The sequence below is a fragment of the Streptomyces sp. NPDC088354 genome, assembly GCF_044753585.1.
GTDB lineage: Bacteria > Actinomycetota > Actinomycetes > Streptomycetales > Streptomycetaceae > Actinacidiphila.
This window is the reverse complement of record NZ_JBIVNJ010000035.1, coordinates 1-57,067: the sequence shown is the minus strand read 5'-3', so window position 1 is coordinate 57,067 and position 57,067 is coordinate 1. Positions and strand designations below refer to the sequence as shown.

The 57,067-nt window shown below is 71.3% G+C and carries 46 protein-coding genes and 3 pseudogenes; 27 read left to right on the top strand and 22 right to left on the bottom strand.

The features are described from left to right. Positions 1 to 47 precede the first annotated feature (47 nt). Entirely contained in the window at positions 48 to 2,315 is a 2,268-nt protein-coding gene (locus ACIP98_RS33665; RefSeq protein WP_401979616.1) for a SpoIIE family protein phosphatase, read from the top strand. A gap of 31 nt (positions 2,316 to 2,346) precedes the next feature. Here the strand turns inward: ACIP98_RS33665 and ACIP98_RS33660 are convergent, their stop codons facing one another. The 3 genes from ACIP98_RS33660 to ACIP98_RS33650 are packed head-to-tail and all read right to left on the bottom strand — an operon-like array spanning position 2,347 to position 3,432. Continuing rightward, positions 2,347 to 2,517: a hypothetical protein gene (locus tag ACIP98_RS33660; protein ID WP_401979614.1), complete on the bottom strand. Its 171-nt coding sequence runs from the start codon at positions 2,515 to 2,517 to the stop codon at positions 2,347 to 2,349. Beyond that, positions 2,511 to 2,828: a hypothetical protein gene (locus ACIP98_RS33655; protein WP_401979613.1), complete on the bottom strand. Its 318-nt coding sequence runs from the start codon at positions 2,826 to 2,828 to the stop codon at positions 2,511 to 2,513. The genes ACIP98_RS33660 and ACIP98_RS33655 overlap by 7 nt, the downstream gene beginning before the upstream one ends. 46 nt (positions 2,829 to 2,874) lie before the next feature. Continuing rightward, positions 2,875 to 3,432: a hypothetical protein gene (locus tag ACIP98_RS33650; RefSeq protein ID WP_401979611.1), complete on the bottom strand. Its 558-nt coding sequence runs from the start codon at positions 3,430 to 3,432 to the stop codon at positions 2,875 to 2,877. Positions 3,433 to 3,700: 268 nt separating this feature from the next. On the opposite strand from ACIP98_RS33650, the gene frc (ACIP98_RS33645) reads away from it, so the two are divergent. The 4 genes from frc (ACIP98_RS33645) to ACIP98_RS33630 all read left to right on the top strand — a co-directional run bounded on the left by frc (ACIP98_RS33645) (position 3,701) and on the right by ACIP98_RS33630 (position 8,874). Further along, a complete protein-coding gene (gene frc / locus ACIP98_RS33645; RefSeq protein WP_401979609.1) occupies positions 3,701 to 4,951 on the top strand; it encodes a formyl-CoA transferase in 1,251 nt (416 codons plus the stop codon). 55 nt (positions 4,952 to 5,006) lie between these two features. Continuing rightward, positions 5,007 to 7,334, top strand: a complete 2,328-nt coding sequence (locus ACIP98_RS33640) for an FdhF/YdeP family oxidoreductase (RefSeq protein WP_401979607.1) — start codon at positions 5,007 to 5,009, stop codon at positions 7,332 to 7,334. 4 nt (positions 7,335 to 7,338) lie between these two features. Then, positions 7,339 to 7,887, top strand: a complete 549-nt coding sequence (locus ACIP98_RS33635; protein ID WP_401979606.1) for a beta-class carbonic anhydrase — start codon at positions 7,339 to 7,341, stop codon at positions 7,885 to 7,887. Positions 7,888 to 8,094: 207 nt separating this feature from the next. Next, a complete protein-coding gene (locus tag ACIP98_RS33630) occupies positions 8,095 to 8,874 on the top strand; it encodes an acyl-CoA dehydrogenase family protein (protein ID WP_401979603.1) in 780 nt (259 codons plus the stop codon). 31 nt (positions 8,875 to 8,905) lie between these two features. Here the strand turns inward: ACIP98_RS33630 and ACIP98_RS33625 are convergent, their stop codons facing one another. Continuing rightward, positions 8,906 to 9,595 carry a GntR family transcriptional regulator gene (locus ACIP98_RS33625; protein WP_319665586.1) on the bottom strand — a complete coding sequence of 230 codons (690 nt, stop codon included), beginning with the start codon at positions 9,593 to 9,595 and terminating at the stop codon, positions 8,906 to 8,908. Positions 9,596 to 10,003: 408 nt separating this feature from the next. Between ACIP98_RS33625 and ACIP98_RS33620 the strand changes: the two genes are divergently transcribed. From ACIP98_RS33620 to ACIP98_RS33595, 6 genes are all read left to right on the top strand, one after another. Further along, on the top strand, positions 10,004 to 10,489 hold the full coding sequence (locus tag ACIP98_RS33620; RefSeq protein ID WP_401979600.1) for a formate dehydrogenase subunit gamma: 486 nt from the start codon (positions 10,004 to 10,006) through the stop codon (positions 10,487 to 10,489). Next, entirely contained in the window at positions 10,486 to 12,102 is a 1,617-nt protein-coding gene (locus tag ACIP98_RS33615; RefSeq protein ID WP_401979597.1) for a formate dehydrogenase beta subunit, read from the top strand. Before ACIP98_RS33620 ends, ACIP98_RS33615 begins: the two co-directional genes overlap by 4 nt. Beyond that, positions 12,099 to 14,933 (top strand): formate dehydrogenase subunit alpha, encoded by a 2,835-nt coding sequence (fdhF, locus tag ACIP98_RS33610; protein ID WP_401979594.1) that lies wholly within the window; start codon positions 12,099 to 12,101, stop codon positions 14,931 to 14,933. The genes ACIP98_RS33615 and fdhF overlap by 4 nt, the downstream gene beginning before the upstream one ends. Positions 14,934 to 14,964: 31 nt before the next feature. Next, complete coding sequence (locus ACIP98_RS33605; protein WP_319665582.1) at positions 14,965 to 15,147, top strand: formate dehydrogenase subunit delta; 183 nt, start codon at positions 14,965 to 14,967, stop codon at positions 15,145 to 15,147. Positions 15,148 to 15,387: 240 nt separating this feature from the next. Continuing rightward, the gene (locus ACIP98_RS33600) at positions 15,388 to 15,591 is read left to right on the top strand and encodes a cold-shock protein (protein WP_030069301.1); all 204 of its coding nucleotides are present in this window, start codon (positions 15,388 to 15,390) and stop codon (positions 15,589 to 15,591) included. 86 nt (positions 15,592 to 15,677) lie between these two features. Further along, positions 15,678 to 17,321: a DEAD/DEAH box helicase gene (locus ACIP98_RS33595; RefSeq protein ID WP_401979592.1), complete on the top strand. Its 1,644-nt coding sequence runs from the start codon at positions 15,678 to 15,680 to the stop codon at positions 17,319 to 17,321. Positions 17,322 to 17,358: 37 nt separating this feature from the next. On the opposite strand, the gene ACIP98_RS33590 is transcribed toward ACIP98_RS33595, so the two are convergent. Beyond that, positions 17,359 to 17,910, bottom strand: coding sequence for a YciI family protein (locus tag ACIP98_RS33590; RefSeq protein WP_401979589.1), 552 nt, complete (start codon positions 17,908 to 17,910; stop codon positions 17,359 to 17,361). A gap of 554 nt (positions 17,911 to 18,464) precedes the next feature. On the opposite strand from ACIP98_RS33590, the gene ACIP98_RS33585 reads away from it, so the two are divergent. Beyond that, positions 18,465 to 19,895, top strand: a complete 1,431-nt coding sequence (locus ACIP98_RS33585) for an OFA family MFS transporter (protein ID WP_319665527.1) — start codon at positions 18,465 to 18,467, stop codon at positions 19,893 to 19,895. Positions 19,896 to 20,109: 214 nt separating this feature from the next. Here ACIP98_RS33585 and ACIP98_RS33580 read toward each other — a convergent pair whose 3' ends face one another. The 3 genes from ACIP98_RS33580 to ACIP98_RS33570 form a co-directional block, all read right to left on the bottom strand. After that, positions 20,110 to 20,805 carry a GntR family transcriptional regulator gene (locus ACIP98_RS33580; RefSeq protein WP_319665526.1) on the bottom strand — a complete coding sequence of 232 codons (696 nt, stop codon included), beginning with the start codon at positions 20,803 to 20,805 and terminating at the stop codon, positions 20,110 to 20,112. A gap of 256 nt (positions 20,806 to 21,061) precedes the next feature. Then, entirely contained in the window at positions 21,062 to 22,537 is a 1,476-nt protein-coding gene (gene pntB, locus ACIP98_RS33575; protein ID WP_401979587.1) for a Re/Si-specific NAD(P)(+) transhydrogenase subunit beta, read from the bottom strand. A 6-nt stretch (positions 22,538 to 22,543) separates the two neighbouring features. Beyond that, on the bottom strand, positions 22,544 to 24,100 hold the full coding sequence (locus ACIP98_RS33570) for a Re/Si-specific NAD(P)(+) transhydrogenase subunit alpha (RefSeq protein WP_401979585.1): 1,557 nt from the start codon (positions 24,098 to 24,100) through the stop codon (positions 22,544 to 22,546). Positions 24,101 to 24,504: 404 nt separating this feature from the next. Between ACIP98_RS33570 and ACIP98_RS33565 the strand changes: the two genes are divergently transcribed. Beyond that, on the top strand, positions 24,505 to 25,518 hold the full coding sequence (locus ACIP98_RS33565; RefSeq protein WP_319665523.1) for a 2-dehydropantoate 2-reductase: 1,014 nt from the start codon (positions 24,505 to 24,507) through the stop codon (positions 25,516 to 25,518). Positions 25,519 to 25,736: 218 nt separating this feature from the next. Then, positions 25,737 to 26,669 carry a LysR family transcriptional regulator gene (locus ACIP98_RS33560; RefSeq protein ID WP_319665522.1) on the top strand — a complete coding sequence of 311 codons (933 nt, stop codon included), beginning with the start codon at positions 25,737 to 25,739 and terminating at the stop codon, positions 26,667 to 26,669. Here ACIP98_RS33560 and ACIP98_RS33555 read toward each other — a convergent pair. Then, positions 26,662 to 28,320, bottom strand: coding sequence for a FadD7 family fatty acid--CoA ligase (locus tag ACIP98_RS33555; protein WP_401979584.1), 1,659 nt, complete (start codon positions 28,318 to 28,320; stop codon positions 26,662 to 26,664). The genes ACIP98_RS33560 and ACIP98_RS33555 overlap by 8 nt on opposite strands. Positions 28,321 to 28,607: 287 nt before the next feature. Here ACIP98_RS33555 and oxc point away from each other — a divergent pair, with 287 nt between their 5' ends. Together oxc and frc (ACIP98_RS33545) are read left to right on the top strand one after the other, a co-directional pair. Then, a complete protein-coding gene (gene oxc, locus ACIP98_RS33550; protein ID WP_319665520.1) occupies positions 28,608 to 30,359 on the top strand; it encodes an oxalyl-CoA decarboxylase in 1,752 nt (583 codons plus the stop codon). Between the two features lie 93 nt (positions 30,360 to 30,452). Continuing rightward, complete coding sequence (frc, locus tag ACIP98_RS33545) at positions 30,453 to 31,709, top strand: formyl-CoA transferase (RefSeq protein ID WP_401979581.1); 1,257 nt, start codon at positions 30,453 to 30,455, stop codon at positions 31,707 to 31,709. A gap of 76 nt (positions 31,710 to 31,785) precedes the next feature. On the opposite strand, the gene ACIP98_RS33540 is transcribed toward frc (ACIP98_RS33545), so the two are convergent. Further along, positions 31,786 to 34,074, bottom strand: a complete 2,289-nt coding sequence (locus ACIP98_RS33540) for a DNRLRE domain-containing protein (protein WP_401979578.1) — start codon at positions 34,072 to 34,074, stop codon at positions 31,786 to 31,788. 70 nt (positions 34,075 to 34,144) lie between these two features. Here ACIP98_RS33540 and ACIP98_RS33535 point away from each other — a divergent pair, with 70 nt between their 5' ends. Then, a complete protein-coding gene (locus tag ACIP98_RS33535; protein WP_401979577.1) occupies positions 34,145 to 34,540 on the top strand; it encodes a hypothetical protein in 396 nt (131 codons plus the stop codon). A gap of 76 nt (positions 34,541 to 34,616) precedes the next feature. Beyond that, positions 34,617 to 34,955, top strand: a pseudogene (locus ACIP98_RS33530) (transposase); the annotation flags it as partial. A 775-nt stretch (positions 34,956 to 35,730) separates the two neighbouring features. On the opposite strand, the gene ACIP98_RS33525 reads toward ACIP98_RS33530, so the two are convergent. Then, the gene (locus ACIP98_RS33525; RefSeq protein WP_401979575.1) at positions 35,731 to 36,177 is read right to left on the bottom strand and encodes a PAS domain S-box protein; all 447 of its coding nucleotides are present in this window, start codon (positions 36,175 to 36,177) and stop codon (positions 35,731 to 35,733) included. Between the two features lie 122 nt (positions 36,178 to 36,299). On the opposite strand from ACIP98_RS33525, the gene ACIP98_RS33520 reads away from it, so the two are divergent. Further along, positions 36,300 to 37,205 (top strand): DMT family transporter, encoded by a 906-nt coding sequence (locus ACIP98_RS33520; RefSeq protein ID WP_319665529.1) that lies wholly within the window; start codon positions 36,300 to 36,302, stop codon positions 37,203 to 37,205. Positions 37,206 to 37,329: 124 nt separating this feature from the next. On the opposite strand, the gene ACIP98_RS33515 is transcribed toward ACIP98_RS33520, so the two are convergent. Beyond that, complete coding sequence (locus ACIP98_RS33515) at positions 37,330 to 38,343, bottom strand: MBL fold metallo-hydrolase (protein WP_401979573.1); 1,014 nt, start codon at positions 38,341 to 38,343, stop codon at positions 37,330 to 37,332. 113 nt (positions 38,344 to 38,456) lie between these two features. Then, positions 38,457 to 39,842, bottom strand: coding sequence for an FAD-dependent oxidoreductase (locus ACIP98_RS33510; protein WP_401979571.1), 1,386 nt, complete (start codon positions 39,840 to 39,842; stop codon positions 38,457 to 38,459). A 73-nt stretch (positions 39,843 to 39,915) separates the two neighbouring features. Here ACIP98_RS33510 and ACIP98_RS33505 point away from each other — a divergent pair, with 73 nt between their 5' ends. Further along, positions 39,916 to 40,839, top strand: coding sequence for a cupin domain-containing protein (locus ACIP98_RS33505; RefSeq protein ID WP_401979569.1), 924 nt, complete (start codon positions 39,916 to 39,918; stop codon positions 40,837 to 40,839). A 52-nt stretch (positions 40,840 to 40,891) separates the two neighbouring features. Here ACIP98_RS33505 and ACIP98_RS33500 read toward each other — a convergent pair whose 3' ends face one another. After that, the gene (locus ACIP98_RS33500; protein WP_401979567.1) at positions 40,892 to 41,398 is read right to left on the bottom strand and encodes a hypothetical protein; all 507 of its coding nucleotides are present in this window, start codon (positions 41,396 to 41,398) and stop codon (positions 40,892 to 40,894) included. A 358-nt stretch (positions 41,399 to 41,756) separates the two neighbouring features. Between ACIP98_RS33500 and ACIP98_RS33495 the strand changes: the two genes are divergently transcribed. Beyond that, on the top strand, positions 41,757 to 42,917 hold the full coding sequence (locus ACIP98_RS33495) for a DNA gyrase subunit B (RefSeq protein WP_401979565.1): 1,161 nt from the start codon (positions 41,757 to 41,759) through the stop codon (positions 42,915 to 42,917). Between the two features lie 202 nt (positions 42,918 to 43,119). Here the strand turns inward: ACIP98_RS33495 and ACIP98_RS33490 are convergent, their stop codons facing one another. The 4 genes from ACIP98_RS33490 to ACIP98_RS33475 all read right to left on the bottom strand — a co-directional run bounded on the left by ACIP98_RS33490 (position 43,120) and on the right by ACIP98_RS33475 (position 49,647). After that, complete coding sequence (locus ACIP98_RS33490) at positions 43,120 to 43,737, bottom strand: hypothetical protein (RefSeq protein WP_401979562.1); 618 nt, start codon at positions 43,735 to 43,737, stop codon at positions 43,120 to 43,122. A 153-nt stretch (positions 43,738 to 43,890) separates the two neighbouring features. After that, positions 43,891 to 44,127: a hypothetical protein gene (locus ACIP98_RS33485; RefSeq protein ID WP_401979560.1), complete on the bottom strand. Its 237-nt coding sequence runs from the start codon at positions 44,125 to 44,127 to the stop codon at positions 43,891 to 43,893. 547 nt (positions 44,128 to 44,674) lie between these two features. Next, a complete protein-coding gene (locus ACIP98_RS33480; protein ID WP_401979558.1) occupies positions 44,675 to 45,328 on the bottom strand; it encodes a hypothetical protein in 654 nt (217 codons plus the stop codon). Between the two features lie 215 nt (positions 45,329 to 45,543). After that, complete coding sequence (locus tag ACIP98_RS33475) at positions 45,544 to 49,647, bottom strand: S8 family serine peptidase (RefSeq protein WP_401979555.1); 4,104 nt, start codon at positions 49,645 to 49,647, stop codon at positions 45,544 to 45,546. A 186-nt stretch (positions 49,648 to 49,833) separates the two neighbouring features. Here ACIP98_RS33475 and ACIP98_RS33470 point away from each other — a divergent pair, with 186 nt between their 5' ends. From ACIP98_RS33470 to ACIP98_RS33460, 3 genes are all read left to right on the top strand, one after another. Further along, positions 49,834 to 50,820 (top strand): helix-turn-helix domain-containing protein, encoded by a 987-nt coding sequence (locus ACIP98_RS33470; protein WP_401979554.1) that lies wholly within the window; start codon positions 49,834 to 49,836, stop codon positions 50,818 to 50,820. Positions 50,821 to 50,893: 73 nt separating this feature from the next. Then, positions 50,894 to 51,529, top strand: coding sequence for a nicotinamide riboside transporter PnuC (gene pnuC, locus ACIP98_RS33465; RefSeq protein ID WP_401979551.1), 636 nt, complete (start codon positions 50,894 to 50,896; stop codon positions 51,527 to 51,529). After that, the gene (locus ACIP98_RS33460) at positions 51,526 to 52,626 is read left to right on the top strand and encodes an AAA family ATPase (protein WP_401979548.1); all 1,101 of its coding nucleotides are present in this window, start codon (positions 51,526 to 51,528) and stop codon (positions 52,624 to 52,626) included. The genes pnuC and ACIP98_RS33460 overlap by 4 nt, the downstream gene beginning before the upstream one ends. Before the next feature lie 47 nt (positions 52,627 to 52,673). Here ACIP98_RS33460 and ACIP98_RS33455 read toward each other — a convergent pair whose 3' ends face one another. The 3 genes and pseudogenes from ACIP98_RS33455 to ACIP98_RS33445 form a co-directional block, all read right to left on the bottom strand. Then, complete coding sequence (locus ACIP98_RS33455; RefSeq protein ID WP_401979546.1) at positions 52,674 to 52,979, bottom strand: hypothetical protein; 306 nt, start codon at positions 52,977 to 52,979, stop codon at positions 52,674 to 52,676. 961 nt (positions 52,980 to 53,940) lie between these two features. Further along, entirely contained in the window at positions 53,941 to 54,183 is a 243-nt protein-coding gene (locus ACIP98_RS33450; protein WP_401979544.1) for a DUF5302 domain-containing protein, read from the bottom strand. 179 nt (positions 54,184 to 54,362) lie between these two features. Further along, positions 54,363 to 54,782 (bottom strand): annotated as a pseudogene (locus ACIP98_RS33445) (transposase); the annotation flags it as partial. Positions 54,783 to 54,824: 42 nt separating this feature from the next. Between ACIP98_RS33445 and ACIP98_RS33440 the strand changes: the two are divergent. From ACIP98_RS33440 to ACIP98_RS33430, 3 genes are read left to right on the top strand one after another with little or no spacing between them, the layout of a single operon-like run. Then, complete coding sequence (locus ACIP98_RS33440) at positions 54,825 to 55,250, top strand: transposase (protein WP_401979543.1); 426 nt, start codon at positions 54,825 to 54,827, stop codon at positions 55,248 to 55,250. Further along, positions 55,214 to 55,852 (top strand): hypothetical protein, encoded by a 639-nt coding sequence (locus ACIP98_RS33435; RefSeq protein ID WP_401979540.1) that lies wholly within the window; start codon positions 55,214 to 55,216, stop codon positions 55,850 to 55,852. The genes ACIP98_RS33440 and ACIP98_RS33435 overlap by 37 nt, the downstream gene beginning before the upstream one ends. A 48-nt stretch (positions 55,853 to 55,900) precedes the next feature. Continuing rightward, positions 55,901 to 56,293, top strand: a complete 393-nt coding sequence (locus ACIP98_RS33430; RefSeq protein ID WP_401979657.1) for a GNAT family N-acetyltransferase — start codon at positions 55,901 to 55,903, stop codon at positions 56,291 to 56,293. 148 nt (positions 56,294 to 56,441) lie between these two features. Here ACIP98_RS33430 and ACIP98_RS33425 read toward each other — a convergent pair. Then, positions 56,442 to 56,972 (bottom strand): annotated as a pseudogene (locus tag ACIP98_RS33425) (NAD(P)-dependent oxidoreductase); the annotation flags it as partial. Between the last annotated feature and the right edge of the window lie 95 nt (positions 56,973 to 57,067).

Here is a 57,067-nt window from a genome sequence, read left to right as displayed (position 1 = left end):
TGGGTAGAAACCTCACGTACACTGCCAACGGACAGGAAACATCCGTGATGAGCAGCCGGACAGTCGCAGGCCACGACCGCGAAATCGTCCCCGCTCGTGTCCTGGGCGGCGATCTGGCGGCGGTGCTCTACCGCGCGCTCCGCGAAGCCGTGGACCGGTTGGAGGCCATCGCGGCCGCCGTGTACTTCCTGGACGAGGACAGCGGCGAACTCAAGGCGGCCATGATCGGCGGCTGCTCACCCCCGGTGTTCACCCTCCCGGGACGCATGGCGCCGGACGCCCCCTACGCCTCCGCACGGGCCCTGGCGGCCGGCGCGGTCGTGGTCCTGACCGACCCGGACCCCCGGACCGACGATCTGCTGGACCTGCCGAACTACCCCTACGCCGTCGCCGCGGCCCCGCTCGTCGCCGACGGCCTGCGCCTCGGCGCGCTGGCCGTCCTCCGTCCGGAGACCCAGGGCGGTTACGACGACACCGACCGCGCGCGGCTGGCCGGGCTCGGCGACCGGCTCGCGCAGACCCTCCGCGCGCTCGCCGGGCACGGCACGGCGATCGTGCCGGGGCACATGCCCGTACTGGTCCCCATCGACCGCGTCGGTCGTGCCGAGACGGTGGACGAGGCAGCCGGCGACGTCCTGTGGGGGGTGCGCGGCGTCGCCGGATCTGCGGGCATGAGCATGATGTACCCCTTGCGGCGGCTGTCCGACATGCTCAACCAGGCCACGACCATGGAGCAGGTCGTCGGGGCGGCGCGGTTCTGCGTCATGGTCCCGTTCCAGGCCAGGGCCCTGGTGCTGGCGGCCGCCGGCCGGGGCCGGCTCTGGGTCGTCGGGCACAGCGGCGTCTCCTCGGACCTGGCCCGCACTCTCCACGGCAGCGGTCTGCACACCAGGGAGCCCGCGGCGGAGGCGGTCCAGCGGCGCGCGCTGGTCGTCTCCGGCCGCTGCACCCCTCTCGCGGCCGGACCCCTTCCCCCCGACGACGGGGCCCCCTCCGCGGCCTACCTGCCCCTCGTCGGCAACCGGCACGTCATCGACCTCCCCTACATCGGGAAGGACAACGTGGTCGGTGTGTGCTGTCTGGAGTTCGGCGGCCCCCGCCGCTTCTCGCCCGAGGAGCGGGCCGTTCTGTCGATGATGGCGGGCTCCATGGGGCCGGCCGTCGAACGGGTGGAACTGGGCCGCGAGCGGCACGCGGTCGCCGAAAGCCTGCAGAAGAGGCTGCTTCCGCCCGTGCTCTCGGAATCGCCCCAGCTGACGACCACCGCCCGCTACGAGCCCGCCACGTCCACGTCCGAGGTCGGCGGTGACTGGTACGACGTGATCGAACTGCCGGGCCGTCGTGTCGTACTGGTGGTGGGCGACGTGGAGGGCCACGGAATCGAGAGCGCGGCCCTCATGGGTCAGCTGCGCGGTGCGGTGGTGGCCTACGCGACCGAGGGACACCGGCCCGCGGCGATCATCGACCGGACCGGCGCACTGCTCGCCCGCCTGGGGACCGATCTGCTCGCCACCTGCTGCGTGGTCGCCCTCGACACCACCGACGGGGTGGCCGAGGTGGCCCTCGCGGGTCATCCGCCACCCCTCGTCATGGGGCCGGACGCGGGCGTCACCGTCCTGGAGGCGCCCCCCAACGTGCCCCTCGGTGTCCCCGTCCCCGCCTGCCGGCGCGGGCGGGAGCACACCGTCGCCCCGGGGTCGGTGCTCATGCTGTACTCGGACGGACTGGTGGACGCGCGTGCGCCGGACCCCACCGCCGCCGCGGCCACCCTGTTCCGCACCGGCGACCGCGCGGCGGGAGACAACCTCGAAGAGCTCGCAGACCGCGTCGTCGCAGGGATGCCGGGATTCCATCACCGTCGCGACGACGCGGTACTGCTCCTGGCCCGTTTCGAGGGCGCCGACGTCCGGGACGTGTCGCGGACGGGACACCTGCACCTCCAGGAGCACGACCTGCTGGGCGTCAAGGCCGCCCGGGGCTTCGTGGAGGACTCGCTGCGCGCCTGGGGCCTGGAGGAGATGTCGGAGGACCTCCAGCTCGTCGCCTCCGAGGTCGTGACCAACGCGCTCATCCACGCCGGCAGCGACGTCGACGTGCGGCTGCGCGCCTTCGGCGACAACATCCGCATGGAGGTCCGGGACTCCGACAGCGACCCGCCCGTGCCCTCGGCGTTCTCCCTGACCGAGGAGGGCAGTTCCCAGGCGGAGTCCGGACGGGGCCTCTACCTGGTGGACGCCCTCACCAGCGCGTGGAACAGCTCCCCGAACGGGCGCGGCAAGACGGTCTGGCTGGAGATGGCCATCCCGGGAAACTGAGGCGGCCGCCGCGCCGCGGCCGATCCGGCGGTCAGCGGCGGGCGGCGCACGGCGGGTCGTAGGGCCGGTCCGGGGAGACGTACTGCCGCCACAGCCAGGGGGTCGGCGCGCTGCCGGTGGCCGCGCACAGCACGGCGCGGGCGCGGCCCCTGTCGGTCTGCCACAGCCGTACGGAGCCGTCGGCGCCGCCGGTGGTCAGCACACCTTGCGACGGGCGGAACGCCAGGATCGGACCGAGCCCGCGTGGCCGGTCACCGGCAGGCCGTAGGCGGCCGGGCGGCCGGGGCCGGTGGTGTCCCGCAGCCGGATCCGCCCGACGGCGTCGCCGCTCGCGAGCAGCCCGTCCCGCGGCGCGAAGCCGACACCGGTGACCATGCCGCCCCAGACCATCGGGCGGCCGACGGCGAGCGCGAAGACCACCCGCAGGGTGGGGGAGCCGCCGCGCAGGAGGGGAGGAGTGCCGTCGCGCACGTCCCACGTGCGGACGAAGCCGAAGGCGCTGCCGCTGTACACCCGGGTTCCCGACGGCGCCGCGGCCAGCGCCTTGACCGGCAGGGTCTCACCCGGCAGTTCGCCGCCCAGGGCGACGGGACGGCCCGGGTCGGAGATGTCCCCCGCACGCGGCCCGCCCGTGAAGCCGCCCTGCAGCACCCAGCCCGGCCGCGATCAGGGTGTGCCCCCGGGCGTCGAAGGCCGGCGCCGCGACCGGCTCGGTCTGCCCGGCGGGGGCCCGGCCGCGGACCTCCACCGGCTGGGCGGCCGACGACACGTCCCGCAGCCGTACTCCGCCGCCGCTGTCCACGGTGGCCGGCAGCGGCAAGCCGGGCCGGAAGGCCAGTGCGAGCGGGAGGTCTCCGGCGGTAGTGCCGCCGGAGACCGCCGGGGTCGTGCCGTCCGGGCTCAAGGCGACGGAGGCGACGCCCTGCTGGGTCACGGACGTCACGGTGGTCAGCCGCCGCGGACGCCGGGGGTCGGCGACGTCCCGCAACTGCACGTCGCCGCCGGCGGTGCCGCCCGGTTGCGGGACGGTGCCGAGCGCCAGGGTCCGGCCGTCGGGGCTGAAACTCGAGCTCGCCCACGTCCCCTTCGAGACGCCGACCGGAGCGGACAGCGCCACGGGGTGCGCCGCGTCGGTGACGTCCAGGATCCGGAACCTGCCGTCCGGGCTTCCCCAGGAGAGCAGATCCCCACGGGAAACCCGGCGGGGCGGGTGAAAAGGGCGATACGGGAGAAACCGGGTGACGGCCGACTCCGCGGACGGGAAATCTTTCCCGGCGCCCCCTGGACATCCATCGCGGCTGCCGCGACCATGAAGACAACTCCATACGGTATGCAATCTACAGTGTGGAGCCGCTCAGTCAGTCGGTCGATCGGTGGACGCGTGAATGGGGGCAGCTGTGAGCAGGGCTCTTGAGGGTGTTCGTGTGCTGGACATGACGCATGTGCAGTCGGGGCCGTCGGCGACGCAGTTGCTGGCGTGGCTGGGTGCGGACGTGGTCAAGCTGGAGGCGCCGGGGGGTGACATCACCCGCGGTCAGCTGCGGGACCTGCCGGGTGTGGACAGCCTGTACTTCACGATGCTCAACGCGAACAAGCGGAGCATCACCTTGAACACCAAGACACCACGCGGCAAGGAACTGCTGACCGAGCTGATCGCCCGCAGCGACGTGATGGTGGAGAACTTCGCCCCGGGCGCGATCGACCGGATGGGCTTCACCTGGGAACACATCCGGTCCATCAACCCACGGATCGTCTACGCCTCCATCAAGGGCTTCGGCGACGGCCCCTACACCGACTTCAAGGCCTACGAGGTCGTCGCCCAGGCCATGGGCGGCTCCATGGCCACCACCGGCTTCGACGGCGGACCACCCCTTGCCACCGGCGCCCAGATCGGCGACTCCGGCACCGGCATCCACGCCGTCGCCGGCATCCTGGCCGCCCTGTTCCAACGCACCCACACCGGCCGCGGCCAACGCGTGCAGGTCGCCATGCAGCACGCCGTCCTCAACCTGTGCCGCGTCAAACTCCGCGACCAGCAACGCCTCACCCACGGCCCCCTGGCCGAATACCCCAACGCCCAGGACACCGCCTCGGCCGACGAAGTCCCCCGCTCCGGCAACGCCTCCGGCGGCGGACAACCCGGCTGGGCCGTCAAATGCGCACCCGGCGGACCCAACGACTACGTCTACGTCATCGTCCAACCCGCCGGCTGGGCCCCCATCGCCGAACTCATCGGCCGCCCCGAACTCGCCCACGACCCCGAATGGGCCACCCCCGAAGCCCGCCTCCCCAAACTCACCAAAATGTTCCAACTCATCGAGGAATGGACCACCACCCTCCCCAAATGGCAGGTCCTGCACCACCTCAACGCCCACAACATCCCCTGCGGACCCATCCTGTCCACCAAAGAGATCATCGAGGACCCCAGCCTCCGCGCCAACGACATCGTCGTGGACGTCCCCCACCCCGAACGCGGCACCTACACCACCGTCGGCAACCCGCTCAAACTCTCCGACTCACCCACCACCATCCACCGCTCCCCCCTCCTCGGCGAACACAACCACGACATCTACCACCACGAACTCGGCATCCACGAAGACGAACTACCGCAGCTCAGGGCGCAGGGCGTGATCTGACGGCCACCGCGATCCGCCGGTACCGGGGCAGCAGCAGAAAGGCACAGGCCAGACGATGAGCACGATCGAGGACCCCACCGACGACCATCTGGAGGTGACCCCGCCCAAGACCTGGGCGACCGGACTGCCCGCCGTCACGCACGCGCTCCAGTACTCCCTGGGCCAGACCACCGTCCGGCGGACGGCGCTGACCCTGCTGAACATCAACCAGGCCAAGGGCTTCGACTGCCCGGGCTGCGCCTGGCCGGAGCCGGACCCGAAGCACCGGCACCTGCAGGAGTACTGCGAGAACGGCGCCAAGCACATCAGCGACGAGGCCACCTCGCGCCGGGTCACCGCGGACTTCTTCCGCGAGCACTCGATATCCGAGCTGGACGGCAAGTCCGACTACTGGCTCAACCAGCAGGGCCGGCTCACCGAGCCCATGGTCAAGCGGCCCGGCTCGGACCACTACGAGCCGATCGGCTGGGACGGCGCCCTCGACCTGCTCGCCGGCGAACTGCGCGCGCTGGACTCCCCGGACGAGGCCCTCTTCTACACCTCGGGCCGGGTCGGCAACGAGGCCGCGTTCCTCCTCCAGCTCTTCGCCCGGGCCTACGGCACCAACAACCTGCCCGACTGCAGCAACATGTGCCACGAGTCCAGCGGCTCCGCGCTCAACGAGACCCTGGGCATCAGCAAGGGCAGCGTGTCCCTCGACGACATCCACCGCAGCGACCTGGTCCTCGTCGTGGGCCAGAACCCGGGCACCAACCACCCCCGGATGCTCTCCGCGCTGGAGGAGACCAAGCGCGCCGGCGGCCAGGTCGTCGCCGTCAACCCGCTGCCCGAGGCCGGGCTGATGCGGTTCAAGCACCCCCAGAAGGCGCGCGGCATCGTCGGGCGCGGGACGACCGTCGCCGACCAGTTCCTGCAGATCCGGCCCGGCGGCGACCTCGCCCTGTTCCAGGCGCTGAACCTGCTGCTGCTGGAGGCCGAGGACGCCGCGCCGGGGACCGTGCTGGACCACGAGTTCATCGACACCCACTCCACCGGTTTCGCCGAGTTCGCCCGGCACGCCCGCAAGACCGACTGGGACGACGTCCGCAAGGCCACCGGGCTGACCCGCGAGGAGATCGAGCAGCTGCACGAGCGGGTGCTGCGCAGCTGCAGCGTCATCGTCTGCTGGGCGATGGGCCTGACCCAGCACAAGCACGGCGTGCCCACCATCCGCGAGGTCGTCAACTTCCTGATGCTGCGCGGGAACATCGGCAGGCCGGGAGCGGGCGTGTGCCCCGTGCGCGGCCACAGCAATGTGCAGGGCGACCGCACCATGGGGATCTGGGAGCGGATGCCGCAGGCGTTCCTGGACGCGCTGGAGCGGGAGTTCGGCTTCACCCCGCCCACCCGCCACGGCTGGGACACCGTGGACTCCATCAGGGCCATGCGCGACGGCCGGGCCAGGGTCTTCGTGGGCGTCGCGGGCAACTTCGTCCGGGCCGCCCCCGACAGCGACCTGACCGAGGCTGCACTGCGGACGTGCCGGCTCACCGCGCACATCTCGACCAAACTCAACCGCTCCCACACGGTCTGCGGCGACACGGCGCTGATCCTGCCGACGCTCGGCCGCAGCGACCGGGACGTCCAGGGCGGCGTCGAGCAGTTCGTCACCGTCGAGGACTCGATGAGCCAGGTGCACGCCTCGCGCGGCCGGCTGGAGCCCGCCTCCGGCACGCTGCTCAGCGAGGTGGCGATCATCTCCCGGCTGGCCGCCCGGACCCTCGGCGACTCCCCGTCCCTGCCCTGGGCGGCGTTCGAGGCGGACTACGGCGCCGTCCGGGACCGGATCTCCCGGGTCGTGCCCGGCTTCCACGACTACAACGCACGGGCGGCCGAGCCGGGCGGCTTCCTGCTGCCGAACCCGGTCAACCACGGGACGTTCCCCACCCCGAGCGGCAAGGCGGTCTTCACGTGCAACGACTTCACCATGGTCCAGGCCCCCGAGCGGCACCTCGTCCTGCAGACGCTGCGCTCGCACGACCAATGGAACACCGTCCCGTACGCGATGAACGACCGCTACCGAGGCATCCACGCAGGCCGCCGCGTCGTCCTGGTGAACCCCGTCGACCTGGAGGCCCTCGGCCTCGCCGACCGTGACCGCGTCGACCTGGTGAGCGTGTGGCACGACGGGGTGGAACGCCGCGCCCGGGACTTCCGGGTGGTCCCCTACCCCACGACCCCGGGATCCGCCGCGGCGTACTACCCGGAGACCAACGTCCTGGTGCCGCTGGACAGCGTGGCCGACATCAGCAACACCCCGACATCGAAGGGAGTCGTGGTCCGGCTCGAACCGTCGGGTACCGCGGCACGGGTCCCTTCGCCTCCGCCCACCGGAATGAGGTAGCCCCATGCCGACGTCGACGCACGGCCCCGCGCGGACCGGTACGCAGACGGTCACCGACCGCCTCGTGGAGTCCAACCGGAAGTACGCCGAGGGATTCACCGATCCGGGCATGGGGGCCCGCCCCGTCCTGGGGGTGGCCGTCGTGGCCTGCATGGACGCGCGCATCGATCTGCACGCCGCCCTCGGCCTCGAACTGGGCGACTGCCACACCATCCGCAACGCGGGCGGTGTCGTCACCGACGACGCGATCCGCTCACTGACGATCAGTCAGCGGGCGCTCGGCACCCGCAGCGTGGTACTCGTCCACCACACCGGCTGCGGCCTGGAGAGCCTGACCGAGGACTTCCGCCACGAACTGGAGCGGGAGGTCGGGCAGCGTCCCGCCTGGGCCGTGGAGGCGTTCCAGGACGTCGACCAGGACGTCCGGCAGTCGATGCGGCGGGTGCGCACGTCGCCGTTCCTGCCGCACACCGGCGACGTGCGCGGCTTTGTGTTCGACGTGACGACGGGGCTGCTGCGGGAGATCGACCCCGGGGCCGACGCGCAGCCCTGACCGGACGTGCGCGCGGGCCTGCGGACGGCAACCGGCCGGGGCCTGCGGGACGGCAGCCCCGGCAGACGGCCGGCGCGCACGGCGGCGGGGCCGGCCGGCGCGGGTGATCGCCCGCGCGGACCGGCCCCGTACGCCCAGGAACCACGACTCTCCCGCACTCCCACCGGCCGACAGCGGACCGGTCACCACTCCCGAGGGGAGCACCCCGTGTCGTACCACGCCGCTTTCTCCCACGTCCTGAGCAGCGTCATCGAACCCTCCGCCGAGCGGACCGGCGGCGAAGGGAGGTTCCCGCGCGCCTCGGTGACGGCCCTCGGCCGGGCCGGGCTGCTCGGACTCACCGTCGCCGCGGACCTCGGCGGCGGCGGGCTGGGCCTGCCGGACGCCGCCGAGGTGGTGGCCAGGACCGCCGGTGCCTGCCCGGCCACCGCGGCCGTGCTCCAGTCGCACTACGCGGCGGTCGCCGTCATCGAGGCGTACGGCAGCCCCTGGCTCCGGGGCGAGATCGCCGCCGGCCGCCACCTGGGCAGCCTCGCCCTGACCGAAGGCGTCCCCGGGGAGTGGGCTCCGCTCTCCACGGCCTCCCGCACCGGCGACGTGGTCGCCCTGCGGGCCCGCAAGCGTGAGGTGGTCTCCGCGGGGGAGGCCGACAGCTACGTCTGGTCGTCCCGGCCGCTCGCCGCGGAGGACGGCCTGACGCTGTGGACGGTCCCCGCGCACGCGCCCGACCTGTTCGTCCCCGCCCGGACGGACGGGACGGGGCCGTACGGCAGTGCCACCTCGACCGTGGCCGCCGACCCGGTCCTGGTCCCCGCCGATGCGATGCTGGGGGAGGACGGGGAAGGGCTCGGCATCGTGCTGCGCACCGTCGTGCCGTGGCTGCTGGAACTGCGGGCCGCCATCGGCACGGACGCCGTCCACCCCTCGGTGGCCGTCGCCTCCCGGGACTGCGCCGACCGTCCCGTCGGCTCCCTCGCGTCGTCCTGAACCGGGGGCCGCGGTGTGCGGGTGACCGCGGTCAGCCCTCCCGGCCGGCCTTCGCGGCGACCGCCGTGCGGTACTCGCCGGTGCGCATGGTGTGCTTGCGCATGATCTCGCTCGCGCGGCCGGCGTCGCCCTTGGCGATGGCCCTGATGAGCTGCGCGTGCTCGTTCCAGGCCTCCTTGCCGCGGGGCTTGGCGATGGGCGTGTAGTACCAGCGCACCTTCCGGCTCACCTGCGAGATGAGTTCGGCCAGTACGGCATTGCCCGCCACGGAGGTGATGAAGGCGTGCAGCGCGATGTTGGCCGTGACCAGACGCTCGACGTCGCCGCCGGCGAGGGCGTCGACGCCGTCCTGGTGCAGCTCCCAGAGACGTTCGACGTCGGCGGGTGTGGCGTTCCGGGCGGCGAGTTCGGCCGAGTAGGTCTCCAGGACGGCGCGGACGCTGAGGAGTTGGGCGGCTTCTTCCTGGGTGGGGGCGTGGACGAAGGCGCCTTGGGCGGGGCGGAGGTCGACCCAGCCGTCGGTCTGGAGGCGTTGGAGGGCTTCGCGTACGGGTTGGCGGCTGACGCCGAGGTGTTCGGCGAGTTCGGCCTCGACCAGGTGCTGGCCGGGGGTGAGCGTGCCGTTGATGATGAGCTCGATCAGCGCGTCGTGGACGGCCTGGCGCAGCGGTGCAGGGCGGGCGACGCGGTGGGTGGCCGCCGCCGTCAGGGCCTCGCGCATCGTTTCCCCGTTCTGCCGGCGAGCCTGATGGGCCGACGGCTCTGCCAGCGGATTCCGCCGAGAAGCGATGACGGCGGCAACGCCTCAGTATACAGGTTTTGGTATGCAACATGGCATCTGCCGCCGGTGTGCGGCGGCGTGCCGGTGGCGGGTGCGGCCGCGTCGGCGGTCGCTCCATCGGGCCGACAAAAGTGCGACGGCATTCTGTATGCAGAAGCTTGTATGCGTTATTGTCCTAGGAGTACCGCCAGCACCGCCTGAAAACCGAAGCGGCTCTGTACGTCGGTCACGGACCCCGCGCATCCGCAGGAGAGGTCAAGGGGCCCGAATGTGTGTGTACCGAAGGTGTCGGACGGCAGTTGAGCATCCCGCGTCCGGATTCCCGCGCGCCACGAAGGCGGAGCGGTCATGACGCCGGGGAGCGCGGGAGGTACGGCCGCGTCCGTCGAGCAGGTGGTCCGGACGGTCGCGGCCGACCACCGGGAGCACAGGGGGCCGCTGCTGCCCATACTGCACGCCGTCCAGGCCGAGTTGGGCTGCGTGCCGCAGGAGGCCGTGGCGGTGCTCGCGGACGAGCTCAACCTCTCCCGGGCGGACGTCCACGGAGTGGTGACCTTCTACCACGACTTCCGCCGTGAGCCCGCGGGGCGGACCACCGTGCGGATCTGCCGCGCCGAGGCGTGCCAGGCCCTGGGCGCCGAGGACCTGATGGACTACGCCCGTGAAGCCGGGCTGCAGCCGGGCGGCACGACCGCCGACGGCTCGGTGACCGTCGAGCAGGTCTTCTGCCTCGGCAACTGCGCCCTGGGACCCTCCGCCGAGATGAACGGCCGGCTGTACGGACGAGTGGACACCGCCCGGCTGGGCGCGATCCTCAAGGGGACGGTCTCATGACACAGCACTCATCGGACTCCGCCGTGACGGTGTACGTCCCGCGCGACTCGGCGGCCAGGTCCGTCGGCGCGGACGAGGTCGCGGACGCGCTGCGCCAGGCCGCCGCCGACCGCGAACTGCCCGTGGAGGTGGTGCGCAACGGCTCGCGCGGCATGCTCTGGCTGGAGCCGCTGGTCGAGGTGGTCACACCCGCCGGCCGCGTCGGCTACGGGCCGATCGCCCCCTCCGACGTCGAGAGCCTGCTGAGCGCGGGCATGCTGGAGGGCGCCGACCATCCGCTGCGTCTCGGCATCGTCGACGAACTGCCCTGGCTGGCCCGGCAGACGCGGGTCACCTTCGCCAGGATCGGCGTGACCGACCCCCTGTCCGCCGAGGACTACCTCGCGCACGGCGGACTGGAAGGGCTGCGCGCGGCGCTGGCACTGGCCCCCGAGGACGTGGTCACCGAGGTCACCGACTCCGGGCTGCGCGGCCGCGGCGGCGCGGGATTCCCCGCCGGTATCAAGTGGAAGACCGTCCTCGGCTGCGACGACGAGCTGAAGTTCGTCTGCTGCAACGCCGACGAGGGCGACAGCGGCACCTTCGCCGACCGCATGGTCATGGAGGGTGACCCGTTCATGCTCATCGAGGGCATGACGATCGCCGCGCACGCCGTCGGCGCGCGCGAGGGCTACCTCTACATCCGCTCGGAGTACCCCGACGCGGTGGCCACGGTGCGCGCGGCCATCGAGATCGCGCGCGAGCGGGGATGGCTCGGCAAGGGCATCCTCGGCTCCTCGCTCGACTTCGACCTGCACGTGCGGGTCGGTGCGGGCGCGTACATCTGCGGCGAGGAGACCTCGATGCTGGAGAGCCTGGAGGGCAAGCGCGGCACCGTCCGCGCCAAGCCGCCGATCCCGGCGATCGAGGGCCTGTTCGGCAAGCCGACCGTCGTCAACAACGTCCTCACCCTCGCCACCGTCCCCGTCGTCCTGTCGCACGGCGCGAAGGCGTACCAGGAACTCGGCGTCGACCGGTCGCGCGGCACCCAGGTGTTCCAGCTCGGCGGCAACATCGCGCGCGGCGGCATCGTGGAGACCGCCTTCGGCATCACCCTGCGCGAGCTCGTCGAGGACTACGGCGGCGGGACGTTCTCCGGGCGCCCGGTGCGCACCGTGCAGGTCGGCGGGCCGCTCGGCGCCTACCTGCCGGCGACGATGTTCGACCTGCCGATGGACTACGAGGCCTTCGCGGCGGCCGGCGCCATGCTGGGCCACGGCGGCATCGTGGTCTTCGACGACAGTGTCGACATGGCCGCGCAGGCCCGCTTCGCGATGGAGTTCTGCGCCGAGGAGTCCTGCGGCAAGTGCACCCCATGCCGGGTGGGCTCGGTCCGCGGCGTCGAAGTGATCGACAAGATCGTGGCCGGTCAGCAGCGGGACGAGAACCTCGCCCTGCTGGAGGACCTGTGCGAGCTGATGACCGACGGCTCGCTGTGCGCGATGGGCGGCCTGACGCCCATGCCGGTGCGCAGCGCCATCGCCCATTTCCCCGACGACTTCCTCGCGCGTGACGCCGGCCCGGGGAGCCGGCACCGGCAGTCCAGTGGGGCCAGGACGGAGGGCACGGCATGACACTTCTCAAGGAACCCGACTTCGGCACACCCGAGCGGCCCGGCGCGGCGACGGTGTCGGTGGAGGTCGACGGGCTGCCGGTGGCGGTGCCGGAGGGCACCTCGGTGATGCGCGCCGCCGCGCTCGCCGGCATCGACATCCCCAAACTCTGCGCCACCGACAGCCTGGAGCCGTTCGGCTCCTGCCGGCTGTGCGTGGTGGAGATCGACGGCCGCCGGGGCACGCCCGCGTCCTGCACCACGCCGGTGGCGGACGGGATGAAGGTGAGCACCCAGACCCCGAAGGTGGAGAAGCTCCGCCAGGGCGTCATGGAGCTCTACATCTCCGACCACCCGCTGGACTGCCTCACCTGCCCGGCCAACGGCGACTGCGAACTGCAGGACATGGCCGGCGTGGTCGGACTGCGGCAGGTCCGCTACGGCTACGAGGGCGAGAACCACCTCGACGCCGAGAAGGACACCTCCAACCCGTACTTCGACTTCGACGCGTCCAAGTGCATCGCCTGCTCCCGCTGCGTCCGCGCCTGCGGCGAGGTGCAGGGCACCTTCGCGCTGACCATCGAGGGGCGCGGCTTCGACTCCAAGGTCTCCGCGGGCGCGGGCGAGACCTTCATGGAGTCCGAGTGCGTCTCCTGCGGGGCCTGCGTGCAGGCCTGCCCGACCTCCACCCTCCAGGAGAAGTCGGTGGTCGAACTCGGCATGCCGACCCGGTCGGTGGTCACCACCTGCGCGTACTGCGGCGTCGGCTGCTCGTTCAAGGCGGAGCTGCGCGGCGACGAACTGGTGCGGATGGTCCCGTACAAGGACGGCGGGGCGAACGAGGGCCACTCCTGCGTGAAGGGCCGCTTCGCCTTCGGATACGCCTCGCACCCGGACCGGGTGCTCAAGCCCATGGTGCGCGAGAGGATCACCGACCCGTGGCGGGAGGTCGAGTGGGACGAGGCGATCGGCACCGTCGCCCGCCGGATGCGCGAGCTCCAGCAGCGGTACGGACCGGGCTCGATCGGCGCCATCACCTCCTCGCGCTGCACCAACGAGGAGGTCTACGTCGTCCAGAAGATGGTGCGCGCCGCCTTCGGCAACAACAACGTCGACACCTGCGCCCGGGTCTGCCACTCCCCGACGGGGTACGGGCTCAAGCAGACCTTCGGCGAGTCGGCGGGCACCCAGGACTTCCGCTCGGTGGCCGAAGCCGACGTGATCATGGTGATCGGCGCCAACCCCACCGACGGCCACCCGGTGTTCGCCTCGCGGATGAAGCGCCGGCTGCGCGAGGGCGCGAAGCTCATCGTGGTCGACCCGCGCCGCATCGACCTGGTGCGCTCCCCGCACATCGAGGCCGAGCACCACCTCCAGCTCAGGCCGAGCACGAACGTGGCCGTCGTCAACGCCATGGCGCACGTGGTGGTGACCGAGGGCCTGATCGACCGGGCCTTCGTGGACGAGCGCTGCGAGGACTTCGACGCGTGGGCGGAGTTCATCGCCCGCCCGGAGAACAGCCCGGAGGCGGCCGAGGAGATCTGCGGCGTGCCGGCGGAGGAACTGCGCGCCGCGGCGCGGCTGTACGCGCAGGCGCCCAACGGGGCCATCTACTACGGCCTCGGTGTCACCGAGCACAGCCAGGGCTCGACCATGGTCATGGGGATGGCCAACCTCGCGATGGCGTGCGGCAACCTCGGCCGCGACGGCGTCGGCGTGAACCCGTTGCGCGGCCAGAACAACGTGCAGGGCTCCTGCGACATGGGCTCGTTCCCGCACGAACTGCCCGGCTACCGGCACGTCTCCGACGACGCGGTGCGCAAGGTGTTCGAGAACCTGTGGGGCGGCACCCTGCTCGCCGAGCCCGGGCTGCGGATTCCCAACATGTTCGACGCGGCGATCGACGGCACCTTCCGCGGCCTGTTCGTCCACGGCGAGGACATCGCCCAGTCCGACCCCAACCTGAAGCACGTCACGGCCGCGCTGGAGGCCATGGAACTGGTCGTCGTCCAGGACCTGTTCCTCAACGAGACGGCCAAGTTCGCACACGTCTTCCTGCCCGGCGCCTCCTTCCTGGAGAAGGACGGCACCTTCACCAACGCCGAACGCCGGATCAACCGGGTGCGCGCGGTGATGAAGCCGAAGACGGGCAAGCACGAGTGGCAGATCGTGAGCGAGATCGCCACGGCCATGGGCTACCCCATGGCGTACGACCACCCGAGCCGGATCATGGACGAGATCGCCGCGGTGACGCCCACCTTCGCCGGTGTCTCCTTCGAGGTGCTGGACAAGCTCGGCAGCGTCCAGTGGCCGTGCAACGAGGCGGCCCCGGAAGGCACGCCGATCATGCACGTGGACGAGTTCGTCCGGGGCAAGGGCAGGTTCGTGGTCACCACCTTCGTGCCGACGAGCGAGCGCAGCACCCGGCGCTTCCCGCTGGTCCTGACCACGGGCCGGATCCTGAGCCAGTACAACGTCGGGGCGCAGACCCGCCGCACCGGCAACGTCGCCTGGCACCCCGAGGACGTCCTGGAACTGCACCCGCACGACGCCGAGGTCCGCGGCATCACCGACGGCGACATGGTGACGCTGGCCAGCCGTGTGGGGCAGACGACACTGCGTGCGGAGATCTCCGACCGCATGCCGACCGGGGTCGTCTACACCACGTTCCACCACCCGGTGACCGGCGCCAACGTGGTGACCACCGAGAACTCGGACTGGGCGACCAACTGCCCGGAGTACAAGGTGACCGCCGTGCAGGTGGGGCTGGCGCGACCGCCGCGGCCCGAGCCCGCCGGGAACGCCGGGCATACCGAGCCCGCCGGGCCCGGCCTGCTCACGGTGGGGGACTGAGATGGCGGCGGGAGTGCCGTCGGAGCGACGGATGGCCAACGACATCGCCGCGAACCTCGTGCACCTGCCGGGTGCGCAGGCCGCCGAGGCCGTCGCGGGCCACATCGGCAGGTTCTGGGACCCGCGCATGCGCGCCCGGCTCTTCCGTTGCGTCGACACCGGCGCGGAGGGCCTGGACCCCCTGGTGGTGGCCGCGGTACGGCTGCTGCGCTGACCGTGCGGGGCCGGTCCGGACCCGGACCGGCCCCGCACCGGCGGCCGCTGTGGGCGGGCTCACAGGCGGCGGGCACCGGGGGAGCGGCGGGCCGGTGACCGCGCTGTGCTAGGGTTCTCGAAGTTGCAGTTGTGGTACCCATGGATCTATGTGCGCCTGACGGGAAACTTCTCCTTCAGGCGCATTATTTGTTCTACCGGCATCTCCGGATGGGGCCTCTGCCTACAGAAGGAGAGCGTCATGGCACAGGGAACCGTGAAGTGGTTCAACGCCGAAAAGGGTTTCGGCTTCATTGAGCAGGACGGCGGCGGCCCCGACGTCTTCGCCCACTACTCGAACATCGCGACCCAGGGCTTCCGTGAGCTCCAGGAGGGCCAGCGGGTCTCGTTCGACGTCACGCAGGGCCAGAAGGGCCCGCAGGCGGAGAACATCGTCCCCGCCTGATCGCCGGACGCGTATCTGTTCACCGGGGTCCGCACCGTTTCGGTGCGGACCCCGGTTTGCGCTGGTTCCAGGAAGGCAGTAACCGCATGTCCCGCAGGCCCCAGAAGCCGACCCGGCGCACGTCGTCGCCCGCACCGTCCGCGGCGCCGCCGCGCGAGTTCCGGCTGCCGGAGAGCACGACGCCCGCGCTTCCCCCCGTCGAGGACTTCGCGGCCCTCGACATGCCCGCGGGGCTGCTGAAGACCCTCACCGCGCAGGGCGTGACCGACCCCTTCCCCATCCAGGCCGCCACGCTGCCCAACTCGCTCGCCGGCCGCGACCTGCTCGGACGCGGACGCACCGGCTCCGGCAAGACCCTCGCCTTCGGGCTCGCGCTGCTGGCCCGTACGGCCGGACTGCGCGCGGAGCCCAAGGCACCGCTCGCCCTGGTCCTGGTGCCCACCCGTGAGCTCGCCCAGCAGGTGACGGACGCGCTGACCCCGTACGCGACGGCCGTGAACCTCCGGCTGACCACGGTGGTCGGCGGGCTGTCCATGACCAAGCAGGCCGCCACGCTCAAGCGCGGCGTCGAGGTCCTCGTGGCCACCCCCGGCCGGCTCAACGACCTGGTGGAGCAGGGCGCCTGCCTGCTCGGGGACGTCCGCATCACGGTGCTGGACGAGGCCGACCAGATGACCGACATGGGCTTCATGCCGCAGATCACCAAGCTGATCGAGCGCGTGCGGCCCGACGGGCAGCGGATGCTGTTCTCGGCCACCCTGGACGGCAACATCGACCGGCTGGTGCAGCGGTTCCTGACCGACCCCGTGGTGCACTCCGTGGACCCGTCCGCGGGCGCGGTGACCACCATGGAGCACCACGTGCTCCACGTCCTGGACGAGACCGACAAGAAGGCCGTCACCACGCGCATCGCGGCACGCGACGGCCGGGTCATCCTCTTCATCGACACCAAGAGGGCCGCCGACCGGCTCGCCAAGCGGCTCCTGTCCGTCGGCGTCCGCGCGGCGGCACTGCACGGCGGGCGCTCCCAGCCGCAGCGCAACCGCACCCTGGAGCAGTTCAAGACCGGTCTGGTCACCGCGCTGGTCGCCACGAACGTCGCGGCCCGCGGCATACACGTCGACGACCTCGACCTGGTCGTGAACGTCGATCCCCCGACCGACCACAAGGACTACCTACACCGGGGCGGCCGCACGGCCCGCGCCGGCGGCTCCGGCAGCGTGGTCACGCTGGTCCTGCCCGAGCAGAAGCGGGACGTCACCCGGCTGATGTCGGACGCGGGCATCCGCCCCCGTACGGCACGGGTGACCTCCGGCGACGCGGCACTGGCCACCATCACCGGTGCCCGTGAGCCGTCCGGCGTGGCCATCACCATCGAGGTGCCGCAGCCGGCCGCTCCGGCCCCGCGCACCTCCGAGCCCGGCAAGCGGCCCAGCCGCCGGCGCCGCAGCGGTGGCGGCACGACCGCCGCCGGGACCGGCACGGGCACCGGCGGCGGTCAGGGTACGGACCGCCGCGCCGCGGCCGGCTCCGGCCGCCGCACGGCGTCCCGCGGCGCCGCTACCACGGCGTCCCGCGGCACCGGCGGCCGTACCGCCTCCGGTACGTCGGCCGGCTCCGGCTCCGGCAACCCCGCCCGCGGCACCGGCCGCCGCACGGCCTCCGGCGGCGCCACGGGCGGCGGCGAGGGCCGCGGCGGCCGGGGAGGCCGCCGCTCCTCCGGGGCCTGAGCGGAGGGGCGGTGACGTCGACCCGGACGGTGTCCCGTCACGACGGCCGCCCGCCGAACTGCCAGTGGTGCACCTCGATGTCGGCGTACCGGTCCGGAGTGAGCACGGCACGTGCGCTCTCCGGGTCCGGTGCCCGGAGCAGTGCCGCCGTGCCGAGCCAGGCGCTGCCGTCGTCGGAGAGCAGCGGCCCGTAGGCGATCAGGTCGTCGGAGCCGGGCGGCGGGACGAGGTCGGCGGCCGGCCCCGCGCCGAGGCCGAGCACCATGTACCGGTCGCCCCCGGTCCGGCCGCCCGGGAAGTCCCACATCGTGCGCCCCAGCACGTTGCGCCACCGGCGCAGCACTACGTCCCGGTAGACGCCGGCCTGGTAGTAGGGCTCGTCGAAGGCGAACGCGCGGGCCGCGGCGGGATCGGGCAGGTCGACGATGTGCACGCTCCCGGTGGGGGTGTCGAGGTCGTCCGCGAGGGTCGGACCCCGGGCGATCATCTCCTTCGCGAACCGGTCCATGTAGCCCCAGTGCTCTTCGAGCAGTTCGTCGCGCAGGGCCATGGAACCGGGCCGGTCGCGGTGGTAGCAGAGAAACTCCATGCCCGCAGGATCCCTTCGGGCGGCCGCCCGGGTCGAGCGGGTTTCCGCGCGGCGGCGGCCCGTTACATCTGAGCGGCCGTCAAGCGGACGTGTGAATCCGGCCGTCGGCCCGCCGCGTCCGGCCGGAATGCGTGCAGTCCCAGGTCGGGGCGAGTGAATCCCGGTGCCCTCGCAGGGGGTTACCGGCTCCGCGGCGGGCCCAATGGTAATGCGGTAGTCAATCTTCCCGACATCCTCTGGACACACGCTTCCGCCGATCCATACCGTATGCAATCTCCAGTATGTAATGCATCGCACACCGACCGGCTGACCAGCCACAACTCCGCCCCTGGGCGCGGCTTTCCCGCGTGCCTGGGGGATGCACCGATGTGCCACCGACCGTGCGCTGCACGGTCCGGGATGCCGCCCCGGACCCCAGCCGAACGGACGGCGTACCACCGGCACGGCCGCATGCCGGCCGTGCCGCAGGGATGGGATTCCGTACCACCCCGCCGCATGAAGAGAAAAGCCCAGGGAGCGCACGCCAGGTTCTTTTCACGCAAGGGAAGGCACACATGTCAGCAATACCTGAGGTGGCTCCTGCTCCCTATCGGGAAGTCACCGACGTGAACGGCCGCGTGTACCGGGTCGGCGAGTCCGACCGGTCCATCCTGGGCAGGCCCCGGGCCTGGATGGTCTGGCTGCCGTGGTTCGCGATGATGGGTGTCAGCGTCTTCGAGTACGGCTACAGCTCCGCGGAGTCGACGCTGGAGAGCGCCCACGGGTGGACCCTCACGGAGGCGTTCTGGATCGCCAGCGTATGGGCGGTCTTCCAGGCGGGAGTGGCGTTCCCCGCCGGACGGCTGAGGGAGACCGGCGTCCTGCCGGCCAGGACGGCCATGCTCGCCGGCGCGCTGCTGTCCGGCCTCGGCCTCTCGGCCGTCGCGCACTTCGGCAACCCCGTCGTGGTGATCCTCGGCTACTCGGTGCTGGGCGGCACCGGAGCGGGTCTGGTGTACGCGACCTGCATCAACATGGTCGGCAAGTGGTACCCGGACAACAAGGGCGCCCGCACCGGGTTCGTCAACGGCGGCTTCGCCTACGGCACTCTGCCCTTCATCTTCGTCTTCAGCTACTGGTTCCACCCCGGGAACTTCAAGCTGGTCCTCGACCTGATCGCGGTCTTCATGGTGGTCGTGGTGGGCGTGTGCGGCATGTTCTTCAAGGACCCGCCCAAGAGCTGGTGGCCGCAGGACGTGGACCCGCTGAACCGGGTCACGACCGAGGACTCCGCGCGTGTCGCGAAGCGGCTGGCCAAGAACCCCCCGGCGAAGGCCCAGTTCACCCCGATGCAGGCGATCAGGACCGGGCAGCTGCCGTTGATGTGGTTCGCGCTGGTGTGCATCGGCGGCGTGTCGCTCTTCGGCATCAACTTCCAGGTGCCGTTCGCCAAGAGCCTCGGCTTCGGGCCGCTGGTGGCCGCGTCGTCAGCGGGTGTGCTCGCCGTGGTCAACGGCGTCGGCCGGGCGGCGGTGGGCTGGCTGTCCGACACCCTGGGCCGCAAGCGGACGCTCACGCTGGTCCTGGTCGTCGCCGGAGTGGCGCAGTTCGGCGTCCTGTGGTCGGGCCAGGCCCACAACGAACCCCTCTTCCTGTTCTTCGCGTTCGTCAACGGCTTCGGCGGCGGTGCCTTCTACCCGCTGTTCGCCGCGCTCGTGCCGGACTACTTCGGCGAGAACAACAACGCGCAGAACTACGGTCTGGTCTACAGCGCCAAGCTGTTCGGCGGTGTCTTCGGCGGCGGCCTGGCCGCCTCGGTGATCAGTGCCTGGGGTTACACCGGTGGCTACAGCCTGGCCGGGGGCATCGCCTTCCTGTCGGCCGCGATCACCTTGTTCCTGCGCCAGCCGAAGCCCTCGCACGTGGCGGAGGCCGTCGTCCAGGCGCAGCAGGCCGCCGGCGGCCCGGCGGCCGAGCCGTCCCCCGCGGAGGCGAGCAGCGGCTGAGCGGCACCGGACCGGAGGGGGCGCCCGCCCCGGCGCCCCCTCCCGCAAGACGTGCGCGGGCGAACGGAGCCCGGCCCGGTCCAGCGGCAGTTCCGCGCCGGGTCGTCCGCGTCACGGGAGCGGGGCCGGCCGGTGGGGTGCGCTCCCTGCTTCGTCCGGTCCCGCCCCATTTCCCCTGACGTTACGGGGAGACGGGGCGGCGCCCGTCACCCAGTCACCCGTTCCGGGCGCCGGCGGCGGCGATCTGCCGGCCGTAGAAGTCCGTGGTGCGCTGGGTGTGACAGCGCATCAGTTCCTCCGCGCGCTCCGCGTCGCCCTCGGCGATCGCGTCGATGAGGGAGGCGTGCTCGGTCCAGGCCTCCTTGCCGCGGGGCTTGGCGATGGGCATGTAGTACCAGCGCACCCGCCGGTCGACCTGGGGGATCAGTTCCGCCAGCACCTTGTTGCGGGACAGCTCGGTGATGAAGCCGTGCAGGGCCGCGTTGGCCTCCACGATGCCCCGCGCGTCGTCGGCCGCCAAGGCGGCGATGCCGGCCTCCTGCAGCTCCCACAGGCGGGCCACGTCCTCCTCGGTCGCGTGCAGCGCGGCGCCGTGGGCGGAGTGCGTCTCCAGGACGGCGCGGACGCTGAGGAGTTGGGCGGCTTCTTCCTGGGTGGGGGCGTGGACGAAGGCGCCTTGGGCGGGGCGGAGGTCGACCCAGCCGTCGGTCTGGAGGCGTTGGAGGGCTTCGCGTACGGGTTGGCGGCTGACGCCGAGGTGTTCGGCGAGTTCGGCCTCGACCAGGTGCTGGCCGGGGGTGAGCGTGCCGTTGATGATCAGGTCGATCAGCGCGTCGTAGACGGCCTGGCGCAGCGGCGCCGGTCGTTTGATCCGGACGGTGGCGGCTGCGGCGGTGCGTGTGTCGCGCATGGGCCCCCTCATCGGACTGCGGTTCGGTGACGGAGCCAGGATACAGGTTTTAGTATGCAATCTACCTGGGGTCTTGTACAAAACTTGGTAACCGTACGGCAGTTGACGCTGGTGGGGGCGGGTGACCCGCACCGGGCGGGGGGGGGGGGGCGGGGGCCCCCCCCCCCCCCCCGGGGGGGGGGGCCCCCCGGGGGGGGGGGGGGGGCCCCCCCCCCCCCCCCCCCCCCCCCCGCCCGGTGCCGGGCCCGGCACACGGTCAGGCGTGCGAGGGCTGCTCGGACGTCCGCGGGCCCGGCCGCGAGGCCGCGGAGCCGGTGTCCGTCGCGCTCAGCGCCCGCAGGATGCCCTCCACGCTCTGCTTCGCGTCGCCGAAGAGCATGCGGCTGTTCTCGCGGAAGAACAGCGGGTTCTGCACGCCCGCGTACCCCGAGGACATGGACCGCTTGAAGACGATGACGTTCTCGGCCTCCCACACCCGCAGCACCGGCATGCCGGCGATCGGGCTGGCCGGGTCCTCCTGCGCGGCCGGGTTGACGGTGTCGTTGGCGCCGATGACCAGCACCACGGTGGTGCCGGCGAAGTCGTCGTTGATCTCGTCCATTTCCAGCACGACGTCGTAGGGCACCCTGGCCTCGGCCAGCAGCACGTTCATGTGCCCGGGCAGCCGCCCGGCCACCGGGTGCACGCCGAACCGCACCGTCACCCCGCGCTCGCGCAGGGCGGCGGTCAGCTCGGCCACCGGGTGCTGGGCCTGGGCGACCGCCATGCCGTAACCGGGGGTGATGATCACGGAGGTGGCGTTCTCCAGCAGTTCTGCGGTCTCCTCGGCGCTGGTCTCGCGGTGCTCGCCCTGCTCGGCGTCGCCGCTCGGCGCCGCCTCGATGCCGAAGCCGCCGGCGATCACCGAGATGAAGGACCGGTTCATCGCCTTGCACATCACGTACGACAGGTAGGCGCCGGAGGAGCCCACCAGCGCGCCGGTGACGATGAGCAGGTTGTTGTCGAGCAGGAAGCCCGCCGCGGCGGCCGCCCAGCCCGAGTAGCTGTTGAGCATCGAGACGACGACCGGCATGTCGCCGCCGCCGATGGAGGCGACCAGGTGCCAGCCCAGCGCGAGCGCCAGGACGGTCACGGCGATCATCAGACCGAGGCTCGGGCTGACGGCGAACCAGACCGTCAGTGTCACGAAGGCGGCCAGCGCGCCGAGGTTGAGGGCGTTCTTCCCCGGCAGCGTCAGCGGCCGGGACTTGATCCGGGCCGACAGCTTCAGGAATGCGATGATCGATCCGGTGAAGGTCACCGCGCCGATGAAGATGCCGATGAACACCTCGGCGTGGTGGATCCGCAGCAGCTCGGAGGCGATCCGGGTCTGCTCCGCGCCGTGCGCCTCGACCTCCAGGTAGCTGTTCCAGCCGACCAGCACCGCGGCCAGGCCGACGAGGCTGTGCAGGACGGCGATGAGCTCCGGCATCTGGGTCATCTCGACCTTGCGGGCCCGCCACAGGCCCACGGAGCCGCCGACGGCCGTGGCGAGGACGATCAGCAGGACGGCGCCCGTCGAGACGTCCCGTGCGGCGACGACGACGGTGGCGACGAGCGCCAGCGCCATGCCTCCGATGCCGTACGCGACCCCGGCGCGGGAGGTGCGGTGCTGGGAGAGCCCGGCCAGGCTGAAGATGAACAGCAGCGCGGCGACGATGTCGGCGGCCTGTGCGGCCGTTGTTGCGGTCATCGATCCTCAGCCTTTCGAGAACATGCCGAGCATGCGGCGGGTGACGGCGAATCCTCCGAAGATGTTCACGGTCGTCAGCGTGATCGCCACGAGCGACAGCACGGCGACGAGCACCCCGTCGTGGCCGATCTGCAGCAGCGCGCCGACCACCACGATCCCGGAGATCGCGTTGGTGACCGACATCAGCGGGGTGTGCAGGGCGTGATGGACCTTGCCGATCACGTAGTAGCCGATGACCACGGCCAGCGCGAACACCGTGAAGTTGCCGATGAGCTGGGCGGGGGAGAAGGCGACCAGGAGGAACATCGCGATCATGCCCAGGCCGACGAGGCCGTAGCGGAGGCCCGGCGTCAGGCGGGCCTCCTTGGCCTGCGGGGCCGCGGCCGCGGCAGGGGCGGCGGCGGTCGCCGGCTGCGCGGGCGCCGCGGCGGACACCTGGACGGGCGGCGGCGGCCAGGTCTTCTCGCCGTCCCGCACCACGGTCACCGACCGCTGCACGACGTCGTCGAAGTCCAGCGTCAGCCGCCCGTCCTTGCCGGGCGTCAGCAGCTTGAGCAGGTTGACGAGGTTGGTCCCGTACAACTGCGAGGCCTGGGCGGGCAGTCGGCCCGCGAGGTCGGTGTAGCCGATGATCGTCACGTCGTTGCCGGTGACGATCGCCTTCCCGCTGACCGTGCCCTCGACGTTGCCACCCTGCGCCGCGGCCATGTCGACGATGACGCTGCCGGGCTTCATGGACGCCACGTCGGCGGCCGTGATCAGCCGGGGCGCCGGGCGACCGGGGATCAGCGCGGTGGTGATGATGATGTCGACGTCCGCGGCCTGCTCGCTGTAGATCTCGGCCGCGCGCCGGTCGTACGCCTCGGTGGTCGCCTTGGCGTACCCGTCGCCGCTCGCCTCCTGCTCGACCTCCACGGCGAGGAACTCAGCCCCCAGTGACCGCACTTGGTCGGCGACCTCGGCCCGGGGGTCGGTGGCCCGCACCACCGCGCCCAGGCTGCCCGCCGCGCCGATCGCCGCGAGACCGGCCACGCCCGCGCCGGCCACCAGGACCTTCGCGGGCGGCACCTTGCCCGCCGCGGTGACCTGGCCGGTGAAGAAGCGCCCGAAGACGTGGGCGGCCTCGATCACCGCCCGGTAGCCCGCGATGTTGGCCATCGAGCTGAGCACGTCCATCGACTGGGCCCGGGATATGCGGGGCACGGCGTCCATCGACAGGACGGTGATCGGCCGCCGTGCGAGTTCGTCGACGAGGCCCGGATTGATCGCGGGGCCGATCAGCCCGACGAGGGTCGCCCCGTCGCGCAGCTTGGCCATCTCCTCCTGCGAGGGCGCGTTGACCTTGAGTACGACGTCCGCCTGCCAGGCGTCGCCGATCCGTGCGCCGGCCTCGGTGTAGGCCTCGTCGGAGAAGCCCGAGGCCGTTCCGGCCTCCGACTCCACGACGACCTCGTAACCGATGGCCCGGAGCTTGCGGACGCTGTCCGGTGTGGCCGCCACGCGGGTCTCCCCGGCGGTGGACTCGGTGACGACACCGATCTGCTGTGGTGGTGAATCCGACATCGCTCTCCTGTTCCGTCCCTTCCGACTGACAAACCGGTGCCGTTGCCAGGCGAGCCGTCGGCCGTCCTGCGCCTGCCCCGGCCGGCTGTCCTGACGTGGGCCTTCACCACGAGCCGCCGGCGGACGTGCCCAGCGGTGCGTTCCTTGCGACGGTGGGCCGGCCTCGGTGCGCGGTGGCGCGCCGGCACAGCGTGTGCGGCGAAGGTTTCCCCCGATGGGTGCCCGGCCAACCAGTCAGGGGTGTGAGTTGTGCCGCCTTGTGAGGCGTTGACGCCGGGCCCGGCCCGTCGCGGGGCCGCGGTGGGGGCCCGGGTACGGGCGTGCGCCTTTCCGTGTAGGGACTGTACATCGCCGGACAGCACTGCATACAGTATTCATTCCCGCTCGAATCGAGAGGAGCCGCCGTGAGAATTGCAGTCCTCGGAGCCGGTGCGATCGGCGCCTACTGGGGCGCGGCACTGCACCGTGGTGGCGCCGACGTCCACCTGATCGCCCGAGGTGAGCATCTGCGGGCCATACGCGCGGACGGGGTCCGGGTACTCAGTCCGCGAGGTGACTTCGTGGCACGGCCCCACGCCACGGACGACCCGGGCGAGATCGGTCCGGTGGACTACGTCTTCCTGGGTCTGAAGGCACACGCGTACCCGACCTCCGGATCACTGGTCGCCCCGCTGATCGGCGACAGCACCGCGGTGGTGGCCGCTCAGAACGGCATCCCGTGGTGGTACTTCCACCGACTCCCCGGTCCCTACGAAGGGCGGCGGATCGAGTCGGTCGACCCGGGCGGCGCCACCAGCAAGGTGCTGCCACCGGAGCGGGCGATCGGCTGCGTGGTCTACCCCGCCACCGTCATCGAGGCCCCGGGGGTCATCCGGCACCTGGAGGGCACCCGCTTCTCCATCGGCGAGCCGGCGGGCGGGGTCTCGGACCGGTGCACGGCCCTGAGCGAGGCCATGATCGCGGGCGGTCTCAAGAGCCCGGTGGAGCCCGACCTGCGCGACGACATCTGGATCAAGCTGATGGGCAACGTCGCGTTCAACCCGATCAGCGCCCTGACCCGGGCGACCATGGTCGAGATCTGCAGGCACCCGCACACCCGGCGCCTCGTCACCCAGCTCATGGAGGAGACCCTCGACATCGCGGCCAGGGTCGGCAGCACCCCGGACATCTCGATTGAGAAGCGGCTGCGCGGCGCGGAAGGCGTCGGGCACCACAAGACCTCGATGCTCCAGGACCTGGAGGCCGGCAAGCAACTCGAACTCGACGCCATCGTCACGGCGGTGGTGGAGATGGCAGACATCTCCGGAGCCGAGGCGCCCGCCTTGCGCACGGTCCACGCCGCCACCGACCTGCTGGCGCAACGCGCCGCGGCGGGCTGGGAGATCGACGACAGCGCCCACAAGGCGGAGCCCGCGTAAGGCGGGCGGTGCCCGCACGAGGATCGGAGCAGTGGCGCGGCCCCGGGTCCCGGCGCAGACCGTGCCGGGACCCGGGGCCGGGCCGGGCGCGCGGGCCGCGGGATCGCGCTCGATAGGCTGACCGGGCCGGACCGCGACCAGCGGCACCACTGACGGCCTTGCGACTCCAGCAGGAAGCGCCCGGCGCGGCCACGGCCCCAGGCAGAGAGGAGTCGTTCATGCTGTTCCGTCAGCTGGAGTACTTCGTGGCGGTGGCCAGGGAGAGGCACTTCGCGCGGGCGGCCGAGTCCTGCTACGTGTCCCAGCCCGCGCTGTCGGCGGCGATCGCCAAGCTCGAACGCGAGCTGAACGTCACCCTGATCAACCGCGGCCACAACTACCAGGGCCTCACCCCCGAGGGCGAACGCCTCGTGGTGTGGGCCAAGCGGATCCTGGCCGAGCAGGAGGCCTTCAAGGCCGAGGTCGCCGCCGTCCAGTCCGGCATCACCGGCACCCTGCGGCTGGGCACGGAACCCACGGCGTCCACGACCCTCGTGCTGCCTGTCGCCGCGTTCTGCGCGGCGCACCCGCTGGCCAAGGTGCAGGTCCGCTCCCGGCTGTCGACCACGGAGCTGCACCGCCAGCTGCTCGCGTTCGAACTCGATGCCGCCATCGCTCACTTCGCACCGCACGACCGGGAGAACCTCCAGGTGATGTCGCTGTACGAGGAGCGCTACATGCTGCTCGCGCCCAGCGACCAGCTGCTGTCCCCGGCCGACACGATGCGCTGGTCGGACGCGGCCCAGCTGCCGCTCGCCCTGCTGACCACCGACATGAGGATCCGTCAGGTCATCGACAGCGCCTTCGCGGAGAGCGGCGTCGTGGTGACGCCCCAGGTGGAGACCGACTCCGTCGCGGCCCTGTACGCGAGCGTGGGCGCCGGCGCGTGCGCGAGCATCGTGCCGCACACCTGGCTGCGGGCGATGCCGCCGCTGGGCAGGATGCGGGCGGTCCGCCTGGTCGAGCCGGACGCCCGGGCGCAGGTGTCGGTCGCGATCCACTCCGCGACCCCCGGCTCGGTCGCGGCACGGGCGTTCATGAACGCGGCGGCGGGCCTGGCGCTGGACGAGTTCTTCGACGAGCCGCTGCCGGCCGAGCACCGCGTCAGGTGAGACCGGGCCCGCGGTGCCGGTCCGCGGCGTCCGTGCCGTCCGCAGCGTCCGCGTACAGCGCGCCCACCGCCGCCCGGTCGAGTCCTCCCTTGGCGGTGTGCGGGAGCGCGGCGACGACGGAGAGCCGGTCGGGCACCTCGAAGGCGGCCAGCCGGGCGCGGCAGTACCGCAGGATCTCCTCCGGCCCGACGCTCTCGCCCCGCGACAGGACCACGGCCGCGCCGACGCGCTGACCGTACGTCGCGTCGGGCACGGCGAACACGGCGGCCTCCGCGACACCGGGACAGCCCGCCAGCACGTCCTCGACGTGCTCCGGCGAGATCTTCTCGCCCCCGCGGTTGATCAGGTTCTTGATGCGCCCGGTCAGGAAGAGGTACCCGTCCTCGTCCAGGGTGCCGAGGTCGCCCGTACGGAGCCATCCGTCGCCGAAACTGCGCTCCGTCTCGGCCGGGTCGGCGAGGTAGCCGCGGGCGACGGTGGCCCCGCGCACCCACACCTCGCCCTCGGCGCCGGCCGGGCAGGGCCGCCCGCCGGGGCCCACGACCCGCAGTTCCACCCCGGTCGAGCGGCCGACCGAGCCGTGCTTCAACGACCCGTGGCGCGGCAGCGGTTCGCTGGTCGCCTGGTGGGTGGACTCCGTCATCCCGTACGCCGACAGCAGCGGCGCACCCAGCGCGCGCTCTAGCGCCCGCTGGGTGGCCGCGTTCAGGGGGGCGCTGCAACTGCGCACGAACTTCAGCGGCGGGCTGTGCGCGGGCGCCCGTGGGCCCGGGTGGTCGATCGCCGAGCGGTCCAGCAGGATCTCGTGGATGGTCGGCACCGCGGTGAACCAGGTGGCGCCCGCCGCTCGCATGTCGTCCCAGAACGTGTGCGCCGAGAACCGGCCGCGCGCGGGCAGCAGCACGCAGCCGCCGCTCGCCAGGGAGGCCAGCAGCGCGGCGAAGAGTCCGTGGCCGTGGAAGAACGGCATCACCGCCACGGTCGCGTCACCGGGCCCCAGCTCGTAGGTGGCGCAGATGCCCCGCACGGACGCGGCCACGTTGGCGTGCGTGAGGGGGACCATCTTGGCCTGGTCGGTGGTCCCCGCGGTGAACAGCACCAGGGCGTCGCCGACGGTGAGTTCGCGGGCCGCGCCCCGTGCTGCGGTGGCCGGCGCGGGCGCGCCGGCGTCCAGGGCCGCGGAAGCCGTACCGGCGCGGGACACCGCCACGCGCAGCGGCCAGGCGGGGACGCCGGAGGGCGTGACCGGGGCCGCCTCGCCGGCGGACGGCCCGGTCAGCAGCGCCCGAACCCCCAGCGCCTCCAGCCGGGCGGACACCTGGGACGCGGGCAGCGCCGGGTCCACGGGGGCGACCACCAGCCCCGCGCGCGCCCCGCCCAGGAGCGCGACGACGAACTCGGCGGTGTTGGCGCACGCCAGGCCCACCACGTCCCCGCGGCGCAGCCCCGTGCCGCCGAGCCGGGCGGCCACGTCGTCGGCCAGGGCGGAGAGCGCGCCGTAGGAGAGCTCCACCCGGTCCCCGGTGACCACGAGCGCGCGGGCGCGGGGACGCTCGCGGACGTGCCGGTCCAGCAGATCGGCGAGGCCGCCGATGGCCGGCGGCCGGTACCGGTTCGGGTCGCGCACGGATGCTGCGGCCGGAACGGTCATGACCGCACCTCCTTGGCGCCGGGGCCGTCGGGCCAGGCCTTGCCGGCCCGCCCTGCTGAGCCGTCTCCCCAGCGAGACTGGGCGGGGCGCCCGGCACACGTCCAATACGCGCTGGTGAACGGTCGATAGCGGACGTCTATCAAGGGTGCTCCGGGCGGCTGCGGCATGCGTTGATAGACGCTGCTTATGGGCTGGTCGCCGATAGGTCTTGGACGCGGGCGTGCGCGCTGCGGATGGTGAGACGAGTAGCCGCACTCGCATGACCTGCCCAAGGAGGACCTCGGACCATGACCGCCCCCTCACCACTGGAGACCGTGGCGACCGCCGATGTTCCGGCCGAGCTCACCGACGGGTACCACCTGGTCGTCGACGCGCTCAAGTCGAACGATGTCGACACCATCTACGGGGTGGTCGGCATCCCGATCACCGACCTGGCCCGCCTCGCCCAGGCGCAGGGCATCCGCTACATCGGCTTCCGCCACGAGAGCAACGCGGGACACGCGGCGGCGGCGGCCGGCTACCTGACGAAGAAGCCGGGCGTGTGCCTGACGGTGTCCGCGCCGGGCTTCCTCAACGGGCTGGTCGCGCTGGCGAACGCCACCACCAACTGCTTCCCGATGGTGCAGATCTCCGGCTCCAGCGAGCGCCATCTGGTCGACCTCAAGCAGGGCGACTACGAGGAGATGGACCAGCTCGCCGCCGCCCAGCAGTTCTGCAAGGCCGCCTACCGCGTGAGCCGGGTCGAGGACATCGGCCGCGGCATCGCCCGCGCGCTGCGCACCGCGATCTCCGGGCGCCCCGGCGGTGTCTATCTCGACATCCCCGCCGCGGTGCTCGGCTCCATCATGAACGCCGAGGAGGGCGCGAGGACGGTGAGCCGTCTGGTCGACCCCGCGCCGCGCCAGATCCCCGCGCCCGAGGCGGTGGACCGCGCGATCGAGCTGCTGGCCGGCGCTCAGCGGCCGCTGGTGGTCCTCGGCAAGGGCGCCGCGTACGCCCAGGCGGACGACCAGGTACGCGAGTTCATCGAGTCCACCGGCATCCCGTACGTGCCGATGTCGATGGCCAAGGGCCTGCTGCCCGACGACCACCCGCAGTCGGCCGCCACCGCCCGCTCGCTGGCGCTGAAGAAGGCCGACGTCGTGATGCTGGTGGGCGCCCGCCTCAACTGGCTGCTGAACCACGGCGAGGCGCCGCAGTGGAACCCCGACGCGAAGTTCATCCAGGTCGACATCGAGCCCAAGGAGATGGACAGCAACCAGCCCATCGCCGCCCCGCTCGTCGGTGACATCGAGTCGGTGCTCGACGCGCTCGCCGAGCGCACCAAGCCCGGCCAGATCTCCGCCCCCGCCGCCTGGCGCGAGGAGCTGGCGGCGCGCTCCGCGCAGAACGTCGCCAAGATGGCCGAGCGACTGAAGGCCGACCCGCACCCGATGCAGTTCATGGGCGCCCTGAAGGCGGTACGCGACGTCGTGCGCGAGCGCCCCGAGACGTACATCGTCAACGAGGGCGCCAACGCCCTGGACATCGCGCGCAACGTGATCGACATGCACGTGCCGCGGCACCGCCTGGACAGCGGCACGTGGGGCGTCATGGGCATCGGCATGGGCTACGCGATCGCCGCCGCCGTGGAGAGCGGGGCGCCGGTGGTGGCCGTCGAGGGCGACAGCGCCTTCGGGTTCAGCGGCATGGAGCTGGAGACGATCTGCCGCTACAAGCTCCCCGTGGTGACCGTGATCATGAACAACGGCGGCGTCTACCGCGGCGACGACGTCAACCCGCTGGACGACGCCCCGTCCCCGACGACGCTGATGTCCTCGGCCCGCCACGAGCTGATGATCGAGGCGTTCGGCGGCAAGGGCTACCGCGCGACCACGCCCGCCGAGGTCACCGCCGCCCTCACCGAGGCGCTGGCCTCGGGCGGCCCGGCTCTCATCGACTGCGTGATCGACCCCTCGGCCGGCACCGAGAGCGGCCACATCTCGCACCTCAACCCGAAGGGCATCACCGTCGGCAACATCGTGCCGGCGAAGAAGTGACCGCCCGTCACCACTCGCCCGCCCGCACCCCGCGTCATCCCGCCAGCACAGCCCACCACCCGCACCGCGAACATTCACCAGAAGGAAGCCACCATGAGTGACAAGCCGCTCGCCGGAATCAAGGTGATCGACTTCACCGGGGTCCAGGCCGGTCCCGCGTGCACCCAGATGCTCGCCTGGTTCGGCGCCGACGTCATCAAGGTCGAGCGCCCGCAGGGCGGCGACGTGACCCGCAACCAGCTCCGGGACATCCCCGAGCTCGACGCGCTCTACTTCACGATGCTCAACAGCAACAAGCGCTCGCTGGCCATCAACACCAAGACCCCCGAGGGCAAGGAGGTCATGGAGAAGCTGATCCGCGAGGCGGACATCCTGGTCGAGAACTTCGCGCCCGGCGCGATGGACCGCATGGGCCTGGGCTGGGACCACATCCACCAGCTCAACCCCCGCCTGATCTTCGGCTCGGTCAAGGGCTTCAACGACGACTCGTCCTGGAACGACCTCAAGGTCTACGAGAACGTCGCCCAGGCCGCCGGCGGCGCCGCCTCCACCACCGGCTTCTGGGACGGCCCGCCGACCATCAGCGGCTCGGCCCTCGGCGACAGCAACACCGGCATGCACCTGCTGATCGGCCTGCTGACCGCCATCATCCAGCGCAACGCGACCGGCCTGGGCCAGAAGGTGTCGGTGTCCATGCAGGACGCCGTCCTCAACCTCACCCGGGTCAAGCTCCGCGACCAGCAGCGCCTGGAGAAGGTCGGCTACCTGGAGGAGTACCCGCAGTACCCGAACGGCGAGTTCGGCGACACGGTGCCGCGCGGCGGCAACGCGGGCGGCGGCGGCCAGCCCGGCTGGATCCTGAAGTGCAAGGGCTGGGAGACCGACCCCAACGCCTACATCTACTTCACCATCCAGGAGCAGAACTGGAAGCGGACCGCCGAGGCCATCGGCCGGCCCGAGTGGGTCGAGGACCCGGAGTACACCACCGCCAAGGCGCGCCAGTCGCACATCTTCGAGATCTTCGCGGAGATCGAGAAGTGGCTGGCCGACAAGACCAAGTACGAGGCGGTCGACATCCTCCGCGAGTGGGAGGTGCCCTGCGCGCCCGTGCTCAGCATGAAGGAGCTGGCCGCCGACCCCGACATGCGCAAGAGCGGCACGATCGTCGAGGTCGAGCAGAAGGAGCGCGGCACCTACCTGACCGTGGGCAGCCCGATCAAGTTCTCCGGCTTCAAGCCCGAGATCATCGGCGCCCCGCTGCTCGGCGAGCACACCGACGAGGTCCTCGCGGACCTCGGCTACGACGCGGACGCCATCCGCGCGCTCCACGAGGGCAACGTCGTCGTCTGACGGCCGTACACCGCCCGCACAGCCGCGGTGCCCCGCACGCGAATCGCGTGCGGGGCACCGTGGTGTGCTGGCCGGGTCAGACGGGCGGGATCACCCGAAGACCAGCTTGTCGTTCCAGCCGGACCCGATGACGGTCTTCACCGGTGCGTTCGTGTTGGTGGTGGACGGGTTGTAGATGGCCATGTGGCCGTCCGAGGCGAACCGGGCCCAGATGTCCGGGATGCCGTCGTTTGATGTCCGGGATGCCGATCGCCGCGTTGACGTTGGCCTCGGTCCAGCTGGTGCCGAACGGTACGTCACCGTTGAGCGAGTTGCCCGCCAGCATCAGGGAGTTGAGGTCGACGCTGCCGGCGACGGAGCCGGGCTTGCCGTGCCGGGCGTACATGGTGCCGTTGTCCAGGTTGCGCCAGAGCAGGTCGGGCGTGCCGTCCTTGTTCATTTCGGCCAGGTTGACGATGTCGCGGCGGGCCCAGGCGTCGGCGTTCATCAGGGTCGCGGTCCGGAAGGTGGCGCCGCTGTAGCCGGACAGCACCCAGAACCCGATGTCGGTGCGCAGGACCAGGTCGGGCAGCTTGTCGCCGGTGATGTCACCGATGGCCTTGAGCTGGGTCCAGGTTGACGGCGCGGGCGCGTTCGACGGGAGGCGGATCCTCAGCCGCTCGTTGACGTCGAACGAGCCGTAACCGTCGCCCGGGTCCAGCCAGAACGTGCCGTCCGGGTTGACGGCGAAGAGGTCCGTGGTGCCGTCGCCCGGGTAGGCGTCCTGGTAGTGCGCGATGAGCGCGGCCTTGCCGGTCGTCGCGTTGTACCAGTGACCGGCCGGGTTCAGCGTCGGTTTGCCGCCTGCGCCCATGGCGTACGACGACGTCAGGCTGCCGTACAGCTCACCGCCCTGCTGGCCCGCGTACGTCCGCAGGACGCCGGTGACATCGATGGTGAGCAGGTCGTCGATCTTGTCGCCGCCCGTGTCACCTGGGGCGTCGGCGATGTCACTCGGCGGGACGTACGTCGTGTAGTCCGTCCGGGCGCTCACGTTGCCGAGGCTGTCGTAGGCGTGGACCTGGAGCGTGTTGGGGCCGGCGTTCGCCGGCTTCAGGTTGGTGACGGTGACGATGCCGCTGCTGTTGGCGTTGACCGAGATCGGGCCGACCCCGCCCCACGAGTAGGTGAACCTCGCGGCCCCCGACGATTCGAAGGTGATGGGTCCGGTGTCGCCGAACTTCACGGTCGCCCATGTGGCGCCGTCCGAGGTGGCCTTGAGGAACACGTCGCTGGTGACGATGGGCTGCGACGGTCCGCTCGGGTCGACCGTGATGCGGCAGGGCTCGGTGCCCGGCGGGTAGACGGTGGACATCGCGCCCGCCGAGTCCTTGCCCATGGCGTCGCAGGAGAAGGTGGTGTTGGCGGTGATGTCCTTCAGCAGCGGATCGCTGGACGGGATGGTGTACGTGGCGGTGCCGCCCGAGGCGCCGATCGTGATCTCGACATCGGTCGGGACCGTGCTGCCGTTCTTCCAGAACCGGAAGCGGACCTTGCTCATGTTGTTGTCGGGGTCCTTGGCGGTCACCGACAGGGTGATGTTGGTCTTGCCGACCGTCACGCCCGCGCCGGGGCCGGGCGTGCAGGCGCCGCCGGGCTTGGAGGAACCGGCGGTGGGCTCGGACGGGTTGCGGTTGTAGACGGCCTCGATGGTCGCGGAGGTCGCCTTGAACTTGCGCCAGGTCTGCGTGTCCGACTCGCTCGTGGCCCGCATGCCCAAGGTGACGCTCGAATCGCCCCGGTCGGTGGCGTACTGGGCGGCGTCCTTGTTGTTGAAGGCCTCGTACTCGTCCGGGCAGGCGCTCGACGACCAGCCGTGCGCGAAGGACTTGCGCTGGATCTCGTCGGACCAGCTCGGCTGCGCGTTCCACGTCGTGCCGGACGAGATCGCGCCGGTGCGCCACAGCTGGAACTCGCGGGTCGTGCAGGACCAGGAGTGGTTGTTGAGCACCTTGAAGGTCGCGCTGGTGATCGCCGCGCCCTTGATGGCCTTGTTCCAGTCCATGCGCCAGAAGGAGCGGGCGGTGCCGCCGGTGTCGGACTCGTGGCCCACGCGGGCGTCGGAGGTGCCGGAGGAGAAGTTGGTGCCGTTGAAGAAGCTCGTGCTCGGGTACGGCTTGTAGGCCACCGTCCACGCGTCCCAGCCGGGGTTCAGCGCCGGGTCGACGAACAGCGGGTACGTGACGCCCTCGTGCGCCGCGAGACCGGAGGCGGCGAAGCCGAGGCCGAGCCGGGCGGCACGGGTGTTCTCGCCGTCCGGGGTGATCGGCAGCGGTGCGGACCGCGCGCCGGGCTCGATGCCGGTCAGGCCCGACAGCTTCAGCATCATTTGGAGACTCAGACCGCGTCTGAGATCTCTGTCGAGCGTGCACGAGCAGGTGTCCTACCCTCTGTGGGTGGACGACAGATTTCCCGTGGTTGGGAACTTCAGAGAGCTTGGGCGGGGTTGGCCTGACGGGCCGTCGCTCTGGGCCGCCGTCAGGGACAAGGCGCCGGAACATGTCGGCGAGCTGGTCGAGTACCTGCGCAACGGCACGGTCTTGGTCTCCGCGACCACACTCGTGCACGACATCCTCAGCCCCTCCAATACCGTGATCGGCGGGTGGCATCTGCTGACGGATGGGCGCTGGCTCTGGCACTCCGACCTGGCCTACTACGTCGAGCGTTATCACGTGGCGCTCGACCCGCGGTTCCTCGTTCATGCGCAGGGCAACGACTGGACTGTTTCGCAGCTCACTGATGCGGAGCTGCTCGCGCTGGAGGCGGTGCTCCTTCGTGATGTCACCGACTGAATCAATTCGCTGACAGCAGACCTTTGTGTCACCCGGCAGGGTTCCGCGTGAGCAGGCGGGCCCCTGGCCGTGAGGCTCCTGGCTGGTCATTGCCGCACACACCCAGCTCCGCCTTGCCTGTCCGCTCGCCGTCGATCTGCGACGCCCCTGGGAGAAGCCGGCAGACCCGAACAGGCTGACCCCGGCCCGCGTCCGACGCGCGTTCCGGAACCTCCATGCACGGCTGCCTTCGCCAGCGGCTGTTCCCAAACTCTCCCGCCCAGGCCCCGGGCGGCCGCCCGGCTCGAAGAACCGCCACCCGGCAACACGCCACAACGTCGGCCTCGAACTCGTCACCGGCCAGTCCTATCGCCGACCCATCCACCACAGGACAGGCACCAAACCCCGACGCACTGCTGAACAAAGAAATCCGTAGGCTTGGGCGCCACCACCAGGCAAGATAGATCCGGTGAAGGATCTACCACCCGGCCTGCCGCCGGCAGACTCGCGCAAATGGCACAGCCGCCGATGGTGGGACCAACTGGGGTATCTGCGCGTGCGTTCCCTGGCGAACCCCAATTGGGCCAGGGACATACCGTGGCTGATCGCGTGGCTGCGACGCGAGCGCTCGACCGCCCTCCCAACAGATCAGGCCCTCTACGACATCGCGATCACCGCAGCTCAGAGCTATGCACGGACTCGCAGTCACTCCCCAGGCGTGGACCGCGCGTGGGATCGGGTTCTCGAACCGATCGACGAGTTGCTGACGCGGCGACAAGTAAGACACCTTGATGAAGCCCACAAGGCTCAAGCCGAGCAACACAACCCAGGTGCCTGACGTCGTCACGAGCGCTTCAGGCGGCGGTGCTGATGAACGGCACCGGAAATATCGCGCTGTTCTCTACATTACGGGTACGTACGTCTGTGGGCCCTGTAAGCGCTCTGTGTCGAGGATGCTACCGACGCCGGACGGAGGGGGCTCTCCGAACTTGTGGTCATCTTTAGGAGGGAGAATGGAACTCCCGGCAACCACGTGTTCAGGCGTCGCTAGTAGCGACTCGTAGTGGGGGCCCGCCGGATCTTGCCGGCGGGCCCTTTCTTTCGATTCGGCCGTCCTTTTGGGTCCTCCAGCAGGACATCAGCCACATTCCGGAAATGACCAGGATCATTCGATCCTCTGTACTGGGGCTCCGCGTTCGTAGGGGTGCGGGTCAGGTAGCCGTCCCGGCGGCGGCCTTGGCGGTCGCCAGTTGCTGGTAGAGCTCCTTCTCCTTGGCGCGCCGTTCGGTGACGTCCCGGATGACGGCCCCGACCCAACCCGGCTGACCCTCCGCATCGTTCAGCAACGCCACGCTGAACTCGATCGACAGCTTCCGGCCGCCAGCACCCACCGCGGGGACGGTCAGGAGGTCGTCGTCACCGTACTTGGTGGTGCCGCTGACCATGGACTTCTGGAAGCCGTCCCAGTGCCGCTGCTGGTGCCGCTCAGGGATGATCACGTCCAGGCTGTGACCGGTGACCTCGGCAGCCGGGAACCCGAAGATTCGTTCGGCGCCGTGGTTCCAGTAACGGATGAGCCCTTCGCGGTCGGTGATCACTATGCCGTCAGGCGCCTGGGCTGCCATTCCCAGCACGACCTCGGGATCCAGGTCTTCCATGTCCCCTCCAGGCTCGGGCCGTTGAACGTGTCGTATACAGCATACTGTCGTCCCCGGTCTTCCGGGCCTGGAAATCACGTGACGTGCGGCGCCCGGCCGCCGAGAATCCCTGTGTGGCCACCATGAACGCCGACGCGGGCAGCCGTGACCCGTCCTCCCCCCGGACCGCCCCGACCACCCTGAGCGGACGGGCCTTCGGCGCGATCCCGCCCACGGCACTGGTGCTGCTCGGCATCGTCAGCGTGCAACTGGGCTCCGCACTGGCCAAGAACCTGTTCGACGCGGTGGGCAGCTTCGGGACCGTCGCCCTGCGTCTGTGCTTCGCGGCGGCGGTGCTGATCGCGGTCTGGCGGCCCTCCCCGCGCATGAACCGCCGCACCTGGACGGTGGTCCTCGGCTACGGCGTGACCCTCGGCACCATGAACCTCTGCTTCTACCTCTCTCTGGCCCGCATTCCGCTGGGCATCGCGGTGACCGTCGAGTTCCTCGGCCCGCTGACGGTGGCCCTGGCGGGGTCGCGGCGATGGCTGGACGCCCTCTGGGTCGCGCTCGCGGCGGGCGGTGTGCTCCTGCTGACGGAGGGACGCGGCGATCTCGACACCGTCGGCCTGCTGTTCGCCCTCGCCGCGGGCACGTGCTGGGGCCTGTACATCCTGGTCGGCGCCGCGCTGGGCCGGCACACCACGGAAGGCAACGGCCTGGCCCTGGGCATGGCCGTCGCGGCACTGATCGCCGTGCCGTTCGGCGTGGCCGACAGCGGTACGGCGCTCGTCCAGCCGTGGGTCCTACTCGCGGGGCTCGGCGTGGCCCTGCTGTCCTCGGTGATCCCGTACTCGCTGGACCTGGAGGCCCTGCGCAGGATCCCGCCGCGCGTCTTCGGCATCCTGATGAGCCTCGAACCGGCGATGGCGGCCCTCGTCGGGCTGGTCGTCCTCCAGGAGTCACTGCGCTGGACGCAGTGGATCGCGGTGCTGTGCGTGGTGGCCGCGTCGGCGGGCGCCACCCGCGGGACGCGCACCGATGCCTGACCGGACGTCGATTGGAGCGGCGGTGCGGCGGGTCTCCGGCAGGTGCGTGCCGATGTACCGGCGCAGTTCAGGCCCCCGTCCCGCGCCGGATGGGCCGGCTCCGGTGCCGTCGTGCGCACGCTGCTCATTGCGCGTTCAGCACCGCGGGGATGTTGACCTGGACGTGGATGAAGTCGTACATGCTGTAGTCCCTGTATTCCTTCATCTCGAGTGCTCGGCGGGCCAGGTCGTCCGGCAGTCCCTTGTCCCGGGCGTCCCGTGCCAGACCGGTCAGCTTCTCGAGGTAGGCGATCGAGTGCAGGATGTCCGCACGGCGCATGGTCCGGCCGTGGCCCGGCACGATCAGGGTGCCGTCGTCGAGGATGTCGTAAAGGCGCCGGTAGGTGGCGAGTGCCTCGTCGGCCCGCCCCTCCAGCAGCCACGGGAATGCCGGCGGCGGCGCCTGCAGCATGTTCCCGACGAAGACGATGTCGTCCTCACGCATGCGGACGACCAGGTCGCCGTCGGTCTGGGCGAAGCCGATGTGGTCGATGTCCACATGCTTGCCTCCCAGGTCCAGGGAGCACGACCCGGACACCGCAAGGTCCGCCGAGCGGGGCACCACCTCCTCGATGCCGACGTTCGCGCCGAGCAAGTCGATCATGAAGGCGCGGTCCTGCTCGAAGCGCTCGTCGATCACACGCTTGGTCGCCTCATGGTGAATGATCACCGTCTGTGCCGGGAAGGCGAAATTCCCGAAGCAATGATCACCGTGGAAACTGGTGTTGACCAGAAATCTGATGGGCAGCGAGGTCACCGTGCGCACCGCGCCGATGACCTGGGACGCCAAGCGGCCGTTACTGAGTGATTCGACGACCAGCACCCCCGAATCGCCGACGACGAAACCGGCGTTGGTCGCGGTGTGGTCGGTTTCCTCGACGTCCGCCGCCATGACCGCGTACACGCCGCCGGCGAGTTCGCGCGCGTGCATCCGGACATGGGCGATGTCGAAGGGCCTGTTCTTCTGCTGCATGGTCCGTTTCTCTTCCGGAGGGCGGGTCGGCTGGTCGGTCTCGTTCGGCGTGCGCGGCGTGCGGCATGCCTGTGCTCTGCCGTGCGGCCCTGTCCCATTTGTCTCATGGCTGGACGGCGCGTGCATCCTGCCCCGACACGGGTTCCGTCGGGCTCACGTGAAGCGTGTCGAGACATGCGGCGTCGGCCTGACGGCACGCCGGGCCCGGCCGGGCGCCTGTCGAGGGCGGGCCGCGCCGGTCAGCGGATGAGCTTGTCGAAGACCTCGTTGAGGGCCTCGGTCGAGCTGGGGTGGGTGTAGATCGAGTCGCGGAGCTGCGTGGCCGTGATGCCGTGCCGCATGGCCAGCGCGACGGTGTTGACGATCTCCTGCGCGTCGATGCTGAGCAGAGCGGCCCCGAGGACGAGGTCGGTGTCCGAGTCCACGACGAACTTCATGACGCCGCGGGTCTCCTCGACCGTGTAGGCGCGGGGCATGGCCACGATGTCCGCGACCTTCTCCCGCGAGACCTTGATGTTCAGCCCCTGCGCGCGAGCCTGGCTCTCGGTCAGCCCCACTGTCGCCAGCGGGGGCGTGATGAACAGGGTGTGGGGCACCGCCCTGCGGTCGCCCGTGGAGCGCTTGCCCTCACCCAGGAGCTGGTCCAGGACGATGCGGGCGTCGTCCAGGGAGATGTAGGTGAACTGCTCGCCGCCGTTGACGTCGCCGAGCGCGTAGATGTGCGGCTTGCTGCTGCGCAGGAATTCGTCCACCACGATCGCACCGTTCTCTGCGGTGCGGACACCGGCGGCGTCGAGCCGGAGGCCGTCCGTGACCGGCCGGCGCCCCGTGGCGGGCAGCAGCGCGGACGCCTCGACGGTGTGGGTCCGCCCGTCCTTCTCGTAGACCACGGTCGAGACGGCGCCGTCGTCGCGCACCTCGGTGACCTTCGCGCCCGTGACGACGCGGATGCCGTCACCGCTGAGGATCTCCCCGACGGACCCGGCGATGTCCTCGTCCTCCCTGGGCAAGAGCCGGCCGGCCGCTTCGAGGACCGTCACGTCGGTGCCGAAGTGCCGGTAGATCCCCGCGAACTCCAGGCCGAGGTACCCGCCTCCGAGGACGACGAGACGCTCGGGCAGGTTCCGCGTGCGGGTGAGCTCCGCGCTGGAGACCAGGTGGGGGCTGCTCGCGAGGCCGGGGATCGGGGGGATCACCGGCTCCGAGCCGGTGTTGACCAGGATTGTGGGGGCGGTGACGGTGACGAGGTCCGGTCCCTCCCCGATGGCGAGGGTGTACGGATCGACGAAGCGGGCCGTGCCGGTGATGACCACCGCGTTGTCCCTGCCGTTCAGCGCCTCGAAGTTCCCGGCGCGGAAGGCACTGGTCAGCGCGCGGACGCCCGCGATCGAGTGGGCGAAGAACTCCTGCGCGTCGTCCTTGAGGCGTTTGGTGCCGGAGTAGTGGACGAGCATCTTGGTCGGTACACAGCCCACGTTGGGGCAGGTGCCGCCGTACATGTTCTCGGACCGCTCGATCAGGACCACGCGGCGGCCGGCCTCGGCGAGCGCGTGAGCGGCGGTCTTGCCGCCCTTGCCGAAGCCGATGACCAGGACGTCCGCGGTGAGTGCTGTGGTGATCTCCATGCGTCGAGTCTGCGACCCGGCCACCGGCGCACATAGACTCGAACGTCTCACTGTCCTGCCCGAAAGTCGCACCGTGGACTCTGTCAGCCGACTGCTGCGCCTGGCCCGGCTCAGGGCCGATCTCGACAAGCGCTGCCTGCTCGGGGCCGGCACCCGGATGGAGGTGCCGGCGTACGGCGAACTGGAGGCGCCGTTCCACGTGCTGCTGGAGGGCACGTGCCGGCTCCAGGTGGGCTCCGCCCTGCTCGACCTGCGCCCCGGCGACGTGGTGATGATCCCGAGCGGTGCCCCGCACCGGGTGCTCACCGACGGCGAAGGCGACCAGGTGGGGACGGCGGACACGGCCGGCGACGTGTTCGCGACCACGCGCAGTGAGCACGGCGCGGAGCCGGTCATCGACCTGTTCTGCGGGCACTACACCTTCGACGCCGGCGCCGGTTCACTGCTGTTCGCGAGCCTGCCCGACCCGGTGCACGTCTCCTTCGGGCAGTCGGCCGAGAGCGACGAGGTGCTGCGCATGCTCAGCGCCCTGATGCGCGGTGAGGCGCGCCGTGAGGGCGAGGGCACCGCGGCGATCCTTTCCGCCCTGTGCACCGTGCTGCTCGCGATGGTACTGCGCACCGCGCGGGGCGATGCCACACGCACCACCCTGTGGACCGCGGCGGCCGACGGCCGTATCGCGTCGGCCGTCGAGGGCATGCTCGACGACCCCGGAGCCGACTGGACGATCGAACGGCTCGCCCGCACGGCCGCCATGTCCCGCGCCACCTTCCTGCGCCACTTCACGCGGGACACCGGGACGACTGTGGGCGACTTCCTCACCCGGGCACGGCTGATGGCGGCGGCGGAACTGCTCACCACCACCGACGCCACCGTCGCGACCGTCGCCGGACAGGTCGGCTACTACTCCGAGTCCGCGTTCTCACGGGCCTTCCGGGCCCACCTCGGCACGACACCCGCCCGTTTCCGGCGTGAGAACTCGCTGCGCGGGGGATGACGGGGGCGCGGCCCGGTCGTGTCCGCCGGGCGCTTCCCGCCCGTGCGGACGGTCATCGCGCGCCCACCCTCACTCCGCACGGGTTCACCAGCCGGACGGCCAGACGCGCCGGCGTGCGGACGATCAGCAACCGCTCCACGATCCCGTGCGCGGCAGGCAGGCGCTCGGCCACGATGCGGGCGGCACGCCCGCCGTCGGCGAGGAAGAGACCGACGGCTTCGATCGCCGGGCGGCGGACCAACGGATCCGGGTCCGCCGCGTAACGGACGAAGGCATCCGTCCGCTCGGCCATCTCGGCGGTGATGTCGACGTGAGCGGTCGACTCGACTCCGTTCACCGTGAAGTAGATGCCTTCGGGGTCACGCTCCTGAGCCTCGCTCCCCATGCTGAGGAGCAGCATGACGATCGTCGCCCGGTCGGGGTTGGCCGGGTCGTCGGCCATGGCGAACAGGAACGGCAGGCTCGCCGCGGTGCACGGGTCGACGGCTCCTTGGTCATGGGCCTCCGCACGGAACCCCTCGAACCCCTTGGCCCGTACCGCGGGGTCCGGGGAGGGCATGTTCCCGAGACGGTCCGGGACCCCGCATACCTGACCGGGCAAGTGGCCGGTCGTCCAGTCGACATCATGTGTGTGGATCAGGGCCGGCAGTCTCCAAGGGGTCACTGACATCCACGGCACCGTAAGGGACGAGGCGGCGAAATCGGAGGCCTCGGCGGAGCCCGCGAAGGGGCCGTGTGCGGCCTCGGCCGGGGTCCGGTCCCCATCTCACCGCCTCCCGTGACTCCTTGGGTCAACGGGACGCGGGAAGGCGCTCACCCGCCCGTCCGCGCTTTCCTCGAACCGGCCCTGAGCTGGCCCTTTCCCGTGATTCGCCTAGGCTGGGCGGCACTTCTGGACACGGTCGCAGGGGGGCATTGTGAGCGAGGAAATCACGAGCTACGACGAAAGCCACATCACGGTGCTGCACGCGTGGGAGGGCATTCGGAAGCGGCCCGGGATGTACGTCGGCTCGACCGGTGAACGGGGCCTGCACCGTGCCGTGTACGAGGTGGTGGGCCGGCCGGTGAACGAGGTCCTGGCCGGCCGTGCCACCTCCGTCGACGTCACGCTCGCCCCGGACGGCGGCGTGAGCGTCGCCGACGACGGGCCGGGGGTCCCTGTCGAGGCCGACGAAGACGGCTTCGGCCTCGAAGCACTGCTGACCAGCGCGCACTCCGGGGGGCAGGCCCGCGGCCGCGACCTCGCGTACCTGGACATGGTCGGATTGGGGCCCTACGTCACCAACGCCCTGTCGAGCCGTCTGACGGCCGAGGTCCGGCGCGATGGGACCCGCTGGGTCCAGGAGTACACGCGCGGAGTCGCGGCCGCCCCGCCCACCGCCGTGGGGGCGGCGGACGGCAGCGGGACCACCCTCACCTTCCGGCCCGATCCCGACATCTTCGAGACCGTGGAGTGCTCGTTCGCGGTGCTGGAGGAGCGCTTCAGGGAACTGGCCTTCCTGAACCGGCGCCTGGCCATCTCCATGACCGACACGCGCCTTCCGGGCGAGCCCCGGTCGGTACGGTTCCGGTTCCCGGGCGGGGCGCGGGACTTCGTCGCCTTCCTCGACGCGCCGGCGCGCACGCCCGTACACCCCGACGTCATCGCCTTCGAGTGGGAGGACGAGCGGATGCAGGGGCGCGCGGAGGTCGCCCTGCGGTGGTGCGCCTCGCGCGAAGAACGGCTGCGCAGCTTCGCCAACAGTTGCCCCACCCATGGTGGCGGCGCACATGTGTCCGGATTCCGCGACGGCGCGGCGGCCGCGCTCAACGCCTACGCACGAAAGCAGCGACTGTTGTCCGCGGCGGAAACCGACCTCGGCGTCGAGCGGATCTGCGAGGGCCTGACGGCGGTCGTGTCGGTGAAGCTGGACCGTCTCGAGTTCGAGGGAGCCACCCGCAGCGTGCTGGGCAACACGGCAGTGTCCGCCTGCGTCGGGGAGGCCGTCCGGGAGCACCTCGGCAGGTGGCTGGAAGAGCACCCGGAGCAGGCCGCGGCCGTCGTCGCACGGTTCCTTCAGGACGGCTCCAGGAGTTGAGCCGCGGGCCTTCTCGGCCGGCGGCGCGCGTTCTCGTCCAGCTTCCGCCGGGCGCCCGGACGCGCGAGGCCGCCGCGCGCCGCATACCGGCGGCCACGGTCCGCTGGGCGCCCCTCAACAGGGGTCCGGCAGGCGAGCGGGACGACGATCCCCTGGGACGGTCCAGGGGGCGCCCGGTGATGCGCGGTCCCGGACGTCCTGGTCAGTCGTCGAACCACACGACGAGGCGAACATTGTCGTCACCGTGCTGTGCCGCGAGTGTCTCCATGGCATCCCAGACGGATTGCCACTCGCCGGTTTCGGTGACGGCGTCCCTGCGGCGGAGGGTGACGGATCTGTAGACCGTCTCCCCGATGAGCCACTCGCTTCCTTCGGGCCACTCCCGGTCTTCGCCTCTTTGCAGACCGACAGCCTCGGCGAATGCAGGGCTCCAAGAGGCCTTGCCCGTCATCCTGAGCCCGTTCGACGTCTGGCGGTACTCATGAATCCGGCTGTCGGGCTTCTCCGCTCGCTCGTCCCAGTCGACCGCCTTCACCTCGGCCCAGGTGATCCATGTGGTGCCGTGAAAGCCGTCCTCGCCGTACCACTCGGTCAGCTGAGCGAACCGCGCACTCACGGTGGCCGAGGTGTCGGCGGGCAGACCCCGGCACGCGGCCAAGGGACGGAAGTTCGCGTAGTTGCGGACCCCGAAGAGACAACCGAACGCATCGTAGTCACGGCCCCCGTAAAGGGAGCCGAGGTCGTGTGCGGTGCGCCAGGGCGGCTCCTGATCGTCCTGTGGCGCCCGGTATTCGAGGAAGCCGCTGATGTCTGTACCCATGCGTGGCATTCTGCCGACCGCGTCAACTGATTTCGTCCGCACCGGATCCACGGTCCGCGCATACGTGAGCCGCCCGGCTCGCAACCGGGCACGCGTACGCCCGCAGCCGGCGCAACGGGTGTGGCCGCTGCGCCGGTTCGGTGCTTTCGGCGCTCACCGGTCCTTGGGGGAAATGAAGGAGCGGACGAGCCGCCGGATCAATTCCGCCGCGATGAGGGCCGGCAGTGTCGGTGCCGCTATGTGGATGTCGATCCGGATGCGGGACGCGAGCGTGATGCCCAGCGCCAGCGCGGCCAGGATGACAACGACCGCTGTGGGCAGTCGAATACCGCGACGTCTCGGTGGGGATTCTTCGGTGGGCGAATCGTCAGTGCGCGTGTCCTGCGGCACGCTGGGGGACCTCCCATGCTCGTTGCCACTCGCTCGGCGGCCCCGGGGATGTCACCGTGGGTTGCAGCCCGGCGGTGAGGGGCCTCCATGGGTAGCGTGAAGGGGCGCCGGGGTCCGGTCCACTCGGTATGTGCATGTGATGTCGCGTACGACGGCAGGGTGGGCGGGATCCGGACAATCACGCGACGTGGCGGCCCGAGCAATCGACGCACAGGGCCAGTTCGGCACCATGGTCAATTACAGAACGGGTATTTTACGGCCATTCTTCGAGTGGCATCGCACCGCAAAGGTATTGCCTTTACTTCGCCGGCTTGCTGTCATTGTCCGTGAGACCACGACCACATCCGGTTCGCCGGATCTTGTCCCGTACGGCGCCCCGGTCGGGTGCCCCTGGGATATGGGTGGTCTTTTTGGCTGACCCCGGCCGTTGCCACTCGCACCAGGGGACAGGGCCGGGTTCTGTTGCAGCGGAATCGGCCGGATCATCCCGACGCCCGCGCACCCCTCGAATCCGCGTGCGCGTGCGTCGGTGGCCGCAGGAATGCCCCTACCCGACGGCGCAGTTCCGCCAGGCGGTGGCCAGGGCCCGGGGGATCTGCGGGATGTCGGCGCAGCCGTGCGGGCCCGCGGGGAAGCCGTCGCTGGTGAGGTACGTCCAGTCGGTCCCTGAGCCGGCGCGGAAGTACTTCATGGCGCCGCCCTCGTCCTGCAGGCCCACGAGCTCGCCCTCGTTCGCGCCGGAGGTGGGGTCGAACGGGGTGGCGGCGTAGCGGACGGTGCCGCACTGGCCGTAGAAGAACCGGTGGGGCGCGGGCGCGATGTGGACGAAGCGGGGGTGGCTGCGCGTGTAGGCCCGCGTCACCGCCGCCTTGACCTCGCTGCCGGCGGACAGATTGCGGCAGCCGGGGACGGAGACGGGCGCCTGCGGGGCCTTGGACGGGGTCTTGCCCGGGGTCTTGGCCGTGGCCTTGGCCGACACGGTGGGGCTGTGCGACGGCGCCGGTGTCGTGGCGGAGGACGAGGTCGAAGGAGGCGCCTCGGTGGGGGAGTCCGCCGGGGCGGAGGCCTCCGGGGACGGCGAAGTGGTCGTGCCCGCGGCGGAGTCGGACCCGGACCCGGAGGAATCGGTGCACCCAGTCAGCAACAGAGCGCAGCCCAGCAGTGCGGCAGCCGCTATCGAGGTACTTCTGATTCCGGACAACTCGAGTCTCCTCCTCGGTCGGCACAGCCGGCGTGGAGCCGCTGCCGCCGTTCGGCCGGCACACCGCTCGCCTTCCACTACTCCCGCGGTACTGCGGAGGGTTGCACAGGAGCCTGTGTCCATGGTTGTGATTCGGTAAAGGCGCGGGCGGGCGTGCCACGGGGGCGGGAAGCGCCGATCGCTTCCCGCCCCCGGACCTCAGTGCGCGCTCGCGCTCAGTAGGAGAACTGGCGGATCTGCTCGTCGTACGCCCCGTACGCCCCGTACGTCCAGCCGGTGCGGGTCGCCGGGTCCAGCTGGACGGAGTTCATCACACCGCCGTGGACCAGGGGACCGCCGTGTCCCGTGATCTGGAACCCGGTCAGCGTCTTCACCACCTCCCCGGTCGTGACGTCGATGACCAGCAGCTGGCCGGTGGCGTTGTTGTCCGCGACGACGGCCGTGCCGGAGCCCGCGTAGCTGGTGCCCTCCGGCGCGGTGAACGCCGCCACCGCGAGCCCGTTGGCGCCGTCCACCGCCATCCCCGTGGCGGGGCCGCGCCGTACGGCCACCGGGTCGTCCGTCTCGCCGGTCGCCACGTCGAGCGAGCCGAGGACGCTGGTCGGCACGATCTTGGTGCTGGGCGAGGTGGCCGACAGGTTGTAGAGCGTGCCGGCGTCGTCGGAGGAGAAGCCGTTGCTGCAACCGGACATGGTCCCCACCAGCGTGACGCTGCGGGTCGCGGTGTTCACCCGCGGGATCTGGACGCCGCCCAGGCACAGGGCGATGGGAGCGCCCTTGGCCAGGTAGACGTCGCCGGTGGAGGAGTCGATGTCGAGCAGGCTGTACGAGCCCTTGGCGACGCCCGGCAGGTCGGCCGGGACGGGGGCGTCGGTGGTGCCGTGCTTCAGGTCGACGGGCAGCACCAGGTCGCTGTTGTCGGCGACGGCCCGCAGCAGCACCGCGCCGCGGGAGCGGGCGGCGTCGACGCGTCCGACGACGAACCGGTAGTCGGCCGCGGCGAGCGTGGTGCGCCCGACGAGGGTGTCGCGGGCGGTGTCCCAGGTCTCCACCAGCACGTCGCCGTCCGGCGTCGCCTGGTGCACGACAAGGGCCCGGTGCGTGGCGGGTGCCACGCCGATGACCTCGTACTCCGAACCGTCGCCGCTGTCCGACACGATGACCGGGCCGTAGCGGCCGGTCCCGGTCGAGTAGTGCCGGACCTCGGTGGCGCCGGAGACGGTCCGCAGCGCGGCGACCGAGTCGTCGCCCGCGGCGGCGAAGGACAGCACCGTGCTTCCGTCCGGGGCGAGGCCGTCGTCCACTTCGAGGGTGGAGACGGGGGAGGCCTGGCCGACGACCCGGTGCTTGCTGTCGAGGGCCATGACGCGCACGCCGTAGACCGTGGACGTGGACAGGCCCAGCCGCAGGGCGTCGAGGTCGACGCTGCCCTTGGTGGCGGGCAGGACGCGGTGGGCGGTGGAGGGCGCGTCGACGCCGTCGCCGTCGAGGGCCGTGCCGTTGGCGTTGGTGAAGGTGTTCAGCGAGTCGTGGAGCGTCGGGGCGGGCGCCGCGAACTCCACCTGCGCGTACTTCGCACCCGGCACGTCGCGTACGTCGTAGCGCACGGAGAAGCCGGCCTTGGCGCGGGTGACCTGGGTGCTGTGGGCGGGGACGCCGTCCAGCCCGGTGACCAGCGGTGCCTGCGGGCGCTGGCTTGCGGTACCGCCGTCGACGCGGACGGGCGCGAACTCCCCGTAGCCGGTCTGGCTCGGGTTGCCGCCGAAGCCGGACTGGGCGATGCCGATGCCGTAGAGGCCGCCTCCGGCGCCGAACGCGTCGGCGGGGATGGTGACCGTGCCGGAAGGGGCGGTCAGGGGCTGGTGCCAGGCGGCGCTGAACAGGGGCGCGAGGGAGGGGTTCCAGTGGCCGACGGTGGACACGACGAGCTGCGGGTCGCTGGTCGTGGCGACGCCGGACAGGTCGTAGCTGACGGTGACCGCGTGGCCGGCCTTCACCACCGCGGGCGCCTTCGGTGCGGGGCCCTCCACGTAACGGCCGTCGCTCGGGCCGACGGTGAGGACGCGTCGCACAGTGGCCCGGGTCCGGCCGCCGGTCAGGACGCGGTAGGTGACGGTGATCGTGCGGTCGGAGGCGGAGACCACCGGGAGCCCGGCGGCGCCGAGCAGTTCGGTCGGCGTCACCCGGACCGCCGGGCCGGAGGAGCGCCAGGTCTTGGTGCCCACGGTGAGCGTGTACGTGGGGCTCGAACCGCGCGGGAGGCCGGTGGCGTCGCCGGCGAAGGTGACCGGGCCCACCAGGCCCATGCCGTTGCCGCCGGAGGCCATGTCGCCGAGGTCGATGCGGTTCGGGTCGGTCGTCTCCAGGAACTGCCCGCCCAACGCGCCGGCGGTGACCCGGTGGGCGACCGACAGCCGTACGGCCGCGGTCCCGCTCGCGTGGTGCCCGAGGACGTCCTCGACGGCGGCGGTGACGTCGATCTGGCGGCCGACGTTGAGCTCGCGGTCGATCTGCGCCGGGGTGGGCACGGCCCGGCCGGTGCGCTGCAGGACGTCCCGTACCTGTGCGGGGGTCAGGTGGTGCCCGGCAATCCCGGCGGCCTGGAGCACCACGGCGGCGGCCGCGGCGATCTCGGGTGCGGACGCGGACGTACCGCCGTTGAGGACGGGGGTGACGGACTGCGCGTCGCCCCGCTCGGTGTGGGTGAAGGCGACGATGTTGTCGCTGGGCGCCGAGAGGTCGATGCGGGTGCCGAAGCCGGAGGAGAAGGTACCGAAGCCGCTGATGCGGGTCTCGGCGGTGGTGGCGGGCCCGGTCCGGGAGGCGAGGGTGTCGTCCAGGGTGGTGCCGCCGGCGGCTATCGCGCCGCTGTCGGGGACGTGTGACGGGGTGGTGGAGTAGGCCACGTCGTCGATGTCGGTGGCCGACTTGTCGCTCTTCGCGGTGTCGGTGGGCGTGCTGCCGCCGTCGGGGCCGACGGCGGCGGGGGTGTAGAGGCGGGTTCCGTCGTTGGAGGAGATCACCACCACGACGTGGTCCTTCTGGACGATCGAGGCGACGACGGACCGGATGTACGGGTCGTCCTCCAGGTAGCGGCCCGGGAAGCCCTGGGCGTCGGTGCCGAAGCCGAGGCTGGCGGTGATGACGTCCGGCTTGGGCGACTGGTGGGCGGCGGCCAGCAGCGCGGTCGCGATCTGGTCCATCGTCGGCTGCTGCGGGACGACGAGGCGGTAGTCGGCACCGGGGGCGACGCCGAGCAGGTCGGTGTAGTCGCTGCCGGTCCGGCCTGGGCGCTGCCGGTCGTGGGCCAGGGGCGCCATGACGCTGAAGTCGAGGAGGACTTCGCCGAGGGCGGGGTCCTGGTCCTCGGTGGACGCCGTGCCGCTGAGGCTGCCGTCGGGAGCGGCGACGTAGGCGGGGATCAGCGGCATGGAGGGGAGGTCGAGGTAGCGCTGACCGTCCTGGAGCACGGTGGTCGGGCCGTGGGTCTGCACGTAGGCGTCACCGGCGTCGGCCATCGCCTGGTCCGTGAGGTCGCCGACGGAGACGTTGGTGATGGTGCGGCCGGCGCCGGGCTGCTGCCCGTAGCGGCCCTGGAGGATGTCGAAGGCGCCCACCGCGTTGACCCCGCCGGCGTTGAGGAAGGCCTGGGCGGAGTCGGTGAGGGCGAAGTTGGTGGGGATGGGGGAGGGGGCGGGGGCGGGCGTGGGCGCGGTCGCGGGAGTGCGCTTCGCGGACGCCCCTGCGGTGGTGGGCAGTTGCTGCCCGCCGGTGTTCATGGTGTTCACGTAGCGGTTCGGTTCCGCGCTCGCGATCCCCGGCGTGCCCTGGAGGGTGCGGGCGACGGCGGCGGAGTCGCGGTTCCCGGTGCGTACGACGTAGGTGCGCGACAGGTCGGCGGCGTCGGCGCCCAGCCGCGTGCGGGCCGATGTGGTCATCGACTCGGTGGCCGCGGCCGACAGGGAGGGGAGGAGCGGCTGGAGCGAGGTGGCCCCGACCGCGTTCAGCTTCTCGTTCACGGCGGCGCTGCTGGTCCCGGGCGCGTGGGCCTGGGCCCGGTTGCCCGGCAGCTTGCGGCCGGTCACGGCGGTCTGGGGGGAGAGAGTCACCAGCACCTGGCCCGGGACGATGCCGGCGCGCTGGGCGGGCGGCGCCTTCTGCGGCGAGGTGCCGTCGAGGGACGGGACGGAGCCGCCGACCGCGGGACCGGGACCGGGAGCGGCGGAGGCCGGGAGTGCGGCGGTGAGGGCCAGGAACACGACGGACGTGACGGACACGGCACCGAGCCGCCGTCTGCCGTGCGGATGGGCACGCGACATGGGACACCTTTTCAGCGGGGCGAGGTGTGCGGGGGGACACACCGCGGCGCGCTGACGCCCACCTCAACGCGGGGCAGCGCGCTCGTTGCTGGAAGATGTCAAGTGCGGCGGACGAGACGCAAGGTGGGAAAGGTGGCCTACCTCCGCCAGGTGGCCGGTTGGTGCCACGGAGGTGTGGGAGAAGGCATGGAATTTACCGTACTGGGGTTCACGGCGGAGGCGGAGCGCGTATATACGGCGCTGGTGGGGATGCCGCGGTGCACGGCGGCGGAGGTCGCGGACGCGTGCGGCCTGGCCGCGCCCGCGGCGGGGAAGCTGCTGTCCGGCCTGGTCAGGGACGGCCTGGCGGTGCGCAGCGCGGGGCGGCCGCCGAGGTTCTCGGCCGCGGCTCCCGATGTCGCGGTCGGCGCGCTGATCCACGAGCGGGAGCAGCAGCTCGGCGACGCGCGGGCGCTGGTGCAGCGGCTGGTCGAGACGCACCGGGAGGCGGCCAGGATCAGCCACCCGGACATGGCCGCGGAACTGCTGACGGACCGCGACGACATCAGCAAGGCCGTGCACCGGCTGACGACGGGGGCGCGCCGTGAGGTGTGCGCCTTCGACCGCCCTCCGTACGTCGACCGGCCCGGCAGCAATCTGGACGGCCAGCTGGAGCGGCAGCGGACCGGGGTGACCCACCGGGTGATCTACGACCGCGAGGCGGTGGCGTGGCCCGGCAGGCTGCAGGACGACATCATGCCGAGCATGCGGGCGGGGGAACAGGCTCGGATGCGGCCGGAGTTGCCGTTGAAGCTGGTGATCAGCGACAGCCGTGCGGCGATCATCCCGTTCAGTCTGGCTCCGGGCGGCCAGTCCGCGGCGTATCTGATCCATCCGTCGCCGATGCTGGTGGCGCTGCAGGCGCTCTTCGAGGCGCAGTGGGAGCGGGCGATCCCGCTGGGGGAGGCGGCGGCGGCGACTTCGGCGGAGCCGGGACGGCCGGGGGAACCGGACGCCGAGACCCTGGCCCTGGTGAGCCTGCTGGCGTCGGGACTCACGGACGCGGCGATCGCCCGCACCCAGGGCTGGAGCGCTCGCACGACGCAGCGGCGCATCCACCGCCTGATGACCGAACTGGGCGCGGCAACCCGCTTCCAGACGGGGCTGGCGGCGGCCCGGCGGGGGTGGCTCTGAGCGGCGGGGAAAAGTCGCTTGTCCCGGCACTCCATGGAGATTATCGTCAGGGTGACATTTAGGAGGTCGCCGCGTGGTTCTCGCGGACATACTCGCCCCGCTTCAGGAGCCCCTGTTCACCCTGCTGGACACGCCCGTCAGCTGGGTGGAGGTGCTGGGCTTCGGCAGCGGAGCGCTCTGCGTATGGCTTGTCGCCCGCCGCCACATCGCCAACTGGCCGATCGGCATCGCGAACAACCTCTTCTTCATCCTGCTCTTCGCGGGCGCCGGCCTGTACGCGGACGCGGGCCTCCAGGTCGTCTACGTGGCACTGGCGGTGTACGGATGGTGGTCCTGGATCGCCGGGGCATCGGGGCATCTCGCCGTCAGCCGCACGGACGCCCGCACCTGGCGCATCCTGGCCACCGTGACGGTGCTCGCCACCGCCCTCCTGACCCTCCTCCTCGACCGGGCCACGGATTCCACGGTGCCGTTCTGGGACGCGCTGACGACCGCGCTGTCGCTGGCCGCGACGTACGGCCAGTGCCGGAAGAAGATCGAGTCCTGGTACCTGTGGATCGCCGCGGACGTCGTCTACATCCCGCTGTACGCGTACAAGGGCCTCTACCTCACCTCGCTGCTCTACGCGGGCTTCCTGCTGCTGTGCGCGGTCGGACTGCGCGCGTGGCTGAGCGAGGCCGGGGCTGCCCGTAAGGAGGCGCTGGCATGAGCGAGTTCGACCACGGGCTGGTGCTGGGCAAGTTCTACCCGCCGCACGCGGGCCACCACCACCTGGTCCGCACCGCCGCCGCGCGATGCCGCCGGCTCACGGTGCTGGTGTGCGCCTCCGCGGTGGAGTCGATCCCGCTCGCGGACCGGGTGGCGTGGATGCGCGAGGAGCACCCGGAGGTGGGCATCGAGGTCGTGGGTGCGGTCGACGACATCCCCGTCGACGTCACCGACCCCGCGGTGTGGGACGCCCACATGGCCATCTTCCGGGCGGCGGTACCCGACCCGGTGGACGCCGTTTTCACCTCGGAGCCGTACGGCGAGGAGCTCGGCCGCCGCTTCGGCGCGACGGCGGTGACGGTGGATGTCGCCCGCACGACCTATCCGGTCTCGGGCACGGCCGTCCGCAGGGACCCCGTGGGCTGCTGGCCGTACTTGGCGGCCCCGGTGCGGGCTGGGCTGACCCGCAGGGTGGTCGTGGTGGGGGCGGAGTCGACGGGCACGACGACGATGGCGGAGGCGCTGGCGGAGCACTACCGGGCGCGGGGCGGGGTGTGGGCGGCGACGCGGTGGGTGCGGGAGTACGGGCGCACGTACAGCGAGGAGAAGTACGCAGAGCTCCTGGCGGTCCGCCCGGAGGCCACATTCGACGAAGTCACGTGGACCTCGCCCGACTTCGGGGTGATCGCCGAACACCAACTCGCGGACGAGAACGCGGCAGCACGCGCCGGCTCCCCGATTCTGTTCTGCGACACGGACCCCCTGGCCACGACGATCTGGCACGAGCGCTACATGGGCACCCGCAACCCCCAGGTCGAATCCATCGCGGCCCGCGCCCGCCACCACCTCTGGCTCCTTACGGACGACGCGGGCGTCCCCTTCGAGGACGACGGCCTGCGCGACGGCGAGCACGTCCGCACCTGGATGACGACCCGCTTCCACGAGGAACTGACCCGCAGGGCCCTCCCGCACGTGCTGCTGACCGGCCCGCACGAGGACCGCCTGCGCACGGCAGTAACGGCCGTCGACACGCTCCTCACGAGCGGCTGGCACCTCGCCGCCCCACTCCCGGAGCGGGGGTGGCCCGACGTGCCGTAGTGACCTTCACGTCACCCGGGGCGGGACGGACGGGACATCGGGCGACGTCAAGGAACGACGGTGCGGAACCGACGCAGGGACGCCGCGAGATCCGATCCGCCCGCGTCGTCGTCCGGGAGGCGGTGCAGTTCCGCACCGGCGAACTCCTCGGCCGCCCGCAGGACCTCGGCGAAGAGTTTTTCCGACCGGGTCGTGCCGATGGGTGTGTTTCCGCTGGAGATCGCGATTCCCCTACGTGTCGGCCTGAACCGGATCGTGAACGACGAGTCGGTTCCGACGAAGGTCACCTGCTTGCCGGTGCTCCGCAGGACGGCCAACTGATCCAGCAGGAGCGACAGCGCCAGGTGGATCATCATCCCCTGGTCCGGGGAGTGGCCATGGGAGGCCACGGTACCGGAGTCCCCCGTGACGACGATGTCACCCAGGTCGAACCCGCACGGATCCCCCTGATCCGGGCGGCGGGAGAAACGGAACCGGATCGCACTCAAGAGCTCGGCCCTTCAGTCAGTGGTTGCCAGACACGCTGCGCAGGTCGTCGTGGTCCCACAGGCGGCAGCGGCGCTGCGCTCACGCCGGTTCCCCCGTCGTCGTACGACCGGCCGGTCACGGTACTGCGGGTGCGTTCCGGGCCGGCGCCTTCGCCGCTTCCACGTGCCGCCGCGCGTCCGCACCCCGCCGTCGGCCACGAACGGCGTCCTGTGCCTGCGGACATCCAGTGCCGTCCCGCCGGTGTGGCGTGGATTCCTCCCCGGTGCACAGGAGGTGGCGCGTTGTCGGATTGGGAGAGGCCGAGCACCGCGCGGGTGATCGCACCTGACCGTCCCCGCAAGCTCGCGACGGTACCGTTCGTCGACAACGGACCATCCACATGAGCGCTGCCGGGTCACTCGAGGCGCACACCTCGCCGCCTACCGCGAACGCGCACACCTCGCCGCATGGCTGGCAGCTTCACCCAGCGTCGTCGCGCCCGCGCCGCCTGACGTTGGCGACGGCTGGTACGTACTGTTCCTGCGCGCCGGGGGCTGGCAGTTCTGCTGGCACATCGCGCCCGGCGACCTGTCTCGGTTCGACCACGTCCAGCCGGTTCCAGCCCGGCGACCGTGGGCCCAGTGGGACGGGCACACCACCGAGCAGAAGTACCGCCGCATCCGCACTCACACAGCAGCGCTCGCCATGCCCGACGACGGCACCAGCAGTGACACCGGCACCTGACCCGCAACCAGCAGGGGTACGCAGCCCCCATCGCCGGGTGGACTCAGGTGGTGGGCGCGCTGGTGAAGATCCGGTGGCTGTAACGCCACCGAGAACGACCTATCAGCCGCCGCTTTTGCGTCGGAACGACCGCTGGCTGGCAGCCGGGCCGTGCGCGCCGCGGGCCTTCGACGCGTCGGTGTTCGCAGCGAGGGCCGTGGCCTCTGCTTGCATGCCGCGTTTGCGCGCCAGGGCCTCCCGAAACTTGGCCTTCAGGTCATACTGGCCGTCCTCGTCGGGCGCCAGGGCGGGGCGCTCGGTGTTGGCCGGCTCGGAACCTTCTTGCGATGGAGACGCTGCAGTCATGGTGACCTCCTGGACTTGGGCAGTGGGAAGCACAGCTTGTCATGCGGGAGACCGTGCGGGGTGCCACGCGGCCGACGTCGCAAGCTATCGGCGGCGCGAGCTGTCATGCGTGCTCGTCCGCCGTGGGGCACTGGGCCAGAGTGCCGGACCGGATCCGCGCGCCGGGGTGCCGGTGACGCCAGCCGGCCGGCGCCGTCCTCGGCGGTGGCGGCGTCCAGGCCGAGGATTTCGCGGTGTCCGTCGGCGTTGACAGCGACCGCGATCAGCGCGTGAACGTTGACGATGCGGCCGCCTTCGCGGACCTTCTGGGTCAGCGCGTCCACCCAGACAAATGCATGCGGTCCGGCGTCCAGCGGCCGGTTACGAAACGCTGCCACCTGCTCGTCCAGATGCTTGGCCATTGCGCTGACCTGGGACTTCGACAGCTGGGTGACACCGAGGGACTCGGCGAGTTTCTCGACCCTGCGGGTGGACACGCCGAGCAGGTAGGCAGTGGCGACCGCTGAGATCAGGGCCTGTTCGGCCCTGCGGCGGCGTTCGAGGAGCCAGTGCGGGAAGCAACTGCCGTTGCGGAGTTTGAGGATGGCCAGTTCGGCGGTGAGCCTGTTGCGTTTTGGAGTTCGCACCGCTGGAACTGTTGGATGACTCCATGGCCAAGGGCTTCCGTCGGGTCGACCGCGACCAACAGTGCCTGCTCCCTGTGGACACGCGGGAGTGGTTGCCCCAAGACCGTGTCGTCTGGATCCTGCTGGAGGTCGTGGACCACCCTGGACCTGACCAGGATCGAGTCCCGGTACGCGCTTGGCGGGACAGGGCGCCGGGCTTACGACCCGCGGATGATGCTCGCACTCTTGATCTACGCCTATGCGGACGGGGTGCGGTCGTCCCGTCAGATCGAGCGGCTGTGCCGCACCGACGTGGCCATGCGCGTTATCTGCGGGCTGCAGGTCCCCGACCACACCGTCATAGCCCGCTTCCGGCAGTTGCACCAGGACTCGGTGAGGGATCTGTTCACGCAAGTCCTGCTGGTGTGCGCCAAGCCGGGCTGGGACGGCTGGGCACGATAGCCATCGACGGCACCAAGATCGCGGCAAACGCATCCCGGTATGCATCCTGCCGCCGCGAATGGCTGCAGGAACAGGTCTCCACGATCACTGCCGAGGCCGCCGCTGCTGATGAGGCCGAGGACGCCGCCTTCACAACCCGAGCGAAAGACGCCGGGACACCACAGCAACTCCGAGGCCGACAGGACCGCGAGCGCCGACTGCGCAGGGCTTTGGTAGAGGTACTCGCCGAGGAGACCGCCCGCGGACTCGACGTCGGAGCGATCGCAGCCAAACACGAGGAATTCCTCGAGCGCACCCGGCGCGGGGACAACACGGTCGGCACCCGCCCGGTGGGAGTGGACCCGGTGGCTGTCGCCGAAGCCCGACTGCAGGCTGCTCAAGATCGTCTGGCGGGCGAGAAGGCCACCAAACGCGAGCAGATCGAGGCGATGCGCGAAAGGCTCCGGCTCTTCGAGGCCGGCCACGGACCCAGGCCCGTACTCGGCCCGTTCAGCTTCGACGAAGAGCGTGGACGCGAGGTTGCCCGTGCCAAGCGGTGGGTGGCGCGGGCCGAGAACGAACTGGCGAGGGCACGCTCCGCCCAAGACGCAGTTCCGCCATGATCCGCTTGCCCAGCCCTCGGCCCTGGTGCTCAGGCACCACGCAGATGCCTGTACGGCGCCGACATCTTCGCCGCGGTCGCCGACATCCCCGGCGCGATGCTCCTGGCCGCCGAACACGACGACGCCCTCGTCGGCGGCTTCCTGTGCTTCCACTACCGCGACGTCCTGAACCTGTGGGCCGCCGGCATCGACTACCCGCGGCTGCGCACCCTGCACACCTACACCGGCCTGATGCTCGCCTCGGTGGAGCTGGCGGCCGACCTCGGCGCCACCACCATCGACGCCGGCCGGGCCAACTACCGCTACAAGCGGGCCGCGGGCCTGTCGCCGGTGGCCCTGCGCACCCTCGCCTACTTCCCCGACCGCGACGCGGCCACCGCCCGCGCCCTGCACACGACGGGCCACGGCATGGAGGCCTGCGCCGGGCTGCGAAGATTCTGAACCGGTGGGACGACGAACTCGCCGACTTCGCCGACGTGATCGACCACGACCTCCACCAGGTCGCCTACGTCACCGTCCCCACCCACCTGCCGAAGCGGCAACATGCCGACCGCACCGGTCATCGCACCGCTTGAAACACCATTGGGAATCAGTGCGCGGCGGCCATCAGGGGCAGGACGTTCACCAACGTCTCGCCCTGCGCGTAGCGGTGCAGCTGCTGCGTGATGAAGGCGAGGGACGCAGGGATGAAGGCGTCGGTGAAGGCCCCGACGTGCGGCGTGATCAGGATGCCGGGCTGGTGCCACAGCGGGTGACCGCTGGGCAGCGGCTCGGGCGCGGTCACGTCCAGCGCTGCGCGCAGCCGCCCGCGCCCGGCCTCCCGCACCAGCGCCTGTGTGTCGACGAGCTCCCCCCTGGCCACGTTGACCAGGACGGCACGGTCCTTCATCAGGGCGAGGCGGGAGGTGTCCATCAGGTCGCGGGTCTCGTCCGTCAGCGGCGCGCATAGCACGACTGCGTCGGCGGAGGGGAGCAGCCCGGGCAGGTCCGCCAACCCGTGCACTTGGCCGTCCTCGGTGTCGCGCGCGGTGCGTGCCAGCCGGACCACACGGCAGCCGAACGGGGCGAGCCGGGCCGCCACGCCCTTGCCGACCGCTCCCTGGCGCACGACACTAGTGGTTGCGCCGGTAGTCCGTCGTTAGATTTTTGATGAGTACTTCTGGTGGTGTGTCGGTGCCTCGGCGGGGTCCGAAGTTGGAGCCGTTGCTGTTGGTT

What these genes read in the sequence shown, in the direction of transcription:
- ACIP98_RS33640 (WP_401979607.1), top strand. Translation starts at nt 5,007, where the DNA reads ATGAGCACGATCGAGGACCCCACCGACGACCATCTGGAGGTGACCCCG.
- ACIP98_RS33500 (WP_401979567.1), bottom strand. Translation starts at nt 41,398, where the DNA reads ATGCCCTCCCCGGACCCCGCGGTACGGGCCAAGGGGTTCGAGGGGTTC.
- ACIP98_RS33440 (WP_401979543.1), top strand. Translation starts at nt 54,825, where the DNA reads ATGACTCCATGGCCAAGGGCTTCCGTCGGGTCGACCGCGACCAACAGT.
- frc (WP_401979581.1), top strand. Translation starts at nt 30,453, where the DNA reads ATGAGTGACAAGCCGCTCGCCGGAATCAAGGTGATCGACTTCACCGGG.
- ACIP98_RS33450 (WP_401979544.1), bottom strand. Translation starts at nt 54,183, where the DNA reads ATGACTGCAGCGTCTCCATCGCAAGAAGGTTCCGAGCCGGCCAACACC.
- ACIP98_RS33595 (WP_401979592.1), top strand. Translation starts at nt 15,678, where the DNA reads ATGTCCCGCAGGCCCCAGAAGCCGACCCGGCGCACGTCGTCGCCCGCA.
- ACIP98_RS33615 (WP_401979597.1), top strand. Translation starts at nt 10,486, where the DNA reads ATGACACAGCACTCATCGGACTCCGCCGTGACGGTGTACGTCCCGCGC.
- ACIP98_RS33600 (WP_030069301.1), top strand. Translation starts at nt 15,388, where the DNA reads ATGGCACAGGGAACCGTGAAGTGGTTCAACGCCGAAAAGGGTTTCGGC.
- ACIP98_RS33555 (WP_401979584.1), bottom strand. Translation starts at nt 28,320, where the DNA reads ATGACCGTTCCGGCCGCAGCATCCGTGCGCGACCCGAACCGGTACCGG.
- ACIP98_RS33635 (WP_401979606.1), top strand. Translation starts at nt 7,339, where the DNA reads ATGCCGACGTCGACGCACGGCCCCGCGCGGACCGGTACGCAGACGGTC.
- ACIP98_RS33510 (WP_401979571.1), bottom strand. Translation starts at nt 39,842, where the DNA reads ATGGAGATCACCACAGCACTCACCGCGGACGTCCTGGTCATCGGCTTC.
- ACIP98_RS33460 (WP_401979548.1), top strand. Translation starts at nt 51,526, where the DNA reads ATGAGCGAGTTCGACCACGGGCTGGTGCTGGGCAAGTTCTACCCGCCG.
- ACIP98_RS33520 (WP_319665529.1), top strand. Translation starts at nt 36,300, where the DNA reads ATGAACGCCGACGCGGGCAGCCGTGACCCGTCCTCCCCCCGGACCGCC.
- ACIP98_RS33570 (WP_401979585.1), bottom strand. Translation starts at nt 24,100, where the DNA reads ATGTCGGATTCACCACCACAGCAGATCGGTGTCGTCACCGAGTCCACC.
- ACIP98_RS33665 (WP_401979616.1), top strand. Translation starts at nt 48, where the DNA reads ATGAGCAGCCGGACAGTCGCAGGCCACGACCGCGAAATCGTCCCCGCT.
- fdhF (WP_401979594.1), top strand. Translation starts at nt 12,099, where the DNA reads ATGACACTTCTCAAGGAACCCGACTTCGGCACACCCGAGCGGCCCGGC.
- ACIP98_RS33475 (WP_401979555.1), bottom strand. Translation starts at nt 49,647, where the DNA reads ATGTCGCGTGCCCATCCGCACGGCAGACGGCGGCTCGGTGCCGTGTCC.
- ACIP98_RS33625 (WP_319665586.1), bottom strand. Translation starts at nt 9,595, where the DNA reads ATGCGCGAGGCCCTGACGGCGGCGGCCACCCACCGCGTCGCCCGCCCT.
- frc (WP_401979609.1), top strand. Translation starts at nt 3,701, where the DNA reads ATGGGGGCAGCTGTGAGCAGGGCTCTTGAGGGTGTTCGTGTGCTGGAC.
- ACIP98_RS33605 (WP_319665582.1), top strand. Translation starts at nt 14,965, where the DNA reads ATGGCCAACGACATCGCCGCGAACCTCGTGCACCTGCCGGGTGCGCAG.
- ACIP98_RS33585 (WP_319665527.1), top strand. Translation starts at nt 18,465, where the DNA reads ATGTCAGCAATACCTGAGGTGGCTCCTGCTCCCTATCGGGAAGTCACC.
- ACIP98_RS33580 (WP_319665526.1), bottom strand. Translation starts at nt 20,805, where the DNA reads ATGCGCGACACACGCACCGCCGCAGCCGCCACCGTCCGGATCAAACGA.
- pntB (WP_401979587.1), bottom strand. Translation starts at nt 22,537, where the DNA reads ATGACCGCAACAACGGCCGCACAGGCCGCCGACATCGTCGCCGCGCTG.
- oxc (WP_319665520.1), top strand. Translation starts at nt 28,608, where the DNA reads ATGACCGCCCCCTCACCACTGGAGACCGTGGCGACCGCCGATGTTCCG.
- ACIP98_RS33515 (WP_401979573.1), bottom strand. Translation starts at nt 38,343, where the DNA reads ATGCACGCGCCGTCCAGCCATGAGACAAATGGGACAGGGCCGCACGGC.
- ACIP98_RS33540 (WP_401979578.1), bottom strand. Translation starts at nt 34,074, where the DNA reads ATGCTGAAGCTGTCGGGCCTGACCGGCATCGAGCCCGGCGCGCGGTCC.
- ACIP98_RS33455 (WP_401979546.1), bottom strand. Translation starts at nt 52,979, where the DNA reads ATGATCCACCTGGCGCTGTCGCTCCTGCTGGATCAGTTGGCCGTCCTG.
- ACIP98_RS33525 (WP_401979575.1), bottom strand. Translation starts at nt 36,177, where the DNA reads ATGGAAGACCTGGATCCCGAGGTCGTGCTGGGAATGGCAGCCCAGGCG.
- ACIP98_RS33590 (WP_401979589.1), bottom strand. Translation starts at nt 17,910, where the DNA reads ATGGAGTTTCTCTGCTACCACCGCGACCGGCCCGGTTCCATGGCCCTG.
- ACIP98_RS33490 (WP_401979562.1), bottom strand. Translation starts at nt 43,737, where the DNA reads ATGGGTACAGACATCAGCGGCTTCCTCGAATACCGGGCGCCACAGGAC.
- ACIP98_RS33470 (WP_401979554.1), top strand. Translation starts at nt 49,834, where the DNA reads ATGGAATTTACCGTACTGGGGTTCACGGCGGAGGCGGAGCGCGTATAT.
- ACIP98_RS33620 (WP_401979600.1), top strand. Translation starts at nt 10,004, where the DNA reads ATGACGCCGGGGAGCGCGGGAGGTACGGCCGCGTCCGTCGAGCAGGTG.
- ACIP98_RS33560 (WP_319665522.1), top strand. Translation starts at nt 25,737, where the DNA reads ATGCTGTTCCGTCAGCTGGAGTACTTCGTGGCGGTGGCCAGGGAGAGG.